The 57041-nt window shown below is 43.6% G+C and carries 60 protein-coding genes and 2 tRNA genes (1 of these 62 running past the window's edge); 30 read left to right on the top strand and 32 right to left on the bottom strand.

The window, feature by feature from the left end; genetic code table 11:
• The 18 genes from K2W90_04725 to K2W90_04640 all read left to right on the top strand — a co-directional run.
• A protein-coding gene (locus tag K2W90_04725) for an ankyrin repeat domain-containing protein (GenBank protein MBY0353639.1) crosses the window boundary here: on the top strand, positions 1-54 show its final stretch. The gene continues 696 nt to the left of window position 1, outside the view; only the last 54 of its 750 coding nucleotides appear in the window; its start codon lies beyond the left edge, outside the window; its stop codon occupies positions 52-54.
• 104 nt (positions 55-158) lie between these two features.
• On the top strand, positions 159-695 hold the full coding sequence (locus K2W90_04720) for an ankyrin repeat domain-containing protein (protein ID MBY0353638.1): 537 nt from the start codon (positions 159-161) through the stop codon (positions 693-695).
• 35 nt (positions 696-730) lie between these two features.
• The gene (locus K2W90_04715) at positions 731-1489 is read left to right on the top strand and encodes an ankyrin repeat domain-containing protein (GenBank protein MBY0353637.1); all 759 of its coding nucleotides are present in this window, start codon (positions 731-733) and stop codon (positions 1487-1489) included.
• Between the two features lie 28 nt (positions 1490-1517).
• Positions 1518-1979 carry an ankyrin repeat domain-containing protein gene (locus tag K2W90_04710; GenBank protein ID MBY0353636.1) on the top strand — a complete coding sequence of 154 codons (462 nt, stop codon included), beginning with the start codon at positions 1518-1520 and terminating at the stop codon, positions 1977-1979.
• Between the two features lie 25 nt (positions 1980-2004).
• Positions 2005-2715, top strand: a complete 711-nt coding sequence (locus K2W90_04705; protein ID MBY0353635.1) for an ankyrin repeat domain-containing protein — start codon at positions 2005-2007, stop codon at positions 2713-2715.
• A gap of 30 nt (positions 2716-2745) precedes the next feature.
• On the top strand, positions 2746-3456 hold the full coding sequence (locus K2W90_04700; GenBank protein MBY0353634.1) for a hypothetical protein: 711 nt from the start codon (positions 2746-2748) through the stop codon (positions 3454-3456).
• A 27-nt stretch (positions 3457-3483) separates the two neighbouring features.
• Positions 3484-4203: a hypothetical protein gene (locus K2W90_04695; GenBank protein ID MBY0353633.1), complete on the top strand. Its 720-nt coding sequence runs from the start codon at positions 3484-3486 to the stop codon at positions 4201-4203.
• Between the two features lie 20 nt (positions 4204-4223).
• On the top strand, positions 4224-4802 hold the full coding sequence (locus tag K2W90_04690; protein ID MBY0353632.1) for a hypothetical protein: 579 nt from the start codon (positions 4224-4226) through the stop codon (positions 4800-4802).
• 16 nt (positions 4803-4818) lie between these two features.
• Complete coding sequence (locus K2W90_04685; protein ID MBY0353631.1) at positions 4819-5673, top strand: ankyrin repeat domain-containing protein; 855 nt, start codon at positions 4819-4821, stop codon at positions 5671-5673.
• A 66-nt stretch (positions 5674-5739) separates the two neighbouring features.
• Entirely contained in the window at positions 5740-6561 is an 822-nt protein-coding gene (locus K2W90_04680; GenBank protein MBY0353630.1) for an ankyrin repeat domain-containing protein, read from the top strand.
• A gap of 37 nt (positions 6562-6598) precedes the next feature.
• Complete coding sequence (locus K2W90_04675; protein ID MBY0353629.1) at positions 6599-7141, top strand: ankyrin repeat domain-containing protein; 543 nt, start codon at positions 6599-6601, stop codon at positions 7139-7141.
• Between the two features lie 16 nt (positions 7142-7157).
• Positions 7158-7742 carry an ankyrin repeat domain-containing protein gene (locus K2W90_04670; GenBank protein MBY0353628.1) on the top strand — a complete coding sequence of 195 codons (585 nt, stop codon included), beginning with the start codon at positions 7158-7160 and terminating at the stop codon, positions 7740-7742.
• A 74-nt stretch (positions 7743-7816) separates the two neighbouring features.
• On the top strand, positions 7817-9226 hold the full coding sequence (gene miaB, locus K2W90_04665) for a tRNA (N6-isopentenyl adenosine(37)-C2)-methylthiotransferase MiaB (protein MBY0353627.1): 1410 nt from the start codon (positions 7817-7819) through the stop codon (positions 9224-9226).
• A 51-nt stretch (positions 9227-9277) separates the two neighbouring features.
• Positions 9278-9351: transfer RNA gene (locus tag K2W90_04660), tRNA-Cys, on the top strand.
• Positions 9352-9360: 9 nt separating this feature from the next.
• Positions 9361-9448, top strand: a tRNA-Leu gene (locus K2W90_04655).
• Positions 9449-9840: 392 nt separating this feature from the next.
• Complete coding sequence (locus K2W90_04650) at positions 9841-10119, top strand: HU family DNA-binding protein (GenBank protein ID MBY0353626.1); 279 nt, start codon at positions 9841-9843, stop codon at positions 10117-10119.
• A 233-nt stretch (positions 10120-10352) separates the two neighbouring features.
• The gene (locus K2W90_04645; protein MBY0353625.1) at positions 10353-10751 is read left to right on the top strand and encodes an FUN14 domain-containing protein; all 399 of its coding nucleotides are present in this window, start codon (positions 10353-10355) and stop codon (positions 10749-10751) included.
• Between the two features lie 22 nt (positions 10752-10773).
• On the top strand, positions 10774-12024 hold the full coding sequence (locus K2W90_04640) for a GspE/PulE family protein (GenBank protein MBY0353624.1): 1251 nt from the start codon (positions 10774-10776) through the stop codon (positions 12022-12024).
• 127 nt (positions 12025-12151) lie between these two features.
• Here K2W90_04640 and K2W90_04635 read toward each other — a convergent pair whose 3' ends face one another.
• Positions 12152-13363 (bottom strand): M23 family metallopeptidase, encoded by a 1212-nt coding sequence (locus K2W90_04635; GenBank protein ID MBY0353623.1) that lies wholly within the window; start codon positions 13361-13363, stop codon positions 12152-12154.
• Positions 13364-13601: 238 nt separating this feature from the next.
• Between K2W90_04635 and uvrC the strand changes: the two genes are divergently transcribed.
• Positions 13602-15173, top strand: a complete 1572-nt coding sequence (gene uvrC, locus K2W90_04630) for an excinuclease ABC subunit UvrC (GenBank protein ID MBY0353622.1) — start codon at positions 13602-13604, stop codon at positions 15171-15173.
• Here uvrC and K2W90_04625 read toward each other — a convergent pair.
• The 14 genes from K2W90_04625 to K2W90_04560 form a co-directional block, all read right to left on the bottom strand.
• Positions 15170-15727 (bottom strand): hypothetical protein, encoded by a 558-nt coding sequence (locus K2W90_04625; protein ID MBY0353621.1) that lies wholly within the window; start codon positions 15725-15727, stop codon positions 15170-15172. The genes uvrC and K2W90_04625 overlap by 4 nt on opposite strands.
• A gap of 80 nt (positions 15728-15807) precedes the next feature.
• Complete coding sequence (locus K2W90_04620; protein MBY0353620.1) at positions 15808-16530, bottom strand: hypothetical protein; 723 nt, start codon at positions 16528-16530, stop codon at positions 15808-15810.
• Positions 16520-17227 carry a hypothetical protein gene (locus K2W90_04615; protein MBY0353619.1) on the bottom strand — a complete coding sequence of 236 codons (708 nt, stop codon included), beginning with the start codon at positions 17225-17227 and terminating at the stop codon, positions 16520-16522. Before K2W90_04615 ends, K2W90_04620 begins: the two co-directional genes overlap by 11 nt.
• Positions 17228-17407: 180 nt before the next feature.
• Positions 17408-17839, bottom strand: a complete 432-nt coding sequence (locus K2W90_04610; GenBank protein ID MBY0353618.1) for a hypothetical protein — start codon at positions 17837-17839, stop codon at positions 17408-17410.
• 112 nt (positions 17840-17951) lie between these two features.
• The gene (locus K2W90_04605) at positions 17952-18302 is read right to left on the bottom strand and encodes a tetratricopeptide repeat protein (protein MBY0353617.1); all 351 of its coding nucleotides are present in this window, start codon (positions 18300-18302) and stop codon (positions 17952-17954) included.
• A gap of 12 nt (positions 18303-18314) precedes the next feature.
• Entirely contained in the window at positions 18315-19298 is a 984-nt protein-coding gene (locus K2W90_04600) for an SPFH/Band 7/PHB domain protein (protein MBY0353616.1), read from the bottom strand.
• 23 nt (positions 19299-19321) lie between these two features.
• Positions 19322-19831, bottom strand: coding sequence for an NfeD family protein (locus tag K2W90_04595; GenBank protein MBY0353615.1), 510 nt, complete (start codon positions 19829-19831; stop codon positions 19322-19324).
• 107 nt (positions 19832-19938) lie between these two features.
• A complete protein-coding gene (locus K2W90_04590) occupies positions 19939-20592 on the bottom strand; it encodes an N-acetylmuramoyl-L-alanine amidase (protein ID MBY0353614.1) in 654 nt (217 codons plus the stop codon).
• Positions 20589-21266, bottom strand: a complete 678-nt coding sequence (locus K2W90_04585; GenBank protein MBY0353613.1) for an ankyrin repeat domain-containing protein — start codon at positions 21264-21266, stop codon at positions 20589-20591. Before K2W90_04585 ends, K2W90_04590 begins: the two co-directional genes overlap by 4 nt.
• Positions 21263-22027, bottom strand: coding sequence for a hypothetical protein (locus K2W90_04580; protein ID MBY0353612.1), 765 nt, complete (start codon positions 22025-22027; stop codon positions 21263-21265). The genes K2W90_04585 and K2W90_04580 overlap by 4 nt, the downstream gene beginning before the upstream one ends.
• A 24-nt stretch (positions 22028-22051) precedes the next feature.
• The gene (locus tag K2W90_04575; protein MBY0353611.1) at positions 22052-22825 is read right to left on the bottom strand and encodes an ankyrin repeat domain-containing protein; all 774 of its coding nucleotides are present in this window, start codon (positions 22823-22825) and stop codon (positions 22052-22054) included.
• 30 nt (positions 22826-22855) lie between these two features.
• Positions 22856-23164 (bottom strand): ankyrin repeat domain-containing protein, encoded by a 309-nt coding sequence (locus tag K2W90_04570; GenBank protein ID MBY0353610.1) that lies wholly within the window; start codon positions 23162-23164, stop codon positions 22856-22858.
• 102 nt (positions 23165-23266) lie between these two features.
• On the bottom strand, positions 23267-23812 hold the full coding sequence (locus K2W90_04565) for an ankyrin repeat domain-containing protein (GenBank protein MBY0353609.1): 546 nt from the start codon (positions 23810-23812) through the stop codon (positions 23267-23269).
• A 31-nt stretch (positions 23813-23843) separates the two neighbouring features.
• Positions 23844-24710 (bottom strand): hypothetical protein, encoded by an 867-nt coding sequence (locus K2W90_04560; protein MBY0353608.1) that lies wholly within the window; start codon positions 24708-24710, stop codon positions 23844-23846.
• A gap of 174 nt (positions 24711-24884) precedes the next feature.
• Between K2W90_04560 and acs the strand changes: the two genes are divergently transcribed.
• Positions 24885-26768 (top strand): acetate--CoA ligase, encoded by a 1884-nt coding sequence (acs, locus tag K2W90_04555; GenBank protein MBY0353607.1) that lies wholly within the window; start codon positions 24885-24887, stop codon positions 26766-26768.
• A gap of 471 nt (positions 26769-27239) precedes the next feature.
• Here acs and K2W90_04550 read toward each other — a convergent pair whose 3' ends face one another.
• The 15 genes from K2W90_04550 to K2W90_04480 all read right to left on the bottom strand — a co-directional run bounded on the left by K2W90_04550 (position 27240) and on the right by K2W90_04480 (position 39699).
• A complete protein-coding gene (locus K2W90_04550) occupies positions 27240-27626 on the bottom strand; it encodes a nucleotide pyrophosphohydrolase (protein ID MBY0353606.1) in 387 nt (128 codons plus the stop codon).
• A 20-nt stretch (positions 27627-27646) separates the two neighbouring features.
• Positions 27647-28318: a hypothetical protein gene (locus K2W90_04545; GenBank protein MBY0353605.1), complete on the bottom strand. Its 672-nt coding sequence runs from the start codon at positions 28316-28318 to the stop codon at positions 27647-27649.
• A 33-nt stretch (positions 28319-28351) separates the two neighbouring features.
• Complete coding sequence (locus tag K2W90_04540; protein ID MBY0353604.1) at positions 28352-28795, bottom strand: ankyrin repeat domain-containing protein; 444 nt, start codon at positions 28793-28795, stop codon at positions 28352-28354.
• An 81-nt stretch (positions 28796-28876) separates the two neighbouring features.
• Positions 28877-29797, bottom strand: a complete 921-nt coding sequence (locus K2W90_04535; GenBank protein MBY0353603.1) for an ankyrin repeat domain-containing protein — start codon at positions 29795-29797, stop codon at positions 28877-28879.
• Between the two features lie 47 nt (positions 29798-29844).
• The gene (locus K2W90_04530; protein ID MBY0353602.1) at positions 29845-30585 is read right to left on the bottom strand and encodes an ankyrin repeat domain-containing protein; all 741 of its coding nucleotides are present in this window, start codon (positions 30583-30585) and stop codon (positions 29845-29847) included.
• A gap of 44 nt (positions 30586-30629) precedes the next feature.
• Positions 30630-31037: an ankyrin repeat domain-containing protein gene (locus K2W90_04525; protein MBY0353601.1), complete on the bottom strand. Its 408-nt coding sequence runs from the start codon at positions 31035-31037 to the stop codon at positions 30630-30632.
• An 87-nt stretch (positions 31038-31124) separates the two neighbouring features.
• Entirely contained in the window at positions 31125-31802 is a 678-nt protein-coding gene (locus tag K2W90_04520) for an ankyrin repeat domain-containing protein (GenBank protein ID MBY0353600.1), read from the bottom strand.
• A 37-nt stretch (positions 31803-31839) separates the two neighbouring features.
• Complete coding sequence (locus K2W90_04515) at positions 31840-33198, bottom strand: ankyrin repeat domain-containing protein (GenBank protein ID MBY0353599.1); 1359 nt, start codon at positions 33196-33198, stop codon at positions 31840-31842.
• Between the two features lie 45 nt (positions 33199-33243).
• Entirely contained in the window at positions 33244-33975 is a 732-nt protein-coding gene (locus tag K2W90_04510; GenBank protein MBY0353598.1) for an ankyrin repeat domain-containing protein, read from the bottom strand.
• A gap of 163 nt (positions 33976-34138) precedes the next feature.
• Positions 34139-34606 carry an ankyrin repeat domain-containing protein gene (locus K2W90_04505; GenBank protein ID MBY0353597.1) on the bottom strand — a complete coding sequence of 156 codons (468 nt, stop codon included), beginning with the start codon at positions 34604-34606 and terminating at the stop codon, positions 34139-34141.
• A 110-nt stretch (positions 34607-34716) separates the two neighbouring features.
• Complete coding sequence (locus K2W90_04500) at positions 34717-35181, bottom strand: ankyrin repeat domain-containing protein (GenBank protein ID MBY0353596.1); 465 nt, start codon at positions 35179-35181, stop codon at positions 34717-34719.
• 129 nt (positions 35182-35310) lie between these two features.
• Complete coding sequence (locus K2W90_04495) at positions 35311-35853, bottom strand: ankyrin repeat domain-containing protein (GenBank protein MBY0353595.1); 543 nt, start codon at positions 35851-35853, stop codon at positions 35311-35313.
• A gap of 29 nt (positions 35854-35882) precedes the next feature.
• Positions 35883-36797 (bottom strand): ankyrin repeat domain-containing protein, encoded by a 915-nt coding sequence (locus K2W90_04490; GenBank protein ID MBY0353594.1) that lies wholly within the window; start codon positions 36795-36797, stop codon positions 35883-35885.
• Positions 36798-36833: 36 nt separating this feature from the next.
• Complete coding sequence (locus tag K2W90_04485) at positions 36834-37919, bottom strand: ankyrin repeat domain-containing protein (GenBank protein ID MBY0353593.1); 1086 nt, start codon at positions 37917-37919, stop codon at positions 36834-36836.
• Between the two features lie 223 nt (positions 37920-38142).
• Complete coding sequence (locus K2W90_04480; GenBank protein MBY0353592.1) at positions 38143-39699, bottom strand: hypothetical protein; 1557 nt, start codon at positions 39697-39699, stop codon at positions 38143-38145.
• Positions 39700-39923: 224 nt separating this feature from the next.
• On the opposite strand from K2W90_04480, the gene K2W90_04475 reads away from it, so the two are divergent.
• From K2W90_04475 to mvk, 9 genes are all read left to right on the top strand, one after another.
• A complete protein-coding gene (locus K2W90_04475; protein MBY0353591.1) occupies positions 39924-41189 on the top strand; it encodes a hydroxymethylglutaryl-CoA reductase, degradative in 1266 nt (421 codons plus the stop codon).
• Positions 41189-42241 carry a hydroxymethylglutaryl-CoA synthase gene (locus tag K2W90_04470; protein ID MBY0353590.1) on the top strand — a complete coding sequence of 351 codons (1053 nt, stop codon included), beginning with the start codon at positions 41189-41191 and terminating at the stop codon, positions 42239-42241. The genes K2W90_04475 and K2W90_04470 overlap by 1 nt, the downstream gene beginning before the upstream one ends.
• Positions 42238-43389 (top strand): thiolase domain-containing protein, encoded by a 1152-nt coding sequence (locus K2W90_04465; GenBank protein MBY0353589.1) that lies wholly within the window; start codon positions 42238-42240, stop codon positions 43387-43389. Before K2W90_04470 ends, K2W90_04465 begins: the two co-directional genes overlap by 4 nt.
• Positions 43390-43493: 104 nt before the next feature.
• Complete coding sequence (locus K2W90_04460) at positions 43494-44042, top strand: hypothetical protein (protein MBY0353588.1); 549 nt, start codon at positions 43494-43496, stop codon at positions 44040-44042.
• A 310-nt stretch (positions 44043-44352) separates the two neighbouring features.
• A complete protein-coding gene (locus K2W90_04455; protein ID MBY0353587.1) occupies positions 44353-45603 on the top strand; it encodes a hypothetical protein in 1251 nt (416 codons plus the stop codon).
• Positions 45604-45627: 24 nt separating this feature from the next.
• Positions 45628-46959, top strand: a complete 1332-nt coding sequence (locus K2W90_04450) for a hypothetical protein (protein MBY0353586.1) — start codon at positions 45628-45630, stop codon at positions 46957-46959.
• A gap of 16 nt (positions 46960-46975) precedes the next feature.
• The gene (locus K2W90_04445; GenBank protein ID MBY0353585.1) at positions 46976-47428 is read left to right on the top strand and encodes a hypothetical protein; all 453 of its coding nucleotides are present in this window, start codon (positions 46976-46978) and stop codon (positions 47426-47428) included.
• 336 nt (positions 47429-47764) lie between these two features.
• The gene (locus K2W90_04440) at positions 47765-48169 is read left to right on the top strand and encodes an OB-fold domain-containing protein (protein ID MBY0353584.1); all 405 of its coding nucleotides are present in this window, start codon (positions 47765-47767) and stop codon (positions 48167-48169) included.
• Complete coding sequence (gene mvk / locus K2W90_04435) at positions 48166-49110, top strand: mevalonate kinase (GenBank protein ID MBY0353583.1); 945 nt, start codon at positions 48166-48168, stop codon at positions 49108-49110. Before K2W90_04440 ends, mvk begins: the two co-directional genes overlap by 4 nt.
• Here mvk and K2W90_04430 read toward each other — a convergent pair.
• Positions 49061-49726 (bottom strand): superoxide dismutase, encoded by a 666-nt coding sequence (locus tag K2W90_04430; protein MBY0353582.1) that lies wholly within the window; start codon positions 49724-49726, stop codon positions 49061-49063. The genes mvk and K2W90_04430 overlap by 50 nt on opposite strands.
• A gap of 397 nt (positions 49727-50123) precedes the next feature.
• Between K2W90_04430 and K2W90_04425 the strand changes: the two genes are divergently transcribed.
• On the top strand, positions 50124-54722 hold the full coding sequence (locus K2W90_04425) for a hypothetical protein (protein MBY0353581.1): 4599 nt from the start codon (positions 50124-50126) through the stop codon (positions 54720-54722).
• Between the two features lie 63 nt (positions 54723-54785).
• On the opposite strand, the gene mvaD is transcribed toward K2W90_04425, so the two are convergent.
• The coding region (gene mvaD / locus K2W90_04420; GenBank protein ID MBY0353580.1) for a diphosphomevalonate decarboxylase at positions 54786-57041 on the bottom strand (2256 nt) is incomplete at its 5' end.

Here is a 57041-nt window from a genome sequence, read left to right as displayed (position 1 = left end):
GGCATTTTGGGTCGTAACTGGTTTCCTGTACGAAAAAAAAGTTTTTTGGAGTGAAATTGTTGCGTGGTTTGACGACTGACAAATTTGTGAGTATCGTTTCGCAGCAAGAGTGTAGGAAAAAAGTTGAAAAAGACAGTTTTTGACAGCAGGATATGAGCATGATAAGAAAAGCTATAGTGGCTGTTTGTGCGATTTTTTTGTTTGGAAGGCTGCTGAGTGCGGGACATGAATTGGCTGATGATCCCGCGTGGGAGTCTCCCGTTGAATTCACAGGTTGGCAGTTGCCAAATGCTCGGCAACTCAAAGCGCTGCGTGTTATGAGATTTCAACGTACCATTGCGGTGTTTGATGTTATGCAAGGTGGTTTTTTTGATGCTGAAGAGCGAGCCAAAAAATTCGTTCGACAAGGAGTTGTTGTTAACGCTATCGATGCGGCAGGTGAGACGCTGTTGCACATTGCCGTGCGGAACGCGTCGCTTGAGGTAGTTGAGTTGCTTGTCGAAAGAGGTGCTCGTGTCGATTGCAAAAATCTTTCGGGGCAAACGCCATTCGATCTTGCCCAACATCTGAGTTGGGCAGGCCCTGCCGTACGTGAAGGCATTGAGTTTGCGCTCGTGCGTGGGGCTGAGGTGCAGATGCTGGTGAGTGATGATGTGGAAGAGGTAGAGGAAGAGTGGGAAGAAGTCGACCAGTAGTTTTTGTTACCTTTTATCAGCGAAAGATTTCAACAATGAAAAGAATAATGCTTTTTCTCGCAGGTTTGTTTTTGAACATTGGGCTTTATGCGGCAGCTGAGGGCGACCCCTACGTGCCGTGGTACGAAAAAACAGAAGATTATTTTAGGTCCCCAGCTGACGACCATGCGCAGCTAAAAGTCGAGCAGGCCGCGCACAGTCAGATTGAGTTGTGGAAGATGATGGAATATGGAAATCCTTCGCCCGAGGGTATTAGAAAATTAGTGCGGCAAGGTGCTTCGCTTTCGTTTGTACATCCCTTTAACGGTACCATTTTGCATCATGCGATTAAATATGGCCAGATGGAGGTTGTTCGCTTGCTGATACAACTTGGGGCTCCTGTTGAGGCTCGCCACATAGAAACAGGCATAACTCCTTTATTTTGGGCTGCGATAGGTGGCTTCCCGAAAATTACACAAATTTTGGTTGATGAAGGGCATGCGAACATAGAGGCAAAAAATAGTCAAGGCCAAACGCCCTTACATGGAGCTGCCCGTTTTTTATGTAAAGATGTCGTTGCATTTTTACTGAGCAGAGGAGCACAGCCTGATGTTGTTGATGCCCAAGGCAAAACGCCTTTTGATTTGGCAGCAGTAGCTCCTGGGTACAATGGTGATAAGCGGCAAGTGCGTACAGAAATTATGGAAATGTTGCTGGGGCGTGAACTTAAGCCTGATGAGTATCCAAAAGCTGCAGCAGTCGCTGATTATGATGGGTTAAGGCGGTATCAAGAAGCGCAAAATTTTTGGGAATAAAAGTATAAAAAACATCGAGAGATAAAACATGATCAAGAAAATACTTTTGTTACTGCTGGCTTTGTGTGAGAGTAACAACGTTTATGGAGCTTCTGGCTTGCCAAGTCGCGGTGGTCGTAGTTTAGGGTCTAGTGGGTTGCAAAGAGTACGGAGAGGAGCAGTTTCTGTTTCATGTGCATTTTTAAATGAGCAAATGTTTAATACCATTGAACATGGTTGGCTTGACATTGTGCAGGGCGTTGAGCGTTTGCTTGCGGCGGGTGCTGACGTTAATGCGGTTAAAGCAAGAACACAAGAGACTGCGTTGCATCTTGCCGTACAAAAAGGCTGGGTTGCTTTGGTTTCACTTCTTTTGGCAAAAGGTGCCAACGTTCATTTTTCTGATGCACAAGGTCGAACGCCAATGGCTTGGGCTCAGCGTTTGTTTTTTGATGAAGGGCGGGAAGAAATTATATGTTTGTTAGTTCGTTATGGTGCGAGCAAAGATTAGTTAGATGTAATGAAAGGAAGTAGTAATGTTGAAAAAAATAATGTTTATTTCGTTGATTTTGTCTGTAGCTAGTGTGAACAACAGTGTAGCTTACAGTGGCCAGCAAGGCCATGCGCCAGCCTTTAATGCAGCAGTAGCGTTTGACCACGATGAGTTAAGCAGGCAATTGTTCAGAGAGATAAGATTTTTTGGCAGGCTAGAAAAGTTTCAGGAGCTTGTTGGGCGTGGAGCGTGCATTTACGCTCTTGGTCAGCATGAGCGTACTTGTTTACATATGGCGGTTATTCATGCTCGAAAAGACATTGTAACATATCTTATTAAGTCCGGTGCTGATATTCAAGCGCGTGATGAATTTGGCTGCATTCCGTTGCATTATGCTGCACAAAAAGATGTAGATTTGCTGAATTTGGTGTTCAATAAAAATTTTCTAGAAATTAAAGACAAGCTTGGCAATACACCCTTGCACAAAGCTGCTGCTGCTTTAGCGGTTGACTGTGTCAAATTTCTTGTTGATCAAAAAGCGAATACTGCACCTAATCATCTGGACCAAAAACCAATCGATTTAGCCGTACAGCATGAAGAGTTTTTGCAGGCTCATGTTTTACGTGCAAAGCGTGTTGCGGTAATGGAACTTTTACTAGGTCGCAAGCTTAACGATGGGGAGTATCCAATGGCAGCACGCCAAGCTGACCATGCCAATCATGTTGTTGGTGGCCTTTATTTGATTGAGGAGTAGAAAAAGTAATTTATCGTGAGGGAATAAAGCGTGTTCAAAAAAATACTTTTTGTGTCGTTAGTTTTGTCTGCAAGCAGCAGTGTACACAGCGCTGCTACGAGTGGTGCTGGCTGGATTGATGTAAAAACCAAGGCTGAAAAACGGCGCGAAAAACAAACGTGTCGTGCTCGCCGCGAGGCTCAGGCTGAAGCAGCAGAAAAAGAGCGTCGCAAGGAATTGCAAAAAAAGAAGCGATTGAAGCGCAAAAGTCAGAAAAAAAAGCGGCGTAAAAATCATTTTGTTAAAGAGTTTGATGCCTACTTTGTTGCAACCGAACAGGGGGAAGACTTGGAACAGGTTGATGATATTTTGGATCGCATGTGTGCTTTAATTAAACGTGGCGTGAGTATAAGCACCATAAATCCTGCTACGGGAAAAACAATGCTGCGCCAGGCTATTGACGGTTCACGCTTGTGTTTAGTGGAGTTTCTTTTGAGAAATGGAGCAGTTGCAATTGAAGAAGATATTGTGCTATTGCGCAATTGTGTGCGAGACGATATGCGGCGAAATGGCGCGAAGTCAGCTCAATACAGTGTTGCTTTCATGGCTAGTGCTTGCAGTGGGGTTGCTCAGGATAAGCCTGACGAGACAGATATGGTGAAGCGTGATCTTGAGATAGAAGCTTGGCACCAAAAGTTTTTATTAGCTGGTGGCTATAATCCTAATTTTAATTTTGGTGCTAGTGTTTCAGATTCCGATTAGTTCAATAATTTGGTTTGAGGAGAATTTATGTTTAAAAAAATAATGTTAATGTTATTAGTTTTGTCTGTTGGTACGAGTGTTTATGGTGCGGCTAGTGATGGTTGGATTCGTGTAAAATCCAGGGCTGAAAAACGTCGAGAGCAAGAAATAAGACGTGACCAGCGCAGGGCTCAAGAGGCTCAGGCTGCAGCCGCAGAAAAAGCGCGTTATAAGCAGCAGCAGCAAGAAGAGCGGAAAAAGCGTGAACACCTCGAGCAAATAAGGCGAAAAAACGAAATTACACGTTTGTTGTTTGTAGCAGTTAATAACTACATTTCTGCAACGTGGTTTTCTGAAGATAGAGTAGACAAGAGCCTTTATTTTGATGAAATGAGTCAGCTGATTGAGCGTGGAGCAAATATAAATGCGATGAATTCTGCGAGTAAAGAAACGGTGGTGCACCAAGCAATTCGTTGTTCTCGCTTGTGTCTAGTAGAATTTCTTTTGAAAAATAGAGCGATTATAACTGAAGAAGATGCAGCGCTGTTACGAATCTGTGTGAAAAAAGATGCGCGTCTGAGCTATCGGTCACCTGAATATGATACTGCTTTTTTGCTGAGCTTTAGCAAAGACCTTGATTCAGATGAATCTTCTGCTGCCAGCTCGTCATCAGTTGGTAGTCAAGCTCGTGATAGGTATTATGCCCACGGTACGTCGTGGCGTCTAGGGCCTGATTGGGATTATTATCCTTCAGATCCAATTGATTAATAATATTTTAAGGAGAGTTTATGTTCAAAAAAGTAATGTTGATGGTAATGTTGCTTGGTGTGGGCAGTGTGCATGGGGCGGTAAAACGAGGACGACATGCTACTCAGACTCGGGAGGCGCAGACGCGTGCAGAAAAAGAGCCTCGTGCCAAAAACAGGAAATACATCGATGTGTTGAGGGCTCTTGGTCAGCGTGCGGTGAACAGTCAGTTATTCTTAGAAGTCAGTCGAGAAAATCCCGACCTCAGCATGATGAGCGATCTTATTACCTTTGCAAAGGCAGATGTTCGCGCCCTCGACTTTGACGGCTACAATCTTGTGCATTGTCTTATCAGGAACAAGAAGGTTTATGGTAAGGAGAGGCGTGCGCAAGTTCTCTCGTTTCTTGTGGGGAAGGGAGTTGTAATTAATAGCTTTGATAAAAAAGGTTTTACCCCGCTGAGCAGGGCAATCAAGGATGGTGATCAGCTTTGGGTTGATTTGCTGGTTTGCCATGGTGCTGATATCAACGTTCAGGATAAAAAAAATGGGCAAAGTCAGTCCTTAAAGTGTGGTTTCGAGACAGATCTATTTGCTTTGACTGAGGACGACGATTACTAAAGAAAGGATTTTGATTATGCTTAAAAAAATAGTTTTAGTGTTAACAGTTTTGTGTGTTGGCTTTAGTTCCAGTCAAGCAGCCCATCACGGCAGATCCAAAAAAAATAAAAAGCACGTGCAAACGCGTCGTGCTCCTCGTATTGTTGCCGGGTCCAGTGGGTATAGTGTCTATGATCTTACTAACAAGCTTGGAGAGGCTGTTTATCAACGCGATAGCGTTGGTCTCATGCGTACTTATCTAAAGGCCGGGGCCGATGCCGATGGATATTTTCAACCGCGTAAACCTGACGATTTGGTACGTTGCTATGAATTTCCCTACAATAAGTCTGAGCACATTTTAAAACTGGCTGTATGGTCTGGCCGTTCTGATGTTGTGGCACTACTGCTCGATTATGGTGCGCAAGTTAGGGAAGGTTATTTGGAAAAAACTGCTGCTCAGGGAGATGTGGATGTGGCTTGTTGGCTGCTGGAGCGTGGAGCTGACGTTAATGAGTGCGAACATGTTGGAGGTCGCCTAGAATTGGGTTGGACTCCTTTGTATGCTGCTGTAGCGAACAGACAATTGGCCATGGTTAAGTTTCTGTTGAGTTGTTGCAACATCGACGTTAATGTAGTTCGATCTTCAAGGCTTTGCGCCCAGAAGGCCTTTAACCCGTGGGGCTTGATTGTGAAAGTGGGAGAAGGAGTGCCTCATGGTTTTAGACTGTTGCATGATAACATTTCATGTACGCCTCTCGACTGCGCAGAATGGTTGGAAGAAACCGAGATTGCCGAAGTGTTGAGGCAAGCAGGAGGCAAAACAGCAGGGCAGCCAAAAAAGCAAGCAATCAAGTATCCTGAATTGATGTGGCCTGACCAGTTTCGTTATTGAAAGAAAATGTGTCGAGAAAAATAATTATAACGTTGTTAGTTTTATATATCTGTGCAGGGTTAAATTATGAAGAAAAAAATAGTTTTGATACTGCTGGTGCTGCTTGTTGGCAACAACTGTTGTGGGGCGGCAAAAGTTAGTTGGAATAGAGAAGGTGGCATTTGGAAAAAAGTGTCGCAGCCAGTTCGCCAACGCTCCAAAGAAGAGCAACGCAAGCTTGATGAAGATCTTGTGCATGAAATGTATGCGTATATGCATGGTAACAAGCATGATTTGAGTGGAGCCCGTGGGCTTATTGAGCAAGGAGCAAATGTTAATTTTTCATACCATGGAAAGCCTCTTCTGGTAGCGGCCGCTGAGTGGCCCAATTTTGTTGCTGTCAAACTTTTGCTAGAACATGGGGCTTGTGTTGATATCAGGGATTGTCATAACGACACGGCAGTAGATAACGCGGCTAGCGAAGGGTCTGTTGAAATTCTGGAATTATTGTTTGCTCATGGGGCTCGTTGCCCGCAACATATTTTGTCTTATGCCGTATGGTCTGGAAAACCAAATGTTATGGAATTTTTGTTGAAGTGTGAGAAGGAACCATGTACTTCTCGGTGCCCTAGTCGCGAATGTGGTGCTCTTCAGCTCTATCGGGCAGTATGTTTTGGGCGCATTGATGTAGTTGCCCTCATTCTGCGCTATGGTCTTGAAAATGTTCATGAGTTCTTTTGGAACGGAAATGCACCGCTGCATGAGGCAAGGACTGAAAGGATGTGGGCGCTTCTTGTGCAAGCTGGGGCTGATCCAATGCAAAAAAATAAGTATGGAAAAACGGCTCAAGAGATCTGGGATGCTGGCGTTGAAGAAAGAAAAAAAAGTCAAACCTGCAGTCTTCAGTAGGCTTGTGCTTAGTAGATTTAAAAATAGGACTGTGTGTATGCTTAAAAAAATAATGTTGATGTTGTTAGTTTTGTTTGTTGGGATCAGCGTACATGGTGCCTCCAACTCGCCAAATCTTGATTATGATCTTCATGATGCTGCTTGCAAGAATGATCTTGCGTGGGTTAAAAAACTTGTTCTTGAGAAAAAAGCGAATGTTAATGGTACCTGCATGCCTGGGTGGGTAACGCCGTTACAAAATGTTGTTGCAAGGCCAAATCCCTTTGCGTCAGAGCGCAAGGCCGTACTGGAGTTTCTTGTAGCCCAGGGTGCTTTGGTTAATATTTATGACAATTTAGGTTGGACGCCGCTGCATTGGGCTGCTCTGTGCGGTGGCGTTGAAATTGTTCGGTTACTGTTGAATGCAGGGGCTTTGATAAATGCGCCTGATAAAAATGGTTACAACAACACGCCGTTGCATGTGGCAACAAACCCAGAAGTTCGTGCACTTCTCATTGACCGTGGTGCTGATATTATCATTAAAAATGCGCAGGGAAGAATGGCCTTGGAAGGGCGCGTTTGGCCAGTAGATAAGAATTAAAAACAGAAAGAACATCATGTTAAAAAAAATAATGTTTATGTCGTTAGTTTTGTGTGTTGGCAGTAGCGTTCATGGCGCTGGTGCTTTGCCAGATAATGGTGCAGCGCAGGCCCAGCTTTCATCAGCAGAACAGTGTAAGTTGGATGAGGAGTTGCAACAAGCTATCAAGGCCGGTGATGGGGTGTTAGCACGAGAGCTTATAGCGCAGGGAGCAAATATTAATCGTCAACTACAAGATGGCTTGCTGGAAACATTGCTTCATAAGGCAGTTAAGCAATGTGCTGAACAATGCTGTAGTGGTGTTGTGTCCTCTGGTACTCCAGAAGATCGTCTTGCTAAGTTTAAGCTTCTTCTCGAGCTTGGTGCCAATGCTCAAGCGCGTGATTTTATGCGTTGGACGCCGTTGCATATTGCTGCTCAGGAGGGTGTTCAAGTTTATTGTGAGCTCTTGCTGGAGGCGGGGGCCGATATCAATGCGGTAGATAGTACCGGTGCGACTCCCGCGGCGTATGTTGACGAAGATAATGTCGAACTGATTAGCTGGTTTAAATCTCAGGGCGCACGAGTGCAGCGAAGTGCTTTGCAGGTGCTGCTGCGGTAAGTAGGTAAGAATTAAAAAAAATGGTATAATGCTGCAAAGAATTTAGTACCATCTGGTTTGCACGTGGGGAAGCTGTGATTACCTTTTTTTTCAAAACTTACGGATGTCAGGCAAACGTTGCCGATTCTGAAGAAATAGCAAAATTTTTAAAGTCGTTGGGCTGCGATGACGTGCCAACGGAAGAAGAAGCCGATCTGCTGATTGTTAACACCTGCGCGGTGCGCGACAAAGCAGAGCAAAAGCTCTTTTCGTATCTTGGCCGTTTGAGCGATATTAAAAGACAAAGCAAGCCGTACGTTAACATTGGCGTTATTGGCTGTGTGGCAAGCTACAAAAAAGAAGAAATTTATAAGCGCTTTGACCAAGTAAATTTTGTTTACGGTGCGCGCGAAGATATGAAGACCTTTCTTGCGTATCTGACCGACATGGTGGTCAAGCTAGAAACTAAAAAACAATTGCGCAACGACGAGCCTGAAACGATTGTCAAATCTGGCGGACAAGACCGCAACGTAAAACAGTACGTTCAAAGTAAGGGCTTGTTTAGCAAAGCGATGCCGCTGTTTAAAAAGCGCTTGTACGATGTTAAGCCGTTCAAAACAGAAAAAGAGATGGTTGCATCGTTTATTAATATCATGACCGGCTGCAATAAGTTTTGTAAGTATTGCATTGTGCCGTTTACGCGTGGTCGTGAAATTAGTTACGACATGACCGAAATTATTGAGCGCGTGAAGCATGATATTGCTTGCGGTGTTAAAGAAATTACGTTGATTGGCCAAAACGTTAACTCATATCGTGACCCACAAACCGGTGCTGATTTTTCTGAGTTGCTGCGTCGCGTTGCTGCCATTGAAGGGGAGTTTTGGGTTCGTTGGGTCAGTCCGCATCCACAAGACATGACCATGGAGTTGTTTGATGTTATTGCCCAGCATCGTGACAAAATTCCGCCATACGTTCATTTTCCGGTTCAGTCCGGTTCTACTCGCATGCTGTTTGAAATGGGCCGCAATCATACGATTGAATTATATTTGGAACAAATTGAATGGCTGCGCAGCCGCCTGCCCGACGCTACTATTTCAACCGATTTAATTGTGGGCTACCCGGGCGAGACTGAAGAGGATTATAACCAGACCATGGCACTACTTGAAAAGGTTCGTTATGATCTGGTCTACTCATTTATTTACTCGCCGCGCAACTACACGCCGGCTGCAAAATTGACCGATTCTACGCCGGCTGAAGTTAAGACACAGCGTCTAGAAGCCCTGCAGGAGCGGCAACGCGTGATAGCGCGTGCAAAGAATGATGCGCATATTGGCAAAATCATGAAATCTTTAGTTGAAAAACGTCTACCAAATGGTAAACTTTTAGCAAGAACAGAAGGGAATGTTCGGGTTCTGTTTGATGGCGATGATGCGCTCATTAGCTCTTTTGTTAATTTAAAGATTAACGAAGCTGGTGTAGCAAATATGCTTGGAACGCTTGTATAAAGTTTCAAAAGTGTGTATTATCGCTCTATTATTGAAATTTTCAAATTTTGGGGCGGCATAGCCAAGTGGTAAGGCAGTGGTCTGCAAAACCGCGATCCCCGGTTCAATTCCGGGTGCCGCCTCCATTTATGTGTGCCGGGGTGGCGGAATTGGTAGACGCAAGGGACTTAAAATCCCTCGGGTTTTTAACTCGTGCCGGTTCGAGTCCGGCCCTCGGCACCAACCTGCGCTCTGCGTGCTTACGCACTTGTAGCTCTGGTTGGCAGGCCATCCTACGCAGCTTCGGTCACCCTGAGCTTGTCGAAGGGCGGCTGGCAGGCTCTCTTTTTAAATGAAATATACAAAAGTTTTTTTAGCTACTTTGTTGAAGAAAGTTTGTTTTTACAGACAAAGTCGTTTTTCCATCCGTTCTCCCTGCCTGTGCGCCATAGCCTTGGCGAAGGCGTAAGGAGCTCGTAGAGCGTCTCGAAGGGTTGAAGGAGTGAGTTAGTTTTTCATAAGCTTGACAAAAATTGTGGGATGAACAATTCTGATGAGCGTGTGTTTATTGTGTGTTGACTGCCACAAGTATTTTTATTGGATGTAATCTAGAATTTAAATAAGGAGTTTTATTCATGAATAAAGCCGAATTGATTGAGTTTATGTCAAAAGAGACTAAACTTGCCAAGACGACATGCAAAGATGCGCTTGAAGCAGTATTGAGAGGTGTTGAATCAACTCTCAAGAAAAGCAAGTCTGTAGTTATCACCGGTTTTGGTACCTTCTCAGTTCTTAAAAGAAAAGAACGTACCGGCATTAACCCTGCAACTGGTAAGAAAATGAAAATTGCTGGCAAAAAAGTGCCTAAGTTCAAAGCAGGTAAAAAACTTAAAGACATCGTTAAGGGTGGCTGATAAGCTTTCTTAACTAGTTCAAACAGTTTCGGCAGGGATGAGTTTTCATTCCTGCCTTTTTTTTTGCCAACGTATGAGTATAAAAATGAGTTGTGTAAATGGCTCTTTTTTTATTTTGTTTTAGGTTGCTAGTATTTTTATATTATTATTTGCTAATATAAAATTGAAATTATTTGATATATTTGTAGTTTTAAATGGTGTAGTTTTTGTAATTTTTTGCAGGAGGCTGGGCAATGGCTATTATGGATACATTATTTTCTTACTGGGAAACGATAAAAGGTTATTGGCAAGGTTTTGATTTTAAGCAATGGTCTGAAAATATGGCTGGTTCGTCGGCAGAAGCGTTGCAGGCAGCAGTCTTTTTTGGTGGTGCTTTTGCGGTAGGTTTTTTGTTCAAGAAATACTTTAAGTTTCTTCTTGGATCGCTGGTTCTAACTATCATTGTGATCAAAATTTTGGAACATCATTTGTTAATTACTATCGATTGGCCAGGTGTTAACGCGTTGGCTGGTCTTGAGCCAGATGCTGATCTTACCACTATCTCTGCTATTCTTTTTACCTGGATCAAAGAAAATATCATTCTCTTTGTTGCAAGCAGCGTAGGATTTTTGATTGGCTATAAAATTAGCTAAATTAAACTAAAAAAGGTGGGGCATGGTGGGGAATGAAAGAGAAGAGCATGGTACTTATTGTTTGCTGGATGCTGAGCAAAAGTTGAAGCAAGGAATAGTCGGCGACCCGGTTGTTGATATTGTTGATACGTTGTTGTTGAAGGCTATCACAATGGGCGCCTCAGACGTTCACTTGCAGCCGGACAATCAAGTACTGAGGGTGCGCTTGCGTGTTGATGGCTTTTTGCATGATCACGATACGTTTGATCATCAGCTTATGCCGCAAGTTCTTTCCCGTGTTAAGGTTTTGTCGGCGCTTGATATTGCCGAAAAGCGTGTGCCGCAAGATGGCAAAATTAAAGTTATTCTCGATCAGCCCGACGCGCAACCAATCGACTTGCGTGTTGCTACCTTCCCGTCAATTTATGGTGAAAAAATTGTAGTGCGAATTCTGGATCGCTCGGCCAATATTTTGGCGCTTGAGTCGCTTGGCATGCGGTCCGATATTTTTGATGCGCTGTTGGGTATAGTTGCCCATCCCCAAGGTTTTTTCTTGGTAACAGGTCCTACTGGCTCTGGCAAAACAACAACGCTCTATGCCCTTCTTTCGCGCTTAAATAGTAATGAACGCAATATAGTGACCATGGAAGATCCGGTTGAGTATGATTTGCCTGGCATTACGCAAAGCCAGGTTAATAGCAAGACCGGTTTTGATTTTGAAAATGGTTTACGTTCAATGCTGCGCCAAGACCCTGACGTGATTATGATTGGGGAAATTCGCGACAAGCAAACGGTACAAATTGCGGTGCAGTCGGCTTTGACTGGCCACTTGGTACTGAGTACTTTGCATACTAACGATGCGGCTGGTGCGGTAACGCGGTTGTTGGATATGCAGGTTGAGCCGTTTTTAATTAATGCGACATTAACGGGTGTTCTTTCCCAACGCTTGGTGCGTAGCTTGTGCAATGCCTGCAAGCAAGAAGTTGGGCTTACCGATGACGAACAAAAAATTATGGATGCTTACAATATCCAAACAGAATCGCGCTTTAAAGCGGTTGGCTGCAAGCAGTGCTTTAATGTTGGCTACAAAGGAAGAACCGGTATTTTTGAGCTGATTTTGTTGAACGATAGTATTCGCGATTTGGTTTTAAAAAAAGCTTCGGCCGATCTTATTCGGCATCAGGGCTTGCGCGATAATATGCCTTCGCTGTTGCACGATGGTTTGCTCAAAGTTGCTCAAGGCGTTATCAGCCTTGAAGAACTTTTGAGCGTTATAAACGAATCCCCTCGATAAATTTTTCCTGTCGGAAAAACACTTGGGATGAAAACAACCGGCAATGTTCATATTCTTACAGATGTGGCCAGTCATATTCGCTCACCCCGAGTGTTTTTGAGCAATGCGAAAAAATGTATCGAGGGGGCTAATAAATATTCTGTGTCCACTCGGTCGGATCAACCGGTGTATTGTGCACGCGCAGCTCCCAATGCAAATGGTAGCCGCTGGCATAGCCAGTCATGCCAATCTTGCCAATCGGGTTACCTTTTTTTACAAAGTCGCCTACTTCAACATCAAAAAATTCGTCAAGATGTGCATAGAGCGTGGTAACGCCAAGTCCGTGGTCAATAACTAGTGTGTTGCCGGTCATTAAGTAACGTTCTTTAATAATCACTTTGCCGCTTTGGCTTGCCCACACAACACTTTTTGGGTCATTAACTAAATCGAGTCCTTTGTGCAGGTAACGTCCGCGTTCAGCAGTGACGCGCACCTCGCCAAACGGTGTTGAGATACGGCGAATTTGTGTTGGCATTTCAAACGGTCCGTTCCACATTTTTTGCTTGGCTGAATCTTGTGACCACTTGCCAATTGCCTCTTCCAAAATTTTAGTATTCATGCTGATTTCTTTTTCATGTTCAAGCTTTTTGGCATTCACTGAAAAGCCGCTTTTTTGGCGCGGAAATGGAAATGCTGCTACTTCTGCTTTTGCGGTAAGTTTTACCACGTTTTGTGCGGCGTCTTCAAGTTCGGCAACCAACATTTGTTCTACCGGATGTTCTTCGCAATCAACGGCAATAAAACATTCGTAGGTGGTAGTGGTTGAAGAAGTTGGGTAGCAGTTGTAGGTGCGGCCCAAGAAAGAGACTGTTGCTTTTTCTACAAGTTTGTTTGCTTGAATGCACAAATGCAGTGTTTTGCCTTGCTCAACTTTGTAGCTTGGTTTTAAAAAATCTGCTTTGAGCGGTACATTGTCTACAAAAAATTCCCAGTTGTGCGTTGCTTTGTTTGCGTGATAGCTTGAATCTTGTGCTTGAACTTCAACGTTGTGTTTGCCATCGGCAAGTTTGGTAGTATCCAGCGAAAAGGGAAGTTCGAAGGTCCGGCTGCGTACGTTAGTGTTGCCAACATTATATTCTTGGCCGTCCAATGTTACTGAGATTTTGTTAATTTTATACTCGTTGTTGGCGCTCAGCGAGCATGCAATAATCCCTTGGTAGGTGCCGCCCTGTGAGATCCCGTTCAGGCTTACTACTGGCGCGCTTTCGTGCGTGAAGTACAAATAAATTTTATTACCCAGCCAAAAGCTGGTGGCACCAATTAAAACAACGAGCAATGGAATTTTGAGTTTGTGGAACATGACGTCTTTCTTTTGGTTTGAAGTTTTAGAGTTTTGCTGCGACACTTATTGTTATAATGTTTGGTGTTTTGTTCATTTACGCCCGACCCTTCGACAGGCTCAGGGCGAACGGGCTTAATAAAACCGGTGCTCCGCTCATCCTGAATGTTCTGCGAAGCCTTGGCGTAGCAGAACGTATCGAAGGATAAATTACCATAAAATGAACAGAGAGAGAATGAATTTCTTGTAAGGATGCGAAATGAAAGAAAAAGATCAATTGCTCGACCAGATAAAACGTTTGCCGCAAACGCCCGGCGTTTATTTTTTTAAAGATGAGCGGGGCGATGTTGTGTACATTGGCAAGGCAAAAAATTTGCGCTCACGTGTGAGCAGTTATGTGCAAAGCGGGGCCGATTTTCGTGCGCATGCTATTGTAGAATCGAGTGTTTCTCTTGATTTTATGGCAACTGAAACAGAGCTTGAAGCAATGCTGCTGGAAGCCAAATTGATTCAAAGTCACAAGCCAAAGCACAATATCATGTACAAAAGCGGGCAGCCTTTTTTGTACATCACCATCTCGTCAAGCGAAATGCCACGACTTTCTATTGTGCGGCAAAAAAAGACTAAGGGAACTTACTTTGGTCCGTTCATTGAAAAGGGTCCGGTTCGTCGCGTCTTTGATTTTTTAATGAAAACATTTCGTTTAAAATTGTGTGGTAAAAAAATTGAAAACGGTTGCTTATACTACCACCTGGGTATGTGTGCCGGTTCGTGCCGACCAGACTTTGACAAAGCTGCTTACAAAGAGCGTGTTGAGTTAGCAAAAAAAGCATTAACGCAGGGTCATAAAAAGTTTCTTGCTTATCTTGAGCAGCAGATCAAAGAGAGTAGTGCCAATCTTGAATTTGAAAAATCACGCGAGTTGCATGAGTATCATCAGGCCTTTGAGCGTGTTTTTAGTACGCTTGATGTTAAGCCGTCGCGTGTTGAAGTCTTGGCGCGCAAGCACGTGTGGATAGTTTCGCCAGGCAATCGTGCACTCTTTTTCTTTGTTGAGCGTGATGGTGTTTTAAATAAAAAGCGCATTTTTTACCTGCCGCTTCACGTTGAAGGCGATGCGCTGCTTCAAGTAATTATCGAATACTTTGCAAGCTATTATCGCATGATGCCGCCAGCAGCAACGATTTTGATTAATTTTGATGTTTCAGAGCATGAGCGCACGCTGATGGAGCAATTTTTAGAAAGTTGGCATGAGCGTGACAGCGAAATCTCGATCAGCAAGCCAACGCAAGAGCACCATGCTGGCATTGTGCGTATGGCGCTGATTCACGTTGCAGAAGAGCTAAAAAAGCATGCAACGGTTGGCAAAGAGCTTAAGCGTCTGCTCAAGCTGCCCTTTGAGCCGCACACGATTGATTGTTTTGATATTTCGCACAAGCAAGGGATGTTTTTGGTGGGCTCGTGCATTCGGTTTAAAGATGGCCAGCCAGACAAAGATAATTTCCGTCGTTTTAAAATAAAAACAGTGCATCAAAATGACGATTACGCTAGTTTGCGTGAAGTAGTCTCGCGGCGTTATCATGATGTTGCTGAGCTGCCTGACTTAATTTTAATTGATGGTGGCAAGGGGCAGTTGAGCGCGGTGCAGCATTTGTTTGAACAGGCTGAGTTTGTCAGCCTTGCCAAGCGCGAAGAGACGGTCTTTTCAAAGCGCTTTCCGCAGGGCTTAGTGCTTGACCAAAAGACTCATGCAGCCCAGTTATTAATTGCTTTGCGTGATTATGCTCATCATTTTGCAATCAGTTATCATCGCTCGTTGGCAACGTTTTAGTTTCTGGCAATTCTAATGCGAGCGCGGCCGCCTCGCAAAAGATTGCGTGGCGTTTGTTTCAGAAAACGTGCGATTACTGCTTTCATGCCAGGTTCTATGGTGCCATCGCTATTGATGAGCGGAAAATCTTCTCCTGGAAGTTTTTTGAAAAAACCGGCAGTGGTGAGTGAGCGTATGGTAAGCGGTGAAAGAGCTTCCCGTTCGTTAACGCACACAGCTCGTAAATCATCAAGTATGAGCTGATTATCCTTGAATTTTTTGAGTTTTTTTTCTATTTCGTTAAGTGCTTTTTCATTTAATTCTAGTTGTTGAACCGCAATGCGCAGGTGTCTTCCTTCTTCATCTTCGCCATCTATTTCTCTTATTGTTTTGGTTATTTGAGCATCTTCGCTGCTTGAGTATACTGCTTTGTCATCATCTTCAGACCCTGGGGCAAGTTCGTATTCAGTGTCTTGCGAATCTGATTCTGAATTTGCTGCTGTGTAGCTGGTGTTAAAGGTTGCTAAGGTTAAAAAGCTAAAAGTAATAAGAAAAGTAACTGTTTTGTGCTTCATAAGAATCTCCATTGGTTTTTTGACTTTGAAAATAGCTGTACTAAATTTAATAAAGTGTAGCTTGGAGCACAAGCTATTTTCTAGAAACTTCCCGAATGTGGTCTTTTTGTTACGATCGCTATGCCTTTTTCAATTAACTCTGCTAGAGTTCTGATGGTGATTTTAGGTTGGCCATCAGAGCTATAAGTTTGTTGAGCAAATGCTGTCATGATCATTTTGCCTGGCAGGGTGAAAGTGCTGTTTGCAGGGTCAATAATTGAAAAAGGCGTTCCTGGTATTTTGGTACAAAAGCCGAGTTGTTGTAGGGTGGTAAGGGTTTCATGTTCAAGTGCTGCCAAGGGCTCAGAGCAGACAGTAATTAAATCATTGATTATTTCAGGATTGCTTAGTGATAATTCTCTTAGTTTTTTCTCGAGAGTTTCGGCTTCTGCTTTGCCCATTAATACTTCTTCGTACATAGTAATATCAAAAAAACTTTTACTAAAGATATGCCTTAAGCTTAGTTGCCTCAGGCTATTACTTCTTTTTCGTTGCTTGTGCTTGTTTTCTTTTTTTCTAGCGGGCCTTGCTATTTGTTCTTCGTTTGGTATTTCATCTGGTATTTCATCAGAGTTATAGAGAGCATCAAGAAAATCGTCTGCTGCATGTGCAGCATCAATACTTTCTGTATCTGAGTACGTTGCAAATGAGTCTTGTGAGCGATCTCCTTCAAAGTCGTTGTTTGCAGCTGCAGAGCATGTGTTGCAGGTAATCAGCCAGAGTGTGTACAGGCTTGCTAGCAATGTGGACGTTTTACTCTTCATGGCCTGCTCCGTCCGTTTCTGCATCGCTGCGAGGGCTGTCTGAAGGCAACTCAGTTATGGCTATACCGATGGGGTCATGTTTGTGTTTGCCAAATTTTGGCATGTGCAATAGTGATTTGCTTCGTGCTGGTTTTGGTTTTTGAGTGTCTATTATTTCTATTACTTTTTGCTTAGTTGCTCGATCTGTGACAATTTCTAACTCAGAAATCAAATAGTACCATATAAAGCCGGTTTCTGATCTTGTCAGTATTATTTTTATGCACTCATCCAAAAAATCTGGAATTTTGCCACTTGCCATTAAGAGATAAAAGTTGTCCAAATCTTTGTTAGGGGCTGTCTCTGTTAGATGATTGAATTCTGCAATTTCAAAAATTTCCTTTGAAACTTGAGTTCCTTGTTCATACTCAATCAGGGTATTGAGAAGACGTGATTGATTATGAATGGCGTCCTCTATCTTTAATTTTTTAAATCGCTCTAGATCTTCGCAGAGTTTAACAAGGCTTTGATGGAGATTTTCAAAAATGAGATAATTTATTTTAATTTTAGGTTCGGTAAGGTTAAGCACAACAATTTTTTTTCTAACATCGATGCCCTGAAGCTTTCTTGGTCGCGATGAAGGCGTTGATGTTGCTGCGCCATGCAGATTAAATGTGCTAAAAGTGAGTAGCACGAGCCCAACAATTAATTTTTTCTTCATGATCCCTCTCCCCCGCTAATGAACAGTTTTGTGTCTCCAGCAAAAAGTATTATTTTTATATTTTTACAATAACCGAATCAAGGGCGATAAGTAAATAATATTTTATATTTGGATAAAAAGTGCGCAGTGATGAGAGGAGTCTTGTTGTCAGTTTTTTAAAAAGAGGCTGGGTTTGTCAGCTTAGAGAGAAAGCGATTCTTTTGCTGTTAGTATGGCATCTTTATGTGTAATAAGTCCTAGAAAAAGATTCTTACTTGTGGGGCTTAATTTGCCTGCAGGGTCAATGATCCAGTATTTTGTTGAGTTTTGTAGGTTGGTAAAAAGAAGTGTTGTGAATTTGTACTCTGCTAAAAACATGGTATCTGAAGGTGTTAGTTGAGAGTCTCCATCACTTTGGCACAATTGGCATAATTGCTGAAATTTAAGGGGAGCATCCTTGTGCAACCGGTTTAAAAGTCCAATAATCTTGCAGGCTTGGTTGAGGGGGATAGTTATTTCTTTTTTGGTGAAGGAAACGGTTTGAGGAGCTTGTGATGAGCTGGCAGAAAAAAGATTGGTAGAAATACTGATACTCAAGAAAGAAATGATCAAAAACAGTTTGTGTGCATGCATAGCTTTTTCCTTTGTTATAAATTTATGAATGTTTTTTCGAAATGCTACTTTTACTAATTTTTTATGCTAAAAAAGGCACTTTGTTCTAAAACAGAGTGCCTTTTCATGTTTTTTAAACTGCTCTTGTTTGGTTCTTTTTTATCAGCTTTCCTTGCAGTGCGAGAGCTGCTTTAACTGGCTTATTGCGCAGTTGATAGCAGATATTAAGTTGGTTGCAAACCTTTCTGCTGTTGGGTCTAAAACTTAATGCTATTTTATAATATCTAACTGCCTGTTTATAATCGTTACGGCTTTGTGCTAGTAGGCCTAGATCGCAATAAATTCTGCAGGTGTCTTGGTTGTAAGCGTTGCGGCTATAAAAGTGTGAGTCTGCGGTGCTATGACGCGCAAACAGCAAAAATGCCCACCAAAAAAAGAGCAAAGCGCCTAACAAAATAACCGACAGTCTAATCCGTCTGACCATTCTTACTATCTCCTACTTTTCAAGATCTTTGAACAGTGTTTTAATACTACTCAACGAGCCCATGATAGCACTAGCTTCATACGGAACCAAGATAAGTTTGCCATTTTTGTCTTTTGTCATTTCTGGCAATGCTTTAATGTAGGTTAGGGCGGTCATGTAGGGCAGTGGGTCTTGACCTGGCACTGCATCGCGAACTACTTTAATAGCATCAGATTCACCCTGTGCCAGCAAGCGACGAGCATCAGACTCACCTTGTGCGCGCATAACTTGCGACATTTTAACGCCTTCAGCCTCTAAAATTGCTGCACTCTTTTTACCTTCAGCTTCCAAAACTGCTGCAGTTTTTAAGCCTTCAGCTTCCAAGATATGAGCACGACGGTCACGTTCTGCACGCATTTGCTTTTCCATAGCATCGCGGATATCACGTGGTGGGTTAACTTCTTGTAGCTCAACGCGATTTACCTTAACGCCCCATTTGTCGGTTGCTTCGTCAAGAATTGCCGTGAGCTTTTCATTAATCATGTCGCGTGAGGTTAGTGACTCGTCCAAATCCAATGAGCCAATAATGTTACGTAGCGTTGTTTGTGTTAGTTTTTCAATACCTTGTGGTAAGTTGTCAATTTCGTAGGTGGCGGCTATTGGGTCAGTAATTTGGAAATAGAGCAGGGCGTTAATTTCCATAGTTACGTTGTCTTTGGTAATAACGTTTTGTTTTGGGAAATCGTACACACTTTCACGCAAATCAATGCGATCAATATAGCGAGAGAAGCGATACATTTTGCCACTGCGTGCTTCTTCTTGAATAAAAGTCCACAAAACTTGGCGTGGTTTGTCGGCAAAGGGCATGACAAAATTAAGGCCAGGTTTTAAAACGCTGTGAAAACTACCAAAGCGTTCAATAACAATTACTTCTGCTTGTTTAACTACGTACGTAGCTTTGGCAAGCAAAAAAGCGAAAAACAAAAATACGATACAAAAGAAAATGAGAAAAATCATGAGAAATCCTAAAAAAATACTTGTTAGTCTGCTTTAACAATAACTTTGTTACCTTTGGTACCAATAATACGTACCGGGGTACCTTTTTGCAAAATAGTATGGTGATTGTGTGCCACCGCTGCCCACTCTTCACCGTTAACTTTTACGCGACCTGTTTTGGTTGCTTCAATGGTGTGAATTACTATACCTTGTTCGTTGTGCAATGCTTCAATGTTGGTGCGCAGTGCTGGGCGTGCTGGCGCGCTTAAAAAGCGGCGCATGCATTCAAATGAAAGTACCGCTACGCTCAGTGCAACAACGCACTGCGTAAATAACGAGTACGAAAGTAGCGCTAATAGTGATGCAGCAAAGCAACCAAATGCCAACGAAATAAAATAAAAAAGCCCGGGCATATTAATTTCAATAACGAGCACAACTATGCCGAGTGCAAACCAAGCCAAGCTCAATAACGCATCGGGAGTGGCAAGGACGGACAATGGTTGGTAAACGTGTTGTTCCAAGAAATTTGGAAGAGAATCGAAAAAGGTCTTCATAGCGGCTCTTTTCTGCGCTTGAAAGGGAAAAAATACTAACTAAAAAAAGAATAACACAGTTAGTAAAAATAGCCAGAAAAATGCGGAGAATTCAATACAATTCTTTTCTAGGAAATGAGACATGCGTTAACTAAAGCCTGTTTGATTGGCTGAATCAGGCTTTCTAGTTTGGTTGAGCTACTCAAGCCAATTTCAATGATAAGTCCTGCAGGCTGCACACCGGCTAGTGGTTTGAGTGGTAAGCCAAAAGGGCCAAAGCAGTCGAAAAACTGCTGGTACTGCGGCGTTATTAGTGTTTCTTTTATGCTTTCTATTCGTTTGAGTGTGGTGCGTAGGTTGGGTAGGTGAGCTTGTGAAAGAGGGGTAAAGCTGAGCTGATTGAATGTGCGCGTGGCAAGGTCGGTTAGCGGGTTGCGCAGTTGATGATACAGATAAATGCGGGGCTTGGCGGTCAGCTCGTGGTAGCAGTGCAGTCGTACAAACAGGTTGACGTTGAGCCGGTTGGCAAACGAAGCTGCCTGGAGGGGTAGGCATTGTTCGCCAGGTTGGCGGCTTAAAAGTGGGTAGATTTCTGGTTCTTGTGCCAGTTCTTGCTGCAGCTTTTCGGCCAACGTCAGCGTTGCGCCGCGCTCATAACCTTGCGCCAGTTTGCGGCCCAGCTCATGAGCATCGCCTGCAGGGTCGAGCATAATGATGGCACGACCGTGTGCCTGGCTGGAGAGTGCGAGTGTAGTTAGTAACAAGATAATTTTTTTTATCACAGATTACAGCCTAGCAATAAATCTCTCGTGAGTTGATTTGATAGCTCAAGTTTAGTTCTGAACAAAAATTGTTCGCAAGAATCAAAGCCTGCTTGACGTGCTTGGTCGTGCCGAAAAAGATTGAAAGATGCTCTTGCTCGCGCAAGTGCAGTAAAGCCATCGCTGTCTTTTTGGAGTAAGTGAGGCCACACGTGATTGATAGATAAAGTATGTAGGAGGTAGTGGCATAAGTTTTCAACGCAGGTCAGGCATCCGGCCCCTGCGGCCATGTGAAGTGGTAGTTCGTTTTCTGCCAATGCTGAGAAATTGGCTTGCTTTTTCAGCAAAGCGTTGATGCACAGACAATGTTTTGAATTGTGCACTACCCATACCGACCAGGGAACCAGTAACTCATCAGATTCTTCCAATGGCTCTGGTGCATGATTGAGAAGAGTATTAAGACATTTGAGGCTGCCTTGCTCCACGCAGTGGCGCAGGAGTGTGTAATAATTTTCGTTCAGTTCTTCGTTCTTTGCTGCAAACAAAAGCTCAAGAGGCTCTTTGTGGTTGTTTGAGCAAGCCTGTTTAAGTGCGGCAATATCGAGCGCTTCTGGGCTTTGTGAACGTGTTACAACGGCATTGAGCGGGAGTTTAAAGAGCGTTATGAAACAAAAAAATAAGAGTGCTTTTTTCATGAAAGTTCTCCTGAAGCATAATCGCTTGAGCTTGATTCTTCATCTTCATCTTCATCTTCGGTTGCGCTGTAGTTGGTATCTCTTGAAGAGCTTTCATTTTCTTCAGAGTCAGTGTTGCTTGAAAATTCATCAGCGTCTGACTGGTCTAATTCTTCTGTGTTGTTCTGTAGGAGCATTATGCAAAGCAAATATTTTTCTTTAAGGTCTGTGCGAGTGCTTGCATCAAGTCTGCTTTGGTATTGTGTCCACATCATGCTTTCGTTTGCGACTCCCTGTGCCGTTTTACCTTTGCGGTCTACCCAGCAAGGGTCTGCTCCGTACAGCAATAAATTTTGAATGCATGATACACAGGGAACTTGTGCGGCCTCGTGAAGCACCAGGCCATCGGGTGCAAGGGCTGTCCAGTTAGTTCTTTTTTCTAGAAGGATTTTTAAGGCGGTACAGTGGTTGGGCGTATGAGTAGACCAATCGATGAGAAGTTCTGGGCAATGTGTGAGTGGTACTGGTGTGTGTGCAAGAAGATAGCGCAAGCATTTCATGTTGCCATTTTCGATGCAATGGTCAACGAGTTCATAAAAAAACTCACGAGCGCCAATGTTGGCTTCAAACAACAGTTCAAGAAGCTTTTTGTTGTTTGTCGTGCAAATTTTTGTAAGTTTTTCAAAGTTGAGAGGTTTGAGGCTTTGCGACCGTGTCTTGACGGCGTTAAGTGGCATACTGAGTAGCATTGAGATTAGAAATAAACTTACTTTCTCTATCATACTCTCCCTTTTGAGCGTTATGAATTATTGAAAGGTCCTCGTTTCTAAAAGCGTTACGCAGGTAGCAAAATGCTTGTATGTATAAGCAGGGTTTGACATTTTGTTGTACGGCATCGAGCTGCCTTCAAAAAAAATTTCACGGCATCCTGGAACAGCATGAGGCGGCTTGCATTTACCCAAGAGCTCTTGCGCTTCTTTGAGCGGCGTTTTTCCTTGCTTATCGTGAGCAGCTGGGTCTGCGTTGTGTATCAGTAGTACATTAACACAAAGTGGACAGCCTTGAAAGCACGCCAAATGAAGTGGCGTTGTTGTGTGACTGAGTATATTTGGTTGGGCGCCGGCTCTCAGCAAAGCTTTAACACAGAGACATTTTTTTGAAGCTATAAATTTACCGCTTTTTTCGTTAAATTGTCCATGCAGCCAGTGTGTTTTGAGTATGGTAAGTAGCAAAGAAGCAAGAAAACCTGGTTTAAGATTTTCTTTGTAATCGTGTGTGAGTAAAAATTTTAAGCAATCTAAACTTATGTTTTCCGTAGCAATACTTAAGAGGTTTTCATATTTTTTTTGTTCGCAAAGAAAAGAATTAAGAACATCTTTCTTATGTAATAATTGCAAGATTTCGATTCTATCATGTTCCACCTCTTCGCACAGCTCTTTATATGTTTGTGGTAGGACGTCGTCTGGATTTTCTTCATCTGAAGATGAGTACGAGTCATCTAAAAGTTTTGATGTGGCCGCGCTGTGGGCTGGTAGCCAAAGTAATGAAAGTGAAAAAAGCAGTAAGCATATTCTTTTCATAGTTGTCCAATCGTGGTGTGGGGTGTTGTTTTAAGATAACGATTCTAACAATATCTTGCACGCTTCAAGTTGTTCTGGTGTTACCGGTCTACGAAAGCGAGAGCTTTCTTTTAATCTTCTGGTAACTAATTCCAGCGGTGTTTCGTTATAATTATTTTTTATGGTTCTGTCCGCGCCGTGTGCAAGAAGTTCTTGAATGCAGAGTGTGCAAACTTGGCAGCAGGCAATGTGCAGTGCTGTATTCCCGCTAGAGTCGGATTGGTTGACCAGTACGCCAGTATTAATCATTTCTGTGACACGAGCACATTTTTCTGGCGTGTGCAGACCGCCAGTTTTCATGAAATCTACTAAAGATATGTGTTCTGCTGCTGTATAAATAGGGGCGCATGGCAGCAATAATGCGCACGCTAGTAAGATTGTTTTTTTCATAGTCGTTGGAGTCTAACAAATTTTTAATGAATTTAAAAAGGTTAAACACAGATTAAATTTTTCTTGGTTTTCTTTGTCTGTGTAAAATTCAGCGTATTTTTGAGCAACGCCAGCGGGTGTGTTGCCATCGCGATCTTTTTGCCAAGTTTTTGAGTCGTATTTGCATAATGCTTCAATGCAGGTGAGACAACCGGCTCTGCTGGCAAGGTGTATGGCGGTACTTTTACGATTTTGTGTTGTTGCTGTTGTGCTGGCACCAGCTGCCAACAGTGTTTTAACGCAAGCACAGTGTTTTTTTGTATGGTGTGGCCAAAAGAGTGCTTGAAGAAGTGGGGTGAGTTTGAGATGTTGCGAACGCGATTCAAGTGCTTGCTGTGCTTGTGGGTTTTGAAGAATAATTTTTAGACAATTAGCGTTGCCTTGTGCTGCATGGTGATGCAGCAACGCGCAATATTCTTTGTAGAGGCTACCAGGTGTTGCGTGTGCTCGTGTGACAACACCATGTGCCGATAAAAAAGTAATCAGTGTGGTGAACATAAATAAGCTTATTTTCTTCATACTATTCTCCTTCTTTTCACTGCTTAAATTACTACTGTTCAATCTCCGAGTCGTCTGAATCATCAAAAAGACTGCCAAAATTATAGTCTGGGCTACCTGGGCCATCTTGGCCAGCATTGTCTGAGTTATAGTCTTGAGAGCCATCTGCGTCGCCATTTTCATAACCGTCTGAATAGTAGCTGTCTGTATAGTCTTGGTCATCATGTATTTCTGGTGGCAATAGTGCTATTCGCTCGTTTAACAAACGTACACAAGCTTCGTACTTGGCAATCATTTCTTGACGAGCTTCTTGATCGAGTGGTTTTTCAGAGCTGCCAATATGCTTGGTCAATTTTTTGTTGAGCATACTCTTTGCTTCTTCAGTGGGAAGGTTTTTGTCGTAACTATCGCGTTTTCTAAGATTAACGCCCGTATCGCATACTGCTTGGACACAGGTAGGGCAGCCAACACTGCAGGCTCGGTGGATCAACGGCAGGCCAGCATCCTTTTCCAGAATTTCAGGAGTTGGAATTGCATTCAGAATCATTTTGACGCACGTGCAGTGTCGTGGTGTGTGCGGTCTGCCATGGAACAAGAGCCTGCTGAGTAGCATAAGCGCAAGGTTGTCATTTCGCTGTTCCAATTCTATGTCAAGGTTAGGGCTGTTTGCAAGAAAAAATCTGATACATTCAACGCTGGCAAAAACGGCACAATCACTGAGCACTGCGTAGGTGTAGTCATTTAATTCATATTCGTTTTTTGCGATAAGCCACTGTTTGAGGACTTCTACATTGTCTTGACGGCAAAATGTATGCCGAGCCATCATATTTGTTGGATCGAATGCATTGGAGCTTGCTGCGCCGTGAGCTGATGCAGAAAGGGTGAATATTGCGCATAATAATAAGCTTGTTTTCTTCATAAAAAAATCACCTTTTTATAAATTTTTTTACTAATCATTACATTGCGCCATTTTATAGCCGATGGCAGGGGACTGTCGAGAAAAACTGTTGTTTGATCAAGAATTTTTTTTTAGGTACATTGCAGTATCGAGAAAAAAGTTTTTGCATGAACGTGCTGGGAAAGGATTGGAGTTATGATGCCTGCTCTTGATACTCGTTTGAATTCAGAACATTTTTGGGAACAACAAGCGGAAAAACTTGCGTGGTTTAAGCGTTGGGACAAAACTTTAGAATGGCATGAGCCGTATGCTCATTGGTTTAAAGGTGGCCAGCTTAATGCGTCGTACTTGTGCGTTGACGTGCACATAAAAAATGGTCTTGGTAACAAAGTTGCTTTTCATTGGGAAGATGAGCAGGGCAGTGTGATAACTTGGACTTATGCTGAGTTGTACCAGCAGGTTAATCAGTACGCTCATTTGTTGCAAAAACTTGGCGTGAAAAAAAATGACATTGTTATGGTTTACCTGCCCATGATCCCACAGGCAGCAGCGGCCATTTTGGCAATCGCGCGCCTTGGGGCTACGCACTCGGTAGTTTTTTCTGGCTTTAGCAGCCATGCGCTTAAAGATCGCATTCACGATACGCAGGCAAAGTTTGTGATAACAGCCGACATTGGCATACGCCGCGGCAAAACAATTGAACTTAAAAAAATTGTTGATCAAGCAGTTAGTGACTGCCCATCAATTGAAAAAGTTATTATTATCAAACGCTCCCAGCACGAGCTTGTGCTGCACGAAGGGCGCGATATCATAGCGCAGGAGCATTTAGAAAAGAATGTTTTTGTAGAACCGGTTGCTGTTGAGTCTAATCATCCGCTCTACATTTTGTACACGTCGGGAACTACGGGCAAGCCCAAAGGCTTAATGCACTCGACTGGTGGCTACCTAACGTACGTGCGTGCAACTATGCAGTGGGCGTTTAATACAAAAAGTGATTCAGTTTATTGGTGCACGGCAGACATTGGCTGGGTTACCGGACATTCGTACGTTATTTATGCGCCGCTATTGCTGGGGCTTACTTCGGTTATGTATGAAGGTGCGCCAGATTTTCCAGACCCAAGTAGCTGGTGGCGCTTGATTGAAAAATATCGCGTTTCCATTTTTTACACCTCGCCAACCGCCATTCGCATGTGCATAAAATATGGCGATGAATGGCCGGCAAAATTTGATCTTTCAAGTTTAAAAATACTGGGAACGGTGGGTGAGGCAATTAACCCAGAAGTGTGGCGTTGGTACCACGAGCGCATTGGTGCTAATCAGTGCCCAATTATTGATACCTGGTGGCAAACTGAAACGGGCGGTTTTTTGATTGCGCCAACAGCAGGGCTAGATTTGGTATTACTTAAACCAGGTTCTGCAACGTTGCCGCTGCCAACAATTGAAGCTGAAGTTGTTGATGCGCAGGGTATGGCAGTGCCTGCTGGTACCAAGGGATATTTGGTCATTAAAAAACCATGGCCAGGCATGAACATTGGTATTTATAACGACCCAGAACGTTTTAAAGAAGTTTATTGGAGTCGCTTTAAAGGCATGTACTATACCGGTGATTATGCACGTGTTGATGATGATGGTTATTTTTGGTTGCTTGGTCGCGCAGACGAAGTAGTTAATGTTGCGGGGCATCGTATTGGCACGGCAGAAATTGAAAGTGCTGCGGTAACGCTTTCAATGGTTGCAGAGTCAGCAGCAATTGGCGTGCATGACGACATTAAGGGCGAGTCGATTGTGCTGTTTGCCATTCTGAAAAATAGTGGCGTTGGGCACGAGCACGAGATTAAACAACAAATTATTAAAGTAGTCCGTGAGCACATTGGCGCGTTTGTTGTGTTGCGTGGTGTTTATTTTGTTGATCGGTTGCCTAAAACGCGGTCTGGTAAAATTATGAGGCGCTTGCTTAAGGCGGTAGTTGAAGGTTCTGCAATTGGTGATATTAGCACGCTTGAAGATGGAGCTTCGTTGGAAGAAGCTAAACTGGCGTATAGTCAGTTACAAAGTATTGTGCACGATTTAACATTTTAACCATTCTTTTTTTCTTTTTTCATCTTCTTACAATCTCTGTCTTATCTAATTTTAAAGCATTTCGTTTTTTCCAAAGGGGGTATTGCGACCCCCTTTGGAATGGGCGCACCAAAGAAGTATCTTTGGAATCTCTGACGCACCAACGCCCGACAACCGCGCTAGCGCGCTCTGTTCGCTTGATGGTGCTTATTTGGAGCCATTAATCGATTTTTGACTTGCAAAATGTTGAACCAAAAACAACAACGAGCATCCGGAAAAGTGTAATTAATGGCTCTGTATAAGTACCGTGAGCGCACAGAGCGCGTAAGCGCGGTTGCAGCGATTCGGTGCGTCAGTGGGTCTTGGGCGACCAGCCCAAGTGCGGGAGGTGGTAGGAGGTGTCAGCATGTACACCTCCTACAAAACGCAAAAATTATCTAATGAATAGAGCAGAGATTGTAAGAAAAAGAAAAAGATAAAAAACCTGTGTGCTTATTTGTTTTTGTACTTCAATTCAAAATAGCGCTCAACGCTTCCTTGTACCTGATCTGCAGGGTATTTAAGTGCCTGCTTTTTTAATTTCTCTTTAAACGCTTGAGAAATATCAATTTTGGCATTGTGCGCAAAGTTGAGGCAACACAAAATAATATCACCCAGCTCGTCTTGCACTTGCGTTCTAAATTTTGGATTATTTTCTAATTCTGCATAAAGCTCTTCTGGCGTTCGCCATAAAAAAAGTTCTAATAATTCGTTTGCTTCAACGCTCAAGCTGGCTGCAATATCTTTGGGATTATGAAACTTTTCCCATCCCCGCTCTTGGAGATACACGCGCAAAAGATCGTTCAGTTCTTTAAATGTTGTTGTTGCGTCATTGCTCATGATTTATTCTTTCTTAGTTTTTATGCGCTTCGATAAATTCCTGCTTTTCTACAGCGCGGTCTGCGCCCGCTGCCTTTGCTGGTGGTTTCTTCTGTAACAGATCTTGTTAGTTGTCTTTCTTTTTCGGTAACATGTTTTTGTTGAGTGTTGGAAGTAGTGTGTGGTTTTACCGTTTTAAAACTAATCTCAGTTTTTTGCTCAAGCTTGCCACTCTCTCCGGGTACCCACTCTTTGGTAATAATTGGGACGGTGATCTGTTGCGTATCATGAAACACACGATTGTTGGCGTGAGCGTTTTCTGGTTCGGTTGCAGGAGAGCGTTGGATAGTTGGTGTTGCCGCTTGGCTTGCAGGATCAACAAAAGGCAGCATGAGTTTGGTGATGTATTCGCGTTGCTCGTGCGTGAGCAGGGTGCTGGCTAGCAGGCTGTGAAGCAGATTTTTAAAAGCGATGCGCTCTGGCTCGCCGTGCAGCGCAACTTCATGAAAAAGGCCCATCAAGAAACTTGCGCATGTTTCTTGGTCTTCTTTGCTCAGTGTTCGCTGGCCGGTTGTTTGAATGAGTTGGGTGAGCGTGGCAATTTTTTCGTTGAAGTTGAGTGTCTGCAGCGTGGCTATTTTTTCATCAACCGAAGCATGAACACTTGCAAAGAGCCAACTAGCGGTTAACGCGCAAAAAAAAATTTTCTTCATAAAAATCTCCACATTATTGTTTTTGCTAAATTGTTAATCTTCCGGCGTTAAAAGTCTGGTAAGTTGTGCATCTTGCCCGGCATCATATTCTCGTGGAACGCGGCCAAACTGGTCGGCTATGGTGATGTCTGCGTCGTGTTGGGTGAGCGTTTTAACAATCTCGGTAGCGCCTATGCGCGCGGCCAAGTGTGCTGCTGTTCGTCCTAATTCATCTTGTTCGTTAACATCAACTTTTTTTTCCTCGAGCAAGTAAGAAATAACTGCAGTGTGACGGCGTGAAGCGGCAAATGGTAATAAACCTAGTCCTTTAGTGGGGGCTCCCGTGGCAATGAGTTGCTTGAGCCAAGGTAAATTACTTGTTTCTACTGCCGCAAAAAGTAAAGGTGCTTGGGGATTTTCTTCAGGAGCCTCTCCTGCTGGCTGGGCAGTGGTTGCCAGTGCAAGTGTAATAAAAAGAGCACTCAATTTTTTGATCATTAATTAACTCCGTGTGATGTTGTAATGGTGATGATTTTCTAAAAACAATTTTTTAGTGACATCGTGTAGCATGCCAAAAATTTACGCAAAGAAAAAGGAGCAGGTATTCTCAGCAGATTTTAACACCAAATAATATAACATCATTTTTTCAACGCTTTGAAGATCATCATGATCGTCGTAAACTTCTTCATGCGTTTCTGCCCACATTTGCTCAGCTTTTTCCAAAATGTAAATCACGCCGTAGTGAGTGGCAAGGTCGCAAGGTTTTTTTTCAACATGATTACGAATGCACGGATTGGCACTCGCAGCAAGAAGTTCGCGCACGCAGGCAACATGCCCATTTTTGGCTGCCAAGTGCAGCGGTGTGTTGCCAAACTTATTTTGTGCATTAACACTTTCTCGATCAATGACTAGTTGCGCCATACTTGCAAGGCTGAGAAGGTGAACGTTTGAAAGGACTCCTTGCGTTGGATGAAGCAAATCGTGTACGCATGTTGAATGGCCACGCGCTGCTGCGTAGTGAAGTGGGAAGTTGCCTTGTTTATTTGCCCTGCCAGTTCTAGACGTTGCGGCAATGAGGACGCGCAAGCAGGTGCTAAAACCTTTCATGGCAGCATATTGCAGGGCCGCTAAGGCAGTGCTCATTGTGGTAGTTGGTGCCCAAGCCATCAGTTGTACGCAGGTGACATGGCCAATTAGCGCGGCATATTCAAGCGGTGTTTTTCCTTTTGCATCTTGTGCATTTGGGTTAGCACCTGCGGCAAGCAGTAGTTCTACACATGTTGTATTGCCAAGTGGCGTCGCCTCATGAAGTGGGGTAGTGCCCTGTTGATTAGTTGCGTTAACGTTGGCGCCAGCTCTAATAAGTTCTTGTAAGCGTTCGATGTTGCCATCTTTGGCAGCAACAAGAAGTTGTCGGTCATTTTCTGGCAGTGCAGCAGGCATTGCGGTGCTTGCGAGTGCAAGCGTTATAAAAAATGAGCATATAACTTTTTTAATCATGATCACGTTTTGGGTTAAAAATTATGATTACTTTTTTATGTTTGATCTTACCTGGCAACTGTTTGGCCAAATATGTCTGGGATTCTAGGATTGGCCCCGGCTTGCAGAAGAACTTGTGCAATATTTTTATAACCACTTAAGTAAGCAACATGTAGCGCTGTGTGTCCAAACATATTTTGCGCATCCAGATTAATATTATTTTTTTCTGTAATGCTATCAGTGCTGCTTCCCACTGACTGGCTAAACCGTTTGTAAATAAGCATATTTATAATGTTGATTTTCAGTTGTTCTATTTTAGGATTTTCCCGTTCCACAGAGCTGGACATTACGGCAAAGTGGAGAGGTGTGCCGCCGCTGTGTTCACGTGCATTCAGGTCTGCGCCGTGTTGAACAAGTCTTTTTACGCATTCAAGGTGAAGGCTGGAAACTGCTTCATGAAGAGGGGTTCGTAAGAGAGTAGCGCTTCGTAGCTCAGGATTTGCCCTATTTCTTAAGAGCAAGCTGAGGTGGTCGGCCATGCCGTTGTTTGCTGCATAATGCAAGCAAGTACTTCCGTTGTAGTAACAATTAACATCGGCGCCGGCAGCAATAAGTGCTAGTATTTCTTCGCAGCTTGCTTTTGAATGGAAAGCTTTAACAAATTCGAGGTTAAGCGTACGGTTATCTATTCTGGGGCTACTACTTGAGTCGTCAGCAGATGGTTGTTGTGTTGACGATGAACATGCTGCTGGCATTGCATTACTTGTTAGAACGAGTGCAAAAAAAAATGAGCTTAATTTTTTTATCATGATTAACTTTCGGTGCTTATGTAATAGTTTTCTAAAAACAATTTTTAGTGAGACATATGCTCTTCTGCCAATGCCCACATTTCTTCTGCCTCAAGCAAGCGGCGCATGAGTCTGCGGTATCGGTAGATGCCTGCAATGGTTGCAGCACCACAGCCCTGCTTGTTTTTAATGCACGGATTGGCACCCGCTGCAAGAAGTTGTGCTACAAAAGCAGAACGACCGTACTGGGCGGCCCAGTGCAGCGCTGTCCAGCCTTGGTTGTCTTGTGCGTCACGCGAAACGCTTGCAGCAACAAACTCTTCAATAACGTTTTGATGATTGTTGATTGCTGCGTGGTGAAGTGCGGTAAGGCCCTCTTGGTCGGCAGCATCAAGAGGTTGTATACCGGTGGGCAATGCCGTGTTTGCCAGTGCCAGTGTGAAAAAAAATGTACGTATAATTTTTTGGATCATGGTACTCTCCGGGTATCTAAGATTTTTTTTCAAAATACTCTCTTGCGAGGAGTGTACCACACCAAAAATTTATGCACAGAAAAATACTTAGCGCAAAGCCCTCATAACAAGCTTGTGCTGGTGCCAGGCTGCAATTTCAAAAGTGGTTTTACCTGAAAAATCTTGAAGATCTTTGTCGGCTCCTGCTGCAAGAAGTTTTGTCACACATTCAGCGCCGTCTTTGCGAGCGGCGGCAAAGTGAAGTGGCGTTTGTTGTAATGTGGTTAAAACATTGGGGTTGGCATTATTATTGAGCAATAACTGTAAGCACTCAACACGGCCGCGCAGTGCGGCGCAATGTAGGGGCGTTTTGCCGTGCTTGTCTACTGCTTCAATGTTGACGTGGCGATCAAGCAACAATTGCATAATTGCGCAATTGGCAGCGTAGTGGAGCGGTGTTAAGCCCTCTCTGGTTAGTGCTTCTGGGCTGGCGCCAGCATCTAAAAGTATTTTTACCATTTCAGTGTGACCGTTTTCTGCGGCTATGTGCAGAGCGCTTTCGCCAAACTTGCCCAGCCTGTCAATGCTAATGTTTTCTGCTTTTAGAAATTGAATATAGATTTTAATTTTTTTGCTTTCATTATATTTTGCTGCATCAAGAAAGCGCGATAGTATTGAGTCTTGTTTTAGTGACAGTTGTGCGTTGTGTGATGTTGTTGCTGCAGGCAGCGCGGTGTTTGCCAGAGAGAGGGAAATAAAAAGCAAAAACATAAATTTTTTAATCATGATTAACTTTCTGTTGTTTAATCGTTTAAATTCTTATTTATGAAATTATGCACATTGGATGGTTGACTGGTTGGAATGCGTTGCCTGCATGGTCTTTGATGCTTTTGTTTGCGCCAGCTTTAATGAGTGTTTGTGTTGGTTTCCAGTAGCCAACTTTGCTTGCCAGTAGCAAAGCTGTTTCGCCGGCTTTATTTTGTGCATTAATGTTGATTTTTTTGTAGAGATTGCGTGGTTTTGGATTAAAAATATTGTTTATCGAAAAATCTGGCCACAGAAGATAGCCGATCATGTTATCAACTTTTGCTTCAAGTGACAGGCCAGCCATCATAAGATTCTGATTATTTTTGTCTAATTCTTTTCGCTCTTGAATTGCGTAGTGAAGTGCGTTGTTGCCATCACCGTCGACTGCGTTAATGTTAGCACCGTTGTCCATTAAGAGTTGCGCGCATTCAAGATTAAGTCTTTTTGCTGCCAAATGTAGCGGGGTTTGGCCCAGAGCGTTGGGCGCGTTAATGAGCTTTGTACGTTCTTCAGGGGTTATAGAAACAAGAATGGTGTGCAAGCATTCCCAGGTTTCTTTTTGGTTTTGTTTTACACTCAAAATGTCGAGAATGTTTGTCATGGCAAGCGTGATGTGAAGTGCTGTGTTTTCGCCCGCAACTATTTCAAAAACATGAGCGCCGGCTTGAATAAGGAGTTGGGCGCAGTGGGCACGTTTTTGGGCTAAGGCAAGCATGAGTGGGCTAAAATGTGTACCGCGTTCGAAAAAAAATTTGTTAGGGTCAGCGCCATTTCTGAGGAGGAACCTAACATGATCTACGTGGCCTTCTCCTGCTGCTTGATGAAGCGGTGGCAACAGATAGCCACTGCTAAAATTAACATCAGCGCCCGCATCAATAAGCTCTTGTAGTTCTTGGCACGATGCTTTGCCAATTGCCATTTGCAGTTTGCGACTCAGTTGTTCTATTCTTTTTTCTTCGGCAGCATCGTCCTGGCTTATTTGAGTATGTTCAAGCATAAAACCAACGAGTTCAACTTCTGCATCATAATCATAATCTGATGATGGTGCAGTTTTACTGCTCAGTGTTTGGTAGTACAGAGCTTGGTTGTATGCGCTGTGTGATGCCCCGCTGATTGGGTGTGGGTTTTGTTTTACGCGTTGGGCAGCTTCTTCTGGGGTTTCTTTTGGATGGTGTTCAAGAACAAGGCCAGCAATTTTAAATCGATCAATCTTTGGTTCATAAGCTTTTCTGGCTTCGTGTTGTGCCATGTAGTAAGCTACTTTTTTTTCTGCTTCTTCTGGTGTTTCCCAGTGTGCATATTCGCTTGCTGTGGGCAAGGCAGTGCTGGTGAGGGCAAGGCTTAAGAGAAAGAAACTAAAGAACTTTTTAATCATGAGTAACTCCTGTTGTTTACTAATCTAGATTTATTAGAAAATAACTTATTCTTGTGGTGTCATCATAGCAGGTGTTTTGCCCTTTTTGTTGATGATATCAGTGTCGGCGTTGGCTCTAAGAAGCGCTTGTGCGCACTCATGGTTGCCTCGCAGTATGGCAAAATGAAGCGGTGTGTTGTCGTTATTGTCCAGAGCGTTAACGCTAGCGCCAGCTACAATAAGAGCTTGTACGCAGGTGAAGTGGTTGTTGAAGGCAGCTTTGTGCAATGCGGTTTTACCAAGGCGGTCTTTAGCCTCAATAGTTGCGCCTGCTTGAAGAAGTGCATTGAGGCATGATGGGTGTCCCATCCACGCAGCTTGGTGCAGGGGTGTTTCACCATTTTCAGCTTGGGTATCAATTTTTGCGCCATTTGCAATAAGTACTTCTAAGCAGACAAGTTTTCCGTTGTTTGCTGCAAAATGGAGGGCGGTCCAGCCAGCAGGGTCTTTAGTTTCAGTACTAATGTCGTGTGTAAGAAGTTCTTCCACGTATGCGCGGCGGCCCATTGATGCTGCGTGATGAAGGGGTGTTTGGCCCAGATCATCTTTGACACCAGGATTAGCGCCATCAGCAAGAAGTTTTCTTATGCTAGTGACAGCAACGCCCTTTTTAATGGCGGCCAAAAGAGCGTTATTTTTTTGTTCTTTCCAATCATCTGAAAATGATGATGCTGCAGGCATTGCAGTGTTAACGATGGTGAGTGCAATAAATAATGAGCCGGTAATTTTTTTGATCATGACATACTCTCCTGGTGTTTGGGTTGTTAAGAACTAAAAAAACAATTTTTTAGTGATATTTAGTGACACATTGTATCATGCCAAAAAATTATGCAAACAAAAAAGAGCACATAGTAACTATTGCGTGTATTGATGGGATCAAAAAAAAGAGAAAGCAAAAAAATTAATACTCGTTGGTAGTTTCTTGTGCAGCGTCAAGTAAGATATCAATAATTGCTTGAAAATCTTTTTCGCGTGCAATGTCGAGTGGTGTTTGGCCGAATTCATTTACCGCTGCTGGATTAGCGCCGGCATTAAGTAGTAGTTGTGTGCATTTGTAGCTGCCGCTCCACGCGGCTTTGTGCAACGGCGTTTCTTGAGTCCAATCGAGAGCATCAACGTGAGCAACGCGAATGAGTAGTTCTACGCAACGCCAGTGGCCGTTTTGGGCAGCCCAGTGCAAGGCCGTTAAGCCTGTTATGTCGGCTTCATTTACCGGGATCTGAACGCTAATGAGTTGCTGCAATCTAAAACATTGTCCAAATCTTGCTACTTCGCGCAGTTCATAAGCGCTGGCGGCTAAATGAGTAGCGGGGGTGTTGCTGGCAAGTGCAAGAGCTGCGCATAATGAGCGAGTAATTTTTTTATTCATGATAACTATCTCCATTAAATCACTATCTACTATTTTTTGACATCAGAAAATTTTTTTCAGTATGCCAAAAAACGGTTGCATAAGAAAAGAGAATGCTGAAAATGAAAAGGTTATTCTAATGGGTCTGCGGCTTCTAAGAGCTCAACAATTTCTGAGAGTTGGTGTTGTGTAGCGATATCCAGCGCGGTTTGTCCTTCGTTGTTTTTAAGGTGGACGTTAGCTTTTTTTTCAAGAAGTAGTTTGACTGCATCAACATGGCCGTACCTTGTGGCAACATGCAACGGCGTTATGCCGGTTGTTTTCTCTGGAGCGTCTACGACTGCGCCGTTTTCAATGAGAGCTGCCATAACTTCTGTTTTACCTCCACGAGCAGCCAAAAAAAGAAGTGGCATGCCCAACGGGCTTGTACCATTGGCATTGCCACCTTTGGTCAGAAGTTCTCGTACTTTGTCGCCATTGTCATCTTTGCTACTAACTGCTTGTAGGAGGTGGCGGTAGTTTGGCGTTGCTGCCGGCATGGCGTGTGTGGTGAGCGAAAGGGCAAGGGCAAGTAGCGTGACAATTTTTTTGTTCATATTCTTTTTCCTAAAATTTTTGACATGAAAAAATCTGTTATGTTTTTTCCCAGCTTGCCAAAAATTGAGACAAAGAAAAAGGAGCAGGAATTTCCTGCCCCTTTTTTATTAGCGAGTAAAATGATCTCTTTAACTAATGATACATTTTTTGTTTTTTTCTTGCTTCGGTTCTTTTCCATAATTTTCAATAATCATAGCAAGTTCTGTATAATCGTTGTGCCGACCGTGTTCTGCTGCTGTTCTTCCCATTCCATTTTTAAGCGTTGTGTTAGCACCAGCTTCAAGGAGCGCACGTACACACGATTTACGATCCATTGCTGCGGCGGCATGAAGAGGAGTTTGGCGCCATTCTCTTGTTTGGGCATTAAGTACTTCGTTAAGGATATTCTTTTCTCGAGCATAAAGAATAATGGTGTTTAAGCATTCGATGTTGTTATGAAGCACTGCTAGATAAAGAACAGTAAAACCTTCTTCGTTTTGAGCGAGAAGATTGGCGCCCTTTTTGATGAGTTTAGATACTTCGAACATTTGGTTGTTTGCGACAGCTTGAAAGAGACGTTTACTATATCTCTCAGCTACTGGCTGTACGCTTGCCGCAGAGCTTGATGCTGCAGGCAGTGTGTTAGTGCTAAGTGTAAGGGCGATAACTAGTGGGCTCATAAATTTTTTCATGATATAACCTATTTTTAAATAAACGTTCATTAACAAATGACGCATTTTTCTTTTTTGTTTTTTTCGTTTTTCTCAATGATCATAGCAATGTCTTCATGTCTATTTTGTCGAGCACATTGAGCTGCTGTATTGCCATGAGTGTCTGAAAATTCAGTATCAGCGCCTGCGGCGAGTAGTATGCGAACACATTCTTCGTGATCATGTTGTGCAGCTAAATGAAGAGGTGTTTGGTTTTTATTATCACGTAGATTCAGTATTGCAGGATCACTATGTACTAACATAACTATTTCTTGCATACATAACGTAAAGCCATTTATTGCTGCTACATGTAGTGCTGTTTGGCCGCGTTCGTTGGTTGTTCTGAGCGTTTCTAAGAGCATGTTTTTTTCCTGTGCATAGCTCAAGATTGTATGTAAGCACTCAGGTTTGTTGTTGTTGGTTGCAAAATGAAGTGCTGGCTTGAGGTTGTCTTGTCTCAGTAATTGTTTCAGTTCATCAATGTTGTTCGTTCCTATTGTCCTGAATAAAAGAAAAGTTTTTTGTTTGGGTTTTACAAATTGTGCTTCTTCGGGGGCAATAGAGGCTATAAATTTTAGGTGCTCTTTATTGCTAGAACGTTGTGCGAGTTGTAGCGGTGTAGTTCCCTTGTTATTCTCTATGTTTAAGATTTGAGGAAGAATATTTTGTTCTTGTGCTGAAAAAATAATACCAGCTGTTGCTTGTTTGTTGTTATGAATAATGGCAAGGTGAAGTGGTGTATTGCCATCACTATCTTGTGTACGTAAGTTTGCTGTTTTTATCCAGAAGGTTATTGAAGCTAAATCGTTTAATTTTATTGCTCTGCTTAATTCTACTTCAGGGATTTCTCCGTAACTAGATGCTGCAGGCAGTGCGTTGGCGTTAAGAGCAAGGGCGATAATTAGTGGGCTCATAAATTTTTTCATGATATAACCTTTTTGGTTCTTAATTTTTATTTTTCTTTAGCAAATTACGCACTTTTCCTGTTTTTGTTTTTTCTGTTGTGTTTTGAAAAGGGTTATCAGATCGGCATCTTCACGTTTGCGCAGAAGATCAACGGGACTCAGTCCCATTGAGTTACGGGCTTGGGTGTCAGCTCCTTGGCTAAGAAGAAGCCGAATGCACACGTCATTTTTTGCCTTTGCCGCCAGGTGGAGTGGCGTTTCGTTTTTGTTATCGCTCATGTTGATAATCAAAGAGAGCGTGCCGCTTGTTTGGGCATAATCAATAATTTCTTGGGCAAAGCGCGAATCTTCGATCATGTGGCTCGTTGGCTTGACCGTTTCGTCGTCTGCAATCAACATCACTGTTTTTTTCATAACAGCCATATGCAGAGCTGTTTGTCCCTGTGCATTTTGAGCATTGAGGATTGCATTCAAGACATTTTGCTGTTGTGCATGAGCAAGTATTACTTGTGCACACTCAAAACTATCCACAAGGACAGCGCCATGAAGAAGCGTATCTTTATTGCTATCTTGGTCTAAAAGGAGGTCTTTGTTCTCTGTCAAAAGATCCTCAGCTTGGGTGACGTTTTTGGTGATTATGGCCGTGCGCAATTTAATTGGTTTGTTTAGAGTGCTGTAGGACACGATGAGCTGATTATCTCTTGAAGCTGGTTGGCGTACAGGTGTTGTTGGCAGTGGGTGTGCGTTGCCAGCTTCGTCATAGTCAAAGGCGATCATGTTTTGGTACTTACGCATGAGGGTTGCGCAGCCCGTACGACCAAGGCGGTCTGCAAATTCAAGAGGAGTCAGGTTATCGCAGTCCCTACTATCAAGAATATGGAAGAGCAGATTTTTTTGGGTGGCGTAGTTGAGCAGTGCTTGCACAGCTTCTTGATTATTTTTTTTAACTGCGTAGTGCAGCGGTGTTCCTTTTTCAATGTCTAGCTCAAAAATGTTTGGATTTTGTTGAAGCAAAGTATCAAGAACGGGAATATTGTTATGTTCTATTGCAGCATGCAGCTCGTCAAGCGTTGGTTCTGCCGCTGGCAGTGCGTTGGCGGTAAGTGCGAGGGCAATAATAAATGCGTTCATAAATTTTTTCATGATATAACCTTTCATTTTTATGCATAAAACTGCAAAATCGGTCAAAGAAGCTTTTTCGCTCTTTCTATACCAATAGTAACAAATATTGCCAATTTGTCAATTTGATATAAATAATGGTGATTTTAGTTAAAAAGAGAGATTTTTGGGGTGGTGGTCTTTTGAGAGTTACAATGAACAAAGCCCGCTGCAGCTAGTAACTGCAGCGGGCTTTATAAATAGCTATTTACTGATTTTGAGCAGCTCTTTTGGTTTTGCCTGCTTTTATTCCTTGGCGCTTACCGCTCTTTTGAACGCGACGTTCTTTTCTTACTTTGGCGACCTTTTGTTTTTTTGCTCCAGGTATTGTTGTTTCTACTGTTGCAAGTGGTTGAGTTTGCTGTGGTATCATGGTTGATGTTACGTACTTTTGTTGTTTGGTTGAGAGTAACGGTGAGGTGCTTGCTGCTTTGAGCAGGTCTTGAGCAAGCGTAGCAACTTCTCTGCTTTGTTTTGCTACTTCTACCAAGAGATCGGCGTATGCTTGTTGTGTTTCTGGCTTAAAGGTTCCGGAGCCTGATTTTGCAGTTAGCTTGGACATAAAGCGTAAGCGATTTTCGATGAGCGGTTGTTTACCAATACTGTCTAATAAGCGTTTAATTCTGTCGTCATTAAATACCGTGTTACTGGTATCGGCTGTCGAGGTACCTGTTCCTGTTGCTGTTGCTAATTGAGCGTCAAGGCTGCCGGTACCTGGCGTTGTTTTGCTACCTGAGCTTGCAGTTGTGCCTGTGGTTGTGCCGGTGCCAGCATCTGGAATACCAGGAACTGAAACACTACCTGTTCCTGATTGGCTGTCGGTACTACCCGTGCCTGCAACATTGCCAGCACTCAGTTGGCTGCCAGCAGTTGTGCCGGTGCCCGAGGTGCCAGTGCCAGTAGCGCTTCCAGCTCCTGTTTGAACGCCAGAGCTGTCAGTACCTGCGGTTGTTCCACCGGTGGTTGTGCCAGTTGTTGCTCCAGTGCCCGTTGCTCCGCTTGTGCTGGTGGTTGTGCTTTCTTTTTTAAATTCTTTAAAAGCGTCTAATTTTGGTAACAGCTGTTGGCTTACGTATTGGCGGCGGCGGTTGTCGAGCAAAGGAACGCTGCCTTTGAGTGCTGTGCGCATGATATCGCGCAGTTGTGCTTGTGCTTGGTTGCTTTGGTTGGTGCGTTGTTCGTACAACTGTACCAATGTTCGGTAGTAAAGATCGCGAACGCCTTGCGTAAGGGTTATGCGCAAGCCGCGTCTGGTTACAAAATTGTTTGGGTTGGTAATGGCAGAAAGGCTATTTAAGCGATCTTGATAGGTCGATTTTTGAGCAGCGGTAGTAATTAAGTTTTTTAGAACGCCAAAAATCATATTTTGTGCGACATAATTCTGTTGTACTGGTGCCAATAACGTGCTTGACTGTGCTTGTGAAAGTACTGGCAAGAGCAATAGTTGGCTACTTTCTGAAGTGGCCATTTTGTAAGCGTCTTCAACGAGTTTGCCAAAAGCCGTTTGGGTGGAGGCGTTAAACGTTGCGCGATCTGAGCGGTCGATTAATGTTGAGAGCGCTTGAATTTTGTTTTCGACGGTCGACATGCCGCTGATTTGCTTAAAATAGCCAGTGGCAAGGTCGTCGATATTGGCTTGGCTTGCAAAGTTGGTAGGAATATTAAGCGGATTTGTTGATGCTGCCGACAAGGCAGAACCAACAAATAGAGCTACAACAGCAAAAAGCGTTGTAACCGATTTGACTAATGAGCATAATGACTTCATGGGCCTCTCCTCTTTATTTTAATACTACTACTTATTAAAATATCAAATAGTAAATATTATTATCAATGATTTTGATAAAAGAAATTGAAAGCGTGTGGTTTGCTTGGTTTGTATCGGTAGTAGTAACTAATTGACAGAGCGCAAGATATCCATTACCTTTCACGATATTCTTTTTCTTAAATGGCATAAAACAAGCTAACAAAGCTTGCTTGCGTGGTGGTTGCATGAAAAACAGGTGCAGTAGATTTCCCGCTTTTTATAAAAAATCAGTTGAAGAGCGCTTGCAGCATGTTCAAGCCTTTGCCGATCTTACTAATCAAGAGGTTCAGGCCTTGCAGTCTGGCGCTTCTTTGGCCATCTCTCATGCCCAAAAAATGAGTGAAAATGTTGTTTCGGTCATGTCATTTCCCTTGAGCATAGCGACCAATTTTATGGTTAATGGCAATGATTATCTTATTCCCATGGTTACCGAAGAGCCTAGTGTGGTTGCGGCTGCTTCGTACGGCGCTAAGCTTGCTCGTGTTGCCGGAGGCTTTACTGCGCATGGCGGTTTTCCGCTTATGACCGGCCAAATTTTGTTGGCAAGCGTGCCCGACTGTTACAAAGCCTTGCAGGCTCTTAATGCGCACAAAAACGAACTTTTAAGCTACGCCAATCAAGCCGACCCAGTCTTGCTTGAGCATGGCGGAGGGGCGGTAGATGTGGTGGGTCACGAGCTCTTGATCAATAACGAATTGTGCCTCTCAATCAAATTGAGTGTAAATGTGGGCAATGCCATGGGCGCCAACATTGTAAATACCATGGCCGAGCGTATAGCCCCGCTGATCCAAAAAATGTGTGGCGGGCAGGTGCGGTTGTGCATAGTTTCCAATTTTTCTCCCGAGCGCGTGGTGCGTGTTGCTGCAACCTGGAAGCAAGAAATGCTGGGTCAGCCAACCATCGATGCCATGGTACAAGCCAGTGCCTTTGCAGCGGCCGACAGTTATCGTGCGGCAACGCACAACAAAGGTATTATGAACGGCGTTGTTGCTGTGTGCTTGGCAACCGGTAACGATACTCGTGCTGCCGAAGCGGGTGTGCATAGTTATGCCGCTCGCACGGGCAGTTATCAGCCGCTCAGTTGGTATGAAAAAAATGAAGCGGGTGATTTGGTGGGGCATGTTGAAATGCCTCTGGCAGTGGCAACCGTTGGCGGAATTACCAAAAGTCATCCAACTGCCTGCTTAGCACTTAAAATACTTGGCGTTGCAACGGCGCAAGAGTTGGCAGGTGTTGTGGGTGCGGTGGGCTTGGCACAAAATTTTGCTGCGCTGCGAGCGCTGGTAACCGAAGGCATTCAGTACGGCCATATGCGGCTGCACAGTCAAAATATTGCTATCACTGCCGGCGCCACCGGTGCTGCAATTGAGGCTGTGGCCAGTTGTATGGTGCTTGAAAAAAATATTTCAGTTGCGCGTGCGCGTGCGCTCTTGGCGGAAGGGTTTCAATAATGATTGCTGGTATTATTGGCTATGGTGCCTACATTCCGCGCTATCGCATTGCTGTTCAAGAGTTGGCCCGTGCGTGTGGCGATGATCCTGTGCGCATTGCAGAATCTCTTGGCCTGAGTGAAAAATCGTTACCAGGGCCAGACGAAGATGCGCTAACTATGGCGGTTGTTGCGTCAAAAAATGCGTTAACGCGTGCGGCGTGTTTAGCGCCGGCATTGCAAGCAGTTTATGTGGGTAGCGAGAGCCATCCGTATGCCGTTAAGCCCTCAGCAACCATTTTGGGAGAAGTTTTAGGGATTGGTAACAACTACCTGGCTGCCGATTTTGAATTTGCCTGCAAAGGTGGTACCGCTGCGCTGCAAGCAGCCTTGGGCGTGGTGAAAAGCGGAATGGCCTCATGTGCGTTGGCAGTGGGTAGTGATACCGCACAAGCAAAGTCGGGCGATATTTTGGAATATGCTGCCGGTGCCGGCGCTGCTGCATTTATTGTTTCACACGATGTAGCAAATGCCTGTGCGGTGGTTGAGCGCACGCTTTCGTACAGTTCCGATACCCCGGATTTTTGGCGACGCTCGTTGGCCGCTTACCCCGAGCACGAGGGGCGCTTTACCGCGCAGCCTGCCTATTTTGCGCACGTTGTCGCAGCAACACAAGCCTTACTTGCCCAGCACAATTTGCAACCACGTGACGTTGATCATGTTATTTTTCATCAGCCCAACGGCAAGTTCCCGCTCATGGTTGGACGTCAACTTGGTTTTTCTCGTGAGCAACTGGCGAGTGGCTTGTTGGTTGAAACGCTGGGAAATTCGTACAGTGCCAATTCATTACTGGGTTTGACCGCGGTGCTCGACAGTGCTAAGCCACATCAAACAATTGTACTAGTAAGTTATGGCAGCGGTAGTGGTTGTGATGCGTTTGTGATTAAAACAACTGAGCAGTTGGTGGTGGTACAAAACAAAGCGCGTCAAACGCGTGCGTATCTGGCCGAAAAAAAATATGTTTCGTATGCAACGTATTTGCAGCATCTCAAAGCTTTGCACGGTGATGCATGAAAGTTGCCGTTATTGGCATTGGCCAAACAAAATTTGGTGAGTTGTGGCACCAGTCGCTCAGCGATTTGCTGGCACATAGTCAGTTGGGAGCGTTGAGCGATGCCGGTTTAGCGGCACACCAAATTAATGCGTTGGTGGTGGGCAACATGTCTGGCGAAAGTGCCGCAGGGCAGTTGCATCTTGGTGCGTTGGCCGCACACGTGTTAAATCTTAATGTGCCCAGTGTGCGCGTTGAGGGTGCCTGTGCTTCCGGTTCGCTGGCGTTGCAGCAGGGCATGGCGCTTATTCAAGCGGGCACAGCTGAAGTGGTGCTGGTCAGCGGTGTAGAAAAGTTGACCGACGTTGATGCCGGCGTGCTGGCAACCAGCATGATTGGTGCGAGCTTGCAAGAGGCCGACCATTTTGTGGGTCTTACCTTTCCCAGTCTTTTTGCGCTGATTACGCGCTTATATTTTAATGAGCATGGCATTACGCGCAGCGACCTTGCGCATGTGAGCGTTAAAAATCATAAGCATAGCGCACTCAACCCCAACGCTCATTTTACCAAAGAAATTACCTTAGAAACGGCGCTCAATGCGCCCATGGTTGCCGACCCGTTGGGTTTGTTTGACTGTGCGCCCATTACCGATGGCGCTGCATCGCTGATCCTTTCAACGCCGGAATTTGCCCAGCGAGCTGGCATAAAGCCGGTCTTTATTGTTGGCTCTGGTGTGGCAACTGATTCGTTATTGTTTGGCGAGCGAACCGCACTTACTTCTTTTTCTGCTACCAAAACAGCCGCGCAGCGCGCGTACCAGCAAGCAGGCGTGGGGCCGCGCGATATCAATCTTGTTGAAGTGCACGATGCCTTTACTATGGCCGAGCTTATGGCGCTTGAAGATTTGGGCTTTTTCCAGCCTGGCCAAGCTGCACGTGCTACCGCGCAAGGCATAACAACGCTGGGCGGCGCTTTGCCGGTCAACATGTCTGGCGGGCTTAAGGCCCAGGGACATCCGGTTGGGGCTACTGGTTTGGCACAAGTTATTGAGCTGGTTCGGCAGCTACGCGGTGCGGCCGCTCAGCGCCAAGTAGCCAATGCCCGCACTGCTCTGGCACACAATATGGGTGGTATTGGTTCAACGGTTGCTGTGCACATTCTTGCGGTTTGAAAATTTTTTGCTTTTTTTTATTGTCATTTTTTTTTAAAGCGCAATAATATATCCCACCGATTTTGGTGTTTTTTTAAAATTATTTTTTATGGTGAGGGTTTTTTATGAGCTTGTTCAGGTCTGTTTTTGTCTTATTTGCGTTTGCTTTTAGCGTGCCGGTGTTTGGTGGGATAGATGATTATTCTCATATTCGTGGTCTTAGACCTGTTTTTTTGAGTCCGCATAGAGATAACCCAGACATGCAAAAGCTTTTAGCCTTTGATGTTGACAAAGCATTGAGTGAGCAGGTGTGTATAGCAAAAGACGAACAAGGGCCTTTTCCCTATCATATCATGAAGGGTTGTGGCTATTTTGGCGAAGATGTTGGTGTTCCCTACCACCTTCCCATCCAACTATCTGAATCTGAAACCTATGAAATTTGCTTGAGCGGCCGGCCTTTTCAAGAAGCATTGCTTATTTTAAAGCTTGAGCAATTGAAGAGAGAGAACCATACTGAAGTAACGTTGCACGAAACCTGGGTTGTTACGTATCGCCGCTTGAGTGCTGTATTGAAGAATTATTTTAATGATATTAAGATAAAGTTTTCTTATGGCCAAGAACATATCTTGGACAGTGGTGCCACAGTTGATAGTGGTTTCTGTCATATTCTTTAAAAAAATAGCGCTTTATTCACTAAAAATGAGCATATTTTAAAAAAGTATGCCCATTATAATTTTTTAAAAGCCGATAATTCATCTTTTTACCCGTTTTTTTACTATAAAAAGACGGAAATTTTGGTTAATAGTGCCAAAATAAGCCTTGCGGATGGCGGTTGCCATTTTTTAATTTTTCGGTATAATTAATTTTATATCTGAAAATATATTATTGATTATGCCCGTCGACGTTAACAACTTTGACGCGGCATCCACCCTTTTAAGCATAATCGCGCCGTAGCTTGCAGAGCGAAGGCGGATGGAGGTTATTATGAAGTTTTTTAACTACGGTTTATTAGTACTTTCTTTGGGGCTGAGTGCATCACTTTTTGGTGCGGCAAGTTCATCGAAAGATCGAGAAATTGAAGAATTAGCGACGTTTTTTGATGCTTTTTGTTTGGACGATAGTGAAAAGCAGTCTGACTCTTCATCGCGCCAACTCATTGTGTATCAGCCACCAGTAGTGCCTGTTTCAGCTTCGTTATCAAGTTCGTTGAGTGTTGCGCGTCGTGAAATTTATGTGGTTATTTTTCGCGATGCCAGTATTCTTAGCGGTTCTTACCATGAGGTTGCTCAATCGTGTGCAGCTGATCGCGATAATGTTGTTGCTGTATTAGTTCTTGATGTGGATACAAAAGTTCTTTGCGGTTATGGCATTGCACCAGACGGTAAGATTGCTACCAGGAAGATTGATGTGGCTACCGTGCCACAGTCTGCTTTGGGTGCGATTATGGGTTATCATTCGCATGAAAACATTTTTCAAGTAGCAGCGCAATTTTTTAAAAATCAAACATTTTCTCATTATCAAGATGGGGTTTTGATACCTTCGCGTGCTCAAACCAATCTTTTGAAATATCGCAATGTTTGTTATGGAGCTCAGATTATTCCATCAGTAACATCGACCGCACTTATTATGTATTCGCCAAAATATTCGCCAACAATTCAAACGAGCAAGCGTCTTGATGTGCATGACTGCGAGTATGGCGAGAAACGACTTGAACAAGACAGCAGCACTAAGCGGCATCACAGCCGCACATCACACGCCGATTGTGGCGATGAATACAGTCGCAATGTTTTTCAACATTTAGAAAGATTATTTCTTGGTTTATCTGGGCCGCACACTCCTGTTCTTACCTTTCATGCGCCAACAGAACCTTCTGAGCGTAAGCATGAAGTACTTTTTGAGCGAGAAGAAGAACAAGGAAACGAAAAGCGACGCCGTAGACCCGTTCATGATTATCCAGAGGAATTTGCTGATTTCATGAGTTTTCTAAATGAGCCGCAAACGTCGAGTCCAAGTTCTTCAAGTGTTTTACAATCATCATCATTCTCTTCGTCTTCTTCTTCGTCATCATCATCTTCTTCACACGCGTCAAGAAGTTATGATTATGAAAGTAGTGATGATGAGAATAGTGATAGTGATACAACAAGAACAACTCCTGTTGCAAAGCGTACACAGTCGAGTGATTCTACAGGAAGAAACTCAAGCTCTTCATCAACTAAGCGAACAACGCGTAGATAAAAAAATTGATCAAAAGAGGTTATTATGAAATTTTTTAATTACAGCTTATTATTGCTTTCGCTTGCTTTTGGTGCGCCACTTTTTGGTGCATCAAGTTCAAGCTCTTCGAGTTCAAGTTCGTCAAGCTCAAGCGCACGTTCATCGTTGCATGATGAGAACGATGACTTTGTATCATTGTTTTCTTGCTTGACTCTTATTCCAAGCGAGCACGATGCATTTGCCGGGAGACTTGTTGCTTTTCTTCAAGAAATGTTTCAAGAAAGAGTTCCAAGTACAAAGCCTGGTTTGCATGATGTTATGATATTTTTAGGAAAAAAAATAAATACCATGACGGGTGAGCAAAAGCAAAAATTTGCCGAATGTATAGTTTCATCAATATCGTTGGATAAAAATTTTGACGCATTAGAACGTATGCATGGCGCGCTCATGTCTTGTTTTGTGAAATTGCATCCTAGGTTTAGCCATTCTTATTTTCAAGAGTATTATTGCTCCAATTTTTTACCAAGTAAGAATTATAGTATTGGAAGAGCTACTGATAAAACAACGCAAATATCATTAGACGGTGGTGAAATTGTAACAATCAAACCAAGCAGTCACATTAGAGATCAGATTCTTTGTCGTCCTGAGGGGGTTTACACCATCGCAATAGACGGCAAGGTTATTAGTTTTTGGTCGAAACGTGGCGACCTGGTTCGTGAATTTCCTGCTCCACACGCAAAAAGTGCTCAAAGTGTTCTTGAAGATGCTTGTACAGGAGAGGTTGTTATTCGGTTTGGTGATGGATCTGCTCTTGTAATTCCTAGAAATATTTCGTTTAGGCATCTTGTGCTGCGCATAAAGATTGAACAGGCATTACAAGCTGGAGTGACCGAGTTGGTATTGCATGATTCATGGAAAGAAGTTTTTGATGAGTTACATTTGGCAATTCGGCAAACGTGTAAGGGACTTTCTTTGTATGTTGGTTATGTTGAAGGGGCTCCGGTTGAGCATGAGCTTGTTTTTTCAAGTAAAAATAAGCGTGGACAAGAAAGCACAGACTCATTAATCAAGCGGCACTGTGATATAGATCATGAGCCAAAAACTATCATGGTTGAGTCTGAAACCTTAAGTTTACCGACTTCGTCAAGTTCTTCGTCTTCAACTTCAAAGCGTAATCGCTCTTGTGCTTATGATGGTGTTGATATGCAAAGTGAAGAAAGTTTTCGTCTTGATTTATTTACCATGCTTTTACCATCGGTGCCAACAAGTGCGCCATTACTTTCGCCATTTATTCAGGCAAGCCCTGAGAGTGATAGCGATAGCGATGATGCAACAAAAGATCTACGAGTTGTGCGTAAACGCGGTAATCGCGAATAATATTTTTGGAGGAATTATGAAAAAGCACTTATTGATACTTTTACTTTCGGTTAGTTTTGTTGCATCAGCGACTTCATTGTTTGCTGCTGCGAGTAGTTCAATCTCACGTCATCAAGATCGTACGCCTTCTCCTGATTGTGATTCACAAGAATCGTTAGAGTCTGAACAGTTTCCTGTTTCAGCCGAAGACGTAAAAAAGTCTGGAGAGTTGTTTGATAAGAAATTGGCTGAGTTGGAAGCTCATTGGAAATTTTTACAAAAGAATCGTGCGTATATTGCAAATTTACGACGAATACAACGTGATTTTCATGAAAAACGAAGAAAAGAACAAGAAGAAAGAAAAAATCGGGTTCCCTATGAACTTAGCTCAGATCCTAATCATCCTCTTTATGATACGACAGATATCAATTACAATGATTCTGATGAAGAGGGCGTAGTAACGTACGGTTCTTCGTGCTTACTTTTTTAGTATAATTTTTTAGTTTATTGTAAGAGCTCATGAATTATTTCATGGGCTCTTTTTTTTGTGTGTGCGTGGTATACTTGCCCTTCGAGACGCCTGTCTACGCTATCCTTCTACGCCCTACGTGGCTACGAAGGACAAGAAAGCTTCGTCAGGCTCCTCAGGGCGAACGGATGAGAGTAAGATCTTTTTATTTTTTTGAGACTCGTTTTTTTTGCTATAAGTTCTGTGTTAAGAGTAAAAGTGTTGGTTTTTCCCGTTCTCCCTGAGGAATCCGTCGTAGCTCGAAGAGCGAAGTCGGATGTCTCGAAGGGTCGAAGGGTCAACACGAAAGGGCTTGTCATGTTCAGCAACAGTCCAATTATTAATTGGCGCTTGTACCCACAGCGCTACCGCCTTGAAGGCACGCAATGCACGGTGTGCAGTCAAAAATTTTATTTAAAAAAATATCTTTGCCCGTGCGGCAGTATCACGTTTCAACCAATCCTTTTGCGCCATCAAGCAACGCTGTTGTCATTTACGCAGGTAACGCACGCACCGCGTGAGCACAAAATGTATGAGCCGTACTGCGTTGGGTTGGTGCAGCTGGTCGACGGCCCACGCATTATGACGCAACTGGCCGATGTTGATTTTGAAGAGTTAACCGTTGGTATGAATTTGGTTGCGGCGCTGCGCAAATATTATGTTTCAGGTGCCAACGGGATTATTCATTACGGCCTTAAATTTGTGCCGGAGTCTCGTGCATGACGCAAGGCGGGTACGGTAAAATTATTGTGTTTGGCGAGCACTTTGTGGTGTACGGCCTGCCGGCGCTGGTGTTTGCGCTACCGCAACAAACGCGGGCGCATGCAAAAATTATTTCGCAACCTTCATATGTCGTTGACCAACGCGTGTTTGCGCACCCGTCGCTTGTCTGCTCGCCAGAGCAACTCACTCGTTTCTTAACAGCACTCACTACTTTTTTTAAAATTTCCTACCAGCTTGAAGTTACGCTTTCTGGCGATTTAGTGGTTATGTCGGGCGGTGTTGGCTCCAGCGCTGCTGCTGCTGTGGCAACGGTGCGTGCACTTAATGACACACTCAATCTTAATCTTGACGAGTGCGCCGTTAACAATGCGGCACTGCAGGCTGAAAAACTAGCACACGGTAACCCGAGCGGTATTGATAATGCTGCGGCAACGTTTGGGGGCTCTTTTGTTTTTGAAAAAGAAAAAGGGCGGACGAGTGTGGTGCCCGGTACAACGCTGCACTGCGTGTTGATCGACAGCGGCATGCGCAGTCAAACAAGCACCGTGGTTGCAGCTGTTCAAAATTTTCGCGCAACGCAACCACACAATTTTGAGCGTTTGTGTCGTGATTATTCTAAGCTTTTTACGCTTGGTCTGCGTGCCTGCCAGCAAGGCAATCTAACTGCGTTGGGCATGTGCATGAATATGAACCAACAGTTTTTACGCCAGCTTGGTGTTTCTAATGCTCATCTTGAAAATATTATTTCTTTAACACTTGGCGCTGGCGCGCTTGGTGCCAAAATTACTGGCGCTGGTGCTGGTGGTGTGGTAGTTGCACTGACAAAAAATAAGCAGCAGCAACACAACGTTGCTACTGCTTTAAGATCGCACGGTTATTTTGTGACGTGCTTTACTTTTGCATTGCCTTTGCATAATACTCAGCAACTTGTTGCCAGTTGATCACATTCCACCACGTGTTAACGTAGTCTATGCGCTTATTTTGATATTTCAAATAATACGCATGTTCCCACACGTCCAAGCCAAGCACGGGAATTAAACCTTCCATGATTGGGTTGTCTTGGTTAGCGCTTGAAGTGACCACCAAATTGTTGTTACCGTCAACGCATAGCCATGCCCAACCGCTCCCAAAACGTGTCTTTGCGGCTTCAATAAACAATTTTTTAAAATCTTCAAATGAACCAAATGCGTCGTTAATTGCTTGTGCCAGTTTGCCGTCTGGTTGTCCGCCGCCCTGTGGAGACATAATCAGCCAGAACATTGAATGGTTTGCATGCCCACCACCATGATTTTCAACCGCTTTTTTTAAACTGTCTGGCAAGCTTTCAAAGTGTGCTAACAAATCAACTAGTGATTTGTTTTGAAATTCAGGGTGCTTTTCAAGCGCTTCGTTCAAGCTGTTGATGTACGCTTGATGGTGTTTGGTGTGGTGGATATTCATAGTTGCTTCGTCAATGTGCGGCTCAAGTGCGTTGTAGGCATACGGCAGGGCTGGCAATGAATACGGATACCTTTGCTCGACAAAGGTGCGGGCCGCCCGTGTAGCTGTTTTTTGCATGCTGGTTTCTTGCGTTCGGTGGAAGTAAAAAAGCACTCCCGCGCCAAAAATGACAATAGCAATGCAGTAATAAAATAATGACATTTTAAAACTCCTAAATTTGGGTTAAAAGGGACTATTTTGCGGTCTTTCAGTCTCGGTCTAGGCTACACCAAGAATGCAGTTTCGAGAAGAGTTGGCCGCTTGACTAGGCTTGCGGGCACGGCCGTTTAGGTGAAAACCCTCAAAAAACGCTAAAAATAGCCATTATTTTCCTTCTTTATCTTACATATTTTAAAATTCTGTTAGAATATTAACTAAGGCTCAATAAAGCCAAAAAGAGGTTATAAAGTTATAAAATAATCGCCCGTCTACGTTACCCGCTTCCGTTAAAACTACGGCGCGGCAGGAGGTTATCATGAAGTTTTTACGTTTACTTTCCACAGTTCTTACATTCGCACTGTCTTTGGCAACAACTGCCCAGCCTGGTAATGTCAAAGATATCAAAGGCACCTGGCACATTTTAAAGCCTGAACATCGAGCAACCTTGTCGCTGGTACCGGGCGCGCTGGGCATTGAAATGCGCTACATCGAAAAATTGTACCATTTTGGTAACCCAGACGATGCAACGGTTCAGTTGATTAAAAAACTATTTAATGCACCTCCTGGTGGTTTTGCTCCAGCGCAAAAAGATATTCCCGCTCGGTTCTTTTCAATTGGAACCGTTGGTAGTTTGTTAAACACGCTTGAATTGCATAAAAATGCTGACGACCAAACGCGTGTTGATGCCTTGGTACAAGCCCTGGTCAATGACATCGATTTCCAAAATGCATCACCACGGTTCAGTAATTTAGCAACTGATTATCCAGAATATTTAGAATACAAACGATTAATTGCTGAATGTACTCAGCCAAAACTTGGCACACTCAAAACGCAAGCTCAAAATATTTCCAAGCAAAATTTTAAAAAGAATACAAAAATTGTCGATATCATAGCGGCATTAAAAGGGCGCCAAAGTACTACTGGCTTGCAAGAGGCCGGCCCAAGTTCTGGCTTTCGTTCAAGCTCTAGTTCTAGCTCCAGCTCGAGTTCATCTTCAGCTGCTGCCGTTTCAGCAACCGTTGTTGACGATGTAAGACCTGTCAAGCGTGGTCGTGAAGATATAACGCCGGGTCCTTCACAATATGCATCGTCAAGAAGTGAAAAACGCCACCAAACAAGTAGCCAGCCAAACATTGAGCAACTGGTTACCGAATTGAGTCAGTACGCACGCCGTGATGAATTAGTAACCAAATTTAGAGGCAGTGTGTACAAAAAGCTTGAAGAATTTGCACAGTTGCTCGTTAAAGCTTGTAACGAATGCTTACCGGTAACTACTTCATCAAGCTCCAGTTCAAGTTCGTCATCCAGTTCTAGCTCAAGTTCATCTTCTAGCTCTCGCTCATTAGTACACGTTGATGACTTTGTGTATCGGCCTTACACCACCCAGCATGCATTGCTTGCCTTTGCCTACAAAAAAGCCAATGCAAAAAGCGACTTTGTACCCTATTTTGAAAAAATAGATAAACAATTTTTTCTTGATGACGTTAGTTTCGACCAAGCGTGGCAAGAGGACGTTTATCAAGAAGGTGCACACGCAAAGCTGCACGAAGAATTTATAACAAAATTTGCACGCAAAGACGGCCAAGAAATTTTTGAAATCTGTGCTGGCGATGCTTTTGCTGACGTGCTCTTGACAGAAGCAAGGCGCCAACTTTATGGCAAAAGTATCCCGGTTTTGCCCGAAAACAACGGAGCATATTTTGAGACTTTTTGGGTTGCTGACTGCGTAGAAACAACCATTCGCAACTTGTGTAACGTAGTTACGTATGATCAAAAACTTGGAACATTTGGCAATAATGTTACCGGCCTTACTTATTCTGATGCACTCAATAATTTTTATAGCATCGAACGTAATCGCTTAGAAAGTGCAACTAATACCTTGGAAGTGCGCCAAGACTGGGGCAACATGGTACAAAATTTGCCGTACATTATCTACGGCCGTGCCAAGCTGCCAACTGATGATAGTTTTTATTTTGCATGCCCAGAGAATACTTGCGGCTTTATCAAACTGAATGGCATAAAAATTCCTGAAGCATTAAAAGCTGATGTAACTGACATTACACTGGTACCACGTGGCCATGATGAAAACCCAATTCCTGGCGATAACCCGCACACGTTTGAACAAATGACGATTAATGGGTCTTCGTATGTTCTTATTGATGGTGATGACTACCACCTCTTTGAAGTTATGCCATCAATAAAAAATATTGTCATCATGATGAATCAATTCTTTAATTTAGATCTGTTTTCTCGAGTACCTGGTCAAGCAGTAAGTTCAACCGCACCAGCAGCAAGCCTTGAAGCTGATTTTTTTAAGCCAGATTTTAACTCAACATCATTTAGCAAAATGTGTGAAAAGTTGGACTGGGGCGTTGAACGCGATGTACTTACTCAACTTGATAATGAACAGATACCAGAATTACGTTTTAACCTTACCAAAGGTAAAACAGCTTCTTTTACGTTGTGCATTAGGCCCGGCCGACATGCGTATGCCGAACGGCTGCAAAACTCTGTGCCGTTGGTTACACATCAACAATCTCTGCAAAATTACCTTGACGATCAAGTTCAAAAGCAAGCAGATTCCATGGAAACACTTCTTTTTGATCTTTACAGAACAGAGATATCAACTTATGGATTCATTAAATTGTATTGCTGCTTTGCGCAAAACCTTTTCAGTGGGGAAACAAAATCCGCCGTTATTACGCAGATTATTCGATGCATAAGAACTACCAGCCCTGCTCATGTTTCATTAGCCAGTCAATTAATTAAGATATTGCCAGTAGCTGCAGACTTTCAGGCACAACGGGCCATTGCTGAATATTTTAAACAAAATGAAGGTTTTACTCAAGCAAATAAAGATAATAAACAACTCAAAGAGGCTGTCGCGCATTTGGTAAAACAAACGAATGAGCATATAAATATTGCCGTTAAATTTCAAGTTTTTGGAAACTTAGTACCAGCATTAATTGCTCTTGATTTAAAGACAGAGCTTAAGGATGTTGCTACATTTATGGCTATGCAGAGTTCGAATGGAGAGAATTACCAAAGACGTAAAAATGCATTAAGTTTCTTGAAAGATTTGGTTGAAAATAATCAAGAGGTAGCTTATCAAGCTGCTATTGACGCGGCAGTTGCCACTATTACGAGTGTCTTTCCAAGCGTGAATTTGTTTCGCTCGTGTACTGAGGCAATTAAGGATATTAGAGAACATGGATTGGCGATTTTCCAAGTTTTTTTTAGAAAAGGGTATCAACCAGCATTTAAGGTAGCTACTCAAGTTGCAGCTGTCAATATATCGCATGCTGATTATGGCGTTAGAAAGTCTGCATTATCTCTGTTCAAAGCACTTGTTGAAAAAGGTCATGCACCAGCATTTGAACGGGCTACTCAAGCAGCAGCTGACAATATCTCGCATGCTGATGATATGATTGGATATTCTGCATTATCTCTGTTCAAAGCACTTGTTGAAAAAGGTCATGCACCAGCATTTGAACAGGCTACTCAAGCAGCAGCTGCCAATAGCTCGCATTCTGGTTATAGTGTTAGAAAGTCTGCATTTGATCTGTTCACAGCTCTTGTTGAAAAAGGTCATGCACCAGCATTTGAACGGGCTACTCAAGTAGCAGCTGACAATAGCTCGCACGCTGATAGTGATGTTAGAAATTCTGCATTATTTCTGTTCAGAGCACTTATTGGAAAAGGCTATGAACCGGCATTTGAACGGGCTACTCAAGCAGCAGCTGCCAATAGCTCGCATTCTGGTTATGGTGTTAGAAGTTCTGCATTATCTCTATTCAGAGCACTTGTTGAAAAAGGTCATGCACCAGCATTTGAACGGGCTACTCAAGTAGCAGCTGACAATAGCTCGCACGCTAATAGTGATGTTAGAGATTCTGCATTATCTCTGTTCAAAGCACTTGTTGAAAAAGGTCATGCACCAGCATTTGAACAGGCTACTCAAGCAGCAGCTGCCAATAGCTCGCATTCTGGTTATAGTGTTAGAAGTTCTGCACTAGATCTGTTCAAAGCACTTTTTGAAAAAGGTCATGCACCAGCATTTGAACGGGCTACTCAAGCAGCAGCTGCCAATATCTCGCATGCTGATGATATGATTGGATATTCTGCATTATCTTTATTCACAGCACTTGTTGAAAAAGATCATGAACCAGCATTTGAACGGGCTACTCAAGTAGCAGCTGACAATAGCTCGCATGCTGATGATATGATTAGAGATTCTGCATTATCTCTGTTCAAAGCACTTGTTGAAAAAGGTCATGCACCAGCATTTGAACGGGCTACTCAAGCAGCAGCTGACAATATCTCGCATGCTGTTTATAGTGTTAGAAGTTCTGCACTAGATCTGTTCAAAGCACTTTTTGAAAAAGGTCATGCACCAGCATTTGAACGGGCTACTCAAGCAGCAGCTGACAATAGCTCGCATGTTGATGATATGATTGGATATATTGCATTATCTCTGTTCATAGCACTTGTTGAAAAAGGCTATGAACCGGCATTTGCGGCAGCTACTCAAGCAGCAGCTGACAATGTCTCGCATACTAATTATAGTGTTAGAGATTCTGCATTATCTCTGTTCACAGCACTTTTTGAAAAAGATCATGCACCAGCATTTGAACAGGCGACTCAAGCAGCAGCTGACAATAGCTCGCACGCTGATAGTGATGTTAGAGATTCTGCATTATCTCTGTTCAAAGCACTTGTTGAAAAAGATTATGCACCAGCATTTGAACGGGCTACTCAAGCAGCAGCTGACAATAGCTCTCATGCTGATTCTGGTGTCAAAATAGCTGCAGAAAAACTCTTGGAAGCTTTAGAAAAACATGAACAGCAGCTAAGTGATTCAGTAACATCAAGCAGTCAGCCAGTAGAAGCAGAAACATTGCAAGATGATGAGTAAAAATTAATCTTGAGAATTTTTTTAGATAAGGGGTGGGCCTAAAAACCTACTCCTTTTTTAATTTTATAAAGTTATATCTTCAAGGATTTCAATTCCCAATTTCAACCAAGAATCTTTTATGTGCTCTTCAATATTTTTTTCAAAACAAACGGCAATACCGCAGTCCCCACCGCCAGCACCAGAAAATTTGGCCCCAGCACCAGCTTGCTGTGCGCTGGAAATTAAAGCCGTGAGTGCAGGTGTTTCAAGTTGAGTGTCAGAAATTTTAGACAAAATGGACAGCATTTTTTGTTGGTTATTAAGCAAACTAATGATCATTTCTTGATCATTTTTTTCAAGCATTTTTGCGAGTATTTGTACATTGTAATTCGCTGCTTTGCACCACGCGTTGTATTGATCCGGCTGATTATTTTTGAAATTAGTAATGCGCTGGGCAAGCTGAGTTGTTGACGCACTTGCTCCGGTAAAGCCAACGCACAAGCGTAAGTTTGCTGGGAGTGTGATTGGTTGGATGGCCAAGTCTTGCCAGGGCTGGCGTACAATATCTGTTATTTTTTTTGTTTCTTGTGTAGCAAGCCATGCAGCATCAAAACGTTGGTAAAGTATTGGTTGTGCAAACGTTGAAGCAGCGATGTCAAAACCGCTGCCTATTTTTTTTTGTGCGTGGTAGTGGGCTAGTGTTGCGAGTTTGAAAACGGTGAGTCTTGGCCCTTCAACCCAGCTTCGCCCGACCCGTTCGACAAGCTCAGGGCGAACGGGCTTCGCAGGGTACTGCAAGTTTTTTGCCTTTAGTCCCGAGCATCCTGATCCCTCGACTAGGCTCGGGACTAAAGGCCCTTCCCGCCTGCCCTGAGGAAGAACTCGCAGAGTTCTGTCTCGAAGGGTCGAAGGACGAGGGATCAGGACGAACGGAGGCAAAAACGCATGAAACTCGAGCAGCGCACGCGTTATGCCAACACACACGGCGGCACTGCTGCCAAAACCAACTTTCTGTCCCTTAAAAAAAAACTGATCAGTGTTTACGCTGAGCGCGAACGGTTTGAGAGCGATATTGTTTTCATGCAAAAATTGTACGGTTGTTTGCAGTGCTGCGCGCGCTATGTTTAACGTTGGATTGTCTGATTCAAGTGAGAGCATGCCGTTGTGATAATTTATTGGTACGTTAAAAGTGCATAGCGTTGGTGTGCTGAATGTTGGCGCTGGTGCGGGTTGTATCTGGCACACGGCCAAGCGATTGACGGGCAGGACAATGCACTGGTTGCCTGGTTCAAGCACGCTCCATTCGCCTGCCAGCATGAGTTTGCCTGGGACTTTGATGGTATGAATTCCCGTTCGGTTGGCCCCTTCGACAGGCTCAGGGCGAACGGGAGGTGGGAAAGTACTAGTGATTATATTATTTCTGTTATGGTTGTTTTGTTCTTTTCCGATCGCCCTGAGGAATCCGGCGGAGCCCCCGTTTACCCTGAGCTTGTCGAAGGGTGGGGCATAGTCGGATGTCTCGAAGGGTCGAGCAACCGGCTCGCCCGCAACGCGGCACTGCATAATCTGTTTAACTCCCGCCACTGTCGCAACCGCACGTTCAACTGCATCAGCATCTTTTTCTTCACACAAAATTTTTACATTCGGTCCGGCGTCTGTCGTAAAATAACAAGATACACCGGTAGCACGCAGCTGGCGTACCGTTTCAATAACGGCCCATGAGGCATTTGAAAGATAATTGAGTGATGGCGTGGTGTCTTGCATCGCATGGTACATGCCGTACCAGTCTGCTTCTGTCAGTTGACCAACGCGTTCAAGATCGCGTGCAGCAATTGCTTGGCGCATCTGCGCAATGCGCGTTTCAGATTCGGTGCACCATGAACTAAACGATGGGCTGGTTTGCACCGTCAAGCGCATGCCTTCGCGCGAGCTCATTTTTTTTACTGATGCATCAACAACTACCACAATAATGCGCAGCGTTGGCCAGTGGTCGGCGGGAAACAGTTGTTCGGCAAAACAGTCAGTCCCGTTTGTGCGCAAACCTTTGTGCCACACCACAAAGCCGCCAAAGACTGAGCGTGCAGCAGAGCCAGAGCCCAGGCGTGCCAGTTGAGAAAGTTCTTGTTTGTTCAGGTTGAGTTTAAACAATTCATTCAGGCCCAGTGCGAGTGCTGCAAAACCGCTGGCGGAGCTTGCAAGACCTGCCGCGGTGGGAAAGTGGTTGTGCGTGGTAATGCTGACCGGCTGGGAAATAGTGTAACGCTGGCGCACGTGCTCAACAAATTGCAAAACTTTTGCTGCAAAATTTTTTCCCGCTTGTTCGGGTGCAACAACACAATC

This window comes from Candidatus Babeliales bacterium (assembly GCA_019749895.1).
Taxonomy (GTDB): domain Bacteria; phylum Babelota; class Babeliae; order Babelales; family RVW-14; genus AaIE-18.
This window is presented reverse-complemented; position numbering and strand designations above follow the sequence as displayed.

Bases quoted from the DNA above. Each gene is read 5' to 3' on its own strand.
- K2W90_04480 (MBY0353592.1), bottom strand. From the start codon at position 39,699: ATGAAGTCATTATGCTCATTAGTCAAATCGGTTACAACGCTTTTTGCT.
- K2W90_04710 (MBY0353636.1), top strand. From the start codon at position 1,518: ATGATCAAGAAAATACTTTTGTTACTGCTGGCTTTGTGTGAGAGTAAC.
- K2W90_04585 (MBY0353613.1), bottom strand. From the start codon at position 21,266: ATGAAAAAAGCACTCTTATTTTTTTGTTTCATAACGCTCTTTAAACTC.
- uvrC (MBY0353622.1), top strand. From the start codon at position 13,602: ATGAAAGAAAAAGATCAATTGCTCGACCAGATAAAACGTTTGCCGCAA.
- K2W90_04620 (MBY0353620.1), bottom strand. From the start codon at position 16,530: ATGAAGAGTAAAACGTCCACATTGCTAGCAAGCCTGTACACACTCTGG.
- K2W90_04550 (MBY0353606.1), bottom strand. From the start codon at position 27,626: ATGAGCAATGACGCAACAACAACATTTAAAGAACTGAACGATCTTTTG.
- K2W90_04640 (MBY0353624.1), top strand. From the start codon at position 10,774: ATGGTGGGGAATGAAAGAGAAGAGCATGGTACTTATTGTTTGCTGGAT.
- K2W90_04605 (MBY0353617.1), bottom strand. From the start codon at position 18,302: ATGGTCAGACGGATTAGACTGTCGGTTATTTTGTTAGGCGCTTTGCTC.
- K2W90_04625 (MBY0353621.1), bottom strand. From the start codon at position 15,727: ATGAAGCACAAAACAGTTACTTTTCTTATTACTTTTAGCTTTTTAACC.
- K2W90_04500 (MBY0353596.1), bottom strand. From the start codon at position 35,181: ATGAACAAAAAAATTGTCACGCTACTTGCCCTTGCCCTTTCGCTCACC.
- K2W90_04575 (MBY0353611.1), bottom strand. From the start codon at position 22,825: ATGAAAAGAATATGCTTACTGCTTTTTTCACTTTCATTACTTTGGCTA.
- K2W90_04430 (MBY0353582.1), bottom strand. From the start codon at position 49,726: ATGCAAAAAACAGCTACACGGGCGGCCCGCACCTTTGTCGAGCAAAGG.
- K2W90_04595 (MBY0353615.1), bottom strand. From the start codon at position 19,831: ATGAAGACCTTTTTCGATTCTCTTCCAAATTTCTTGGAACAACACGTT.
- K2W90_04460 (MBY0353588.1), top strand. From the start codon at position 43,494: ATGAGCTTGTTCAGGTCTGTTTTTGTCTTATTTGCGTTTGCTTTTAGC.
- K2W90_04570 (MBY0353610.1), bottom strand. From the start codon at position 23,164: ATGAAAACTGGCGGTCTGCACACGCCAGAAAAATGTGCTCGTGTCACA.
- K2W90_04525 (MBY0353601.1), bottom strand. From the start codon at position 31,037: ATGATCCAAAAAATTATACGTACATTTTTTTTCACACTGGCACTGGCA.
- K2W90_04495 (MBY0353595.1), bottom strand. From the start codon at position 35,853: ATGAAAAAATTTATGAGCCCACTAGTTATCGCCCTTACACTTAGCACT.
- K2W90_04580 (MBY0353612.1), bottom strand. From the start codon at position 22,027: ATGATAGAGAAAGTAAGTTTATTTCTAATCTCAATGCTACTCAGTATG.
- K2W90_04670 (MBY0353628.1), top strand. From the start codon at position 7,158: ATGTTAAAAAAAATAATGTTTATGTCGTTAGTTTTGTGTGTTGGCAGT.
- K2W90_04615 (MBY0353619.1), bottom strand. From the start codon at position 17,227: ATGAAGAAAAAATTAATTGTTGGGCTCGTGCTACTCACTTTTAGCACA.
- K2W90_04705 (MBY0353635.1), top strand. From the start codon at position 2,005: ATGTTGAAAAAAATAATGTTTATTTCGTTGATTTTGTCTGTAGCTAGT.
- K2W90_04545 (MBY0353605.1), bottom strand. From the start codon at position 28,318: ATGAAGAAAATTTTTTTTTGCGCGTTAACCGCTAGTTGGCTCTTTGCA.
- mvk (MBY0353583.1), top strand. From the start codon at position 48,166: ATGACGCAAGGCGGGTACGGTAAAATTATTGTGTTTGGCGAGCACTTT.
- K2W90_04695 (MBY0353633.1), top strand. From the start codon at position 3,484: ATGTTTAAAAAAATAATGTTAATGTTATTAGTTTTGTCTGTTGGTACG.
- K2W90_04560 (MBY0353608.1), bottom strand. From the start codon at position 24,710: ATGAAGAAAACAAGCTTATTATTATGCGCAATATTCACCCTTTCTGCA.
- K2W90_04450 (MBY0353586.1), top strand. From the start codon at position 45,628: ATGAAATTTTTTAATTACAGCTTATTATTGCTTTCGCTTGCTTTTGGT.
- K2W90_04565 (MBY0353609.1), bottom strand. From the start codon at position 23,812: ATGAAGAAAATAAGCTTATTTATGTTCACCACACTGATTACTTTTTTA.
- K2W90_04540 (MBY0353604.1), bottom strand. From the start codon at position 28,795: ATGATCAAAAAATTGAGTGCTCTTTTTATTACACTTGCACTGGCAACC.
- K2W90_04650 (MBY0353626.1), top strand. From the start codon at position 9,841: ATGAATAAAGCCGAATTGATTGAGTTTATGTCAAAAGAGACTAAACTT.
- K2W90_04520 (MBY0353600.1), bottom strand. From the start codon at position 31,802: ATGATTAAAAAATTTATGTTTTTGCTTTTTATTTCCCTCTCTCTGGCA.
- K2W90_04610 (MBY0353618.1), bottom strand. From the start codon at position 17,839: ATGCATGCACACAAACTGTTTTTGATCATTTCTTTCTTGAGTATCAGT.
- K2W90_04685 (MBY0353631.1), top strand. From the start codon at position 4,819: ATGCTTAAAAAAATAGTTTTAGTGTTAACAGTTTTGTGTGTTGGCTTT.
- K2W90_04470 (MBY0353590.1), top strand. From the start codon at position 41,189: ATGATTGCTGGTATTATTGGCTATGGTGCCTACATTCCGCGCTATCGC.
- K2W90_04645 (MBY0353625.1), top strand. From the start codon at position 10,353: ATGGCTATTATGGATACATTATTTTCTTACTGGGAAACGATAAAAGGT.
- K2W90_04440 (MBY0353584.1), top strand. From the start codon at position 47,765: ATGTTCAGCAACAGTCCAATTATTAATTGGCGCTTGTACCCACAGCGC.
- K2W90_04465 (MBY0353589.1), top strand. From the start codon at position 42,238: ATGAAAGTTGCCGTTATTGGCATTGGCCAAACAAAATTTGGTGAGTTG.
- K2W90_04535 (MBY0353603.1), bottom strand. From the start codon at position 29,797: ATGATTAAAAAAGTTATATGCTCATTTTTTATAACGCTTGCACTCGCA.
- K2W90_04530 (MBY0353602.1), bottom strand. From the start codon at position 30,585: ATGATAAAAAAATTAAGCTCATTTTTTTTTGCACTCGTTCTAACAAGT.
- K2W90_04715 (MBY0353637.1), top strand. From the start codon at position 731: ATGAAAAGAATAATGCTTTTTCTCGCAGGTTTGTTTTTGAACATTGGG.
- K2W90_04680 (MBY0353630.1), top strand. From the start codon at position 5,740: ATGAAGAAAAAAATAGTTTTGATACTGCTGGTGCTGCTTGTTGGCAAC.
- K2W90_04425 (MBY0353581.1), top strand. From the start codon at position 50,124: ATGAAGTTTTTACGTTTACTTTCCACAGTTCTTACATTCGCACTGTCT.
- K2W90_04475 (MBY0353591.1), top strand. From the start codon at position 39,924: ATGAAAAACAGGTGCAGTAGATTTCCCGCTTTTTATAAAAAATCAGTT.
- acs (MBY0353607.1), top strand. From the start codon at position 24,885: ATGATGCCTGCTCTTGATACTCGTTTGAATTCAGAACATTTTTGGGAA.
- K2W90_04690 (MBY0353632.1), top strand. From the start codon at position 4,224: ATGTTCAAAAAAGTAATGTTGATGGTAATGTTGCTTGGTGTGGGCAGT.
- K2W90_04675 (MBY0353629.1), top strand. From the start codon at position 6,599: ATGCTTAAAAAAATAATGTTGATGTTGTTAGTTTTGTTTGTTGGGATC.
- K2W90_04515 (MBY0353599.1), bottom strand. From the start codon at position 33,198: ATGATTAAAAAGTTCTTTAGTTTCTTTCTCTTAAGCCTTGCCCTCACC.
- K2W90_04600 (MBY0353616.1), bottom strand. From the start codon at position 19,298: ATGATTTTTCTCATTTTCTTTTGTATCGTATTTTTGTTTTTCGCTTTT.
- K2W90_04445 (MBY0353585.1), top strand. From the start codon at position 46,976: ATGAAAAAGCACTTATTGATACTTTTACTTTCGGTTAGTTTTGTTGCA.
- K2W90_04505 (MBY0353597.1), bottom strand. From the start codon at position 34,606: ATGAATAAAAAAATTACTCGCTCATTATGCGCAGCTCTTGCACTTGCC.
- K2W90_04490 (MBY0353594.1), bottom strand. From the start codon at position 36,797: ATGAAAAAATTTATGAGCCCACTAATTATCGCCCTTGCTCTTAACGCC.
- K2W90_04455 (MBY0353587.1), top strand. From the start codon at position 44,353: ATGAAGTTTTTTAACTACGGTTTATTAGTACTTTCTTTGGGGCTGAGT.
- K2W90_04635 (MBY0353623.1), bottom strand. From the start codon at position 13,363: ATGTTCCACAAACTCAAAATTCCATTGCTCGTTGTTTTAATTGGTGCC.
- K2W90_04485 (MBY0353593.1), bottom strand. From the start codon at position 37,919: ATGAAAAAATTTATGAACGCATTTATTATTGCCCTCGCACTTACCGCC.
- K2W90_04720 (MBY0353638.1), top strand. From the start codon at position 159: ATGATAAGAAAAGCTATAGTGGCTGTTTGTGCGATTTTTTTGTTTGGA.
- K2W90_04510 (MBY0353598.1), bottom strand. From the start codon at position 33,975: ATGATCAAAAAAATTACCGGCTCATTATTTATTGCACTCACCATCGTT.